Annotated in this window: 46 protein-coding genes and 2 pseudogenes; 30 read left to right on the top strand and 18 right to left on the bottom strand. The window is 64.8% G+C overall.

The features are described 5' to 3' along the window. The first annotated feature begins 38 nt into the window (after positions 1 to 38). The 20 genes from K359_RS0130800 (at position 39) to K359_RS0130705 (ending at position 22,140) form a co-directional block, all read left to right on the top strand. Complete coding sequence (locus K359_RS0130800) at positions 39 to 1,289, top strand: ABC transporter substrate-binding protein (RefSeq protein ID WP_029082763.1); 1,251 nt, start codon at positions 39 to 41, stop codon at positions 1,287 to 1,289. Between the two features lie 136 nt (positions 1,290 to 1,425). Next, positions 1,426 to 2,241: a helix-turn-helix transcriptional regulator gene (locus K359_RS0130795; RefSeq protein ID WP_029082762.1), complete on the top strand. Its 816-nt coding sequence runs from the start codon at positions 1,426 to 1,428 to the stop codon at positions 2,239 to 2,241. 125 nt (positions 2,242 to 2,366) lie between these two features. Continuing rightward, complete coding sequence (locus tag K359_RS0130790; RefSeq protein ID WP_029082761.1) at positions 2,367 to 3,377, top strand: branched-chain amino acid ABC transporter permease; 1,011 nt, start codon at positions 2,367 to 2,369, stop codon at positions 3,375 to 3,377. A gap of 1 nt (position 3,378) precedes the next feature. Continuing rightward, positions 3,379 to 4,464 (top strand): branched-chain amino acid ABC transporter permease, encoded by a 1,086-nt coding sequence (locus K359_RS0130785; RefSeq protein WP_029082760.1) that lies wholly within the window; start codon positions 3,379 to 3,381, stop codon positions 4,462 to 4,464. Further along, positions 4,457 to 5,239 (top strand): ABC transporter ATP-binding protein, encoded by a 783-nt coding sequence (locus K359_RS0130780; protein WP_029082759.1) that lies wholly within the window; start codon positions 4,457 to 4,459, stop codon positions 5,237 to 5,239. Before K359_RS0130785 ends, K359_RS0130780 begins: the two co-directional genes overlap by 8 nt. Beyond that, positions 5,232 to 7,442, top strand: coding sequence for an ABC transporter permease (locus tag K359_RS0130775; RefSeq protein ID WP_029082758.1), 2,211 nt, complete (start codon positions 5,232 to 5,234; stop codon positions 7,440 to 7,442). Before K359_RS0130780 ends, K359_RS0130775 begins: the two co-directional genes overlap by 8 nt. Before the next feature lie 3 nt (positions 7,443 to 7,445). After that, positions 7,446 to 8,279: a phosphoenolpyruvate hydrolase family protein gene (locus K359_RS0130770; RefSeq protein ID WP_029082757.1), complete on the top strand. Its 834-nt coding sequence runs from the start codon at positions 7,446 to 7,448 to the stop codon at positions 8,277 to 8,279. A 25-nt stretch (positions 8,280 to 8,304) separates the two neighbouring features. Continuing rightward, complete coding sequence (locus K359_RS0130765) at positions 8,305 to 11,067, top strand: flotillin family protein (protein WP_029082756.1); 2,763 nt, start codon at positions 8,305 to 8,307, stop codon at positions 11,065 to 11,067. 9 nt (positions 11,068 to 11,076) lie between these two features. Then, entirely contained in the window at positions 11,077 to 11,514 is a 438-nt protein-coding gene (locus K359_RS0130760) for an SRPBCC family protein (RefSeq protein WP_029082755.1), read from the top strand. Positions 11,515 to 11,730: 216 nt separating this feature from the next. After that, positions 11,731 to 12,174 carry an SRPBCC family protein gene (locus tag K359_RS0130755; RefSeq protein WP_029082754.1) on the top strand — a complete coding sequence of 148 codons (444 nt, stop codon included), beginning with the start codon at positions 11,731 to 11,733 and terminating at the stop codon, positions 12,172 to 12,174. Between the two features lie 15 nt (positions 12,175 to 12,189). Beyond that, entirely contained in the window at positions 12,190 to 13,008 is an 819-nt protein-coding gene (locus K359_RS0130750) for a xanthine dehydrogenase family protein subunit M (protein WP_029082753.1), read from the top strand. 6 nt (positions 13,009 to 13,014) lie between these two features. Continuing rightward, complete coding sequence (locus K359_RS0130745) at positions 13,015 to 13,494, top strand: (2Fe-2S)-binding protein (RefSeq protein WP_029082752.1); 480 nt, start codon at positions 13,015 to 13,017, stop codon at positions 13,492 to 13,494. Between the two features lie 12 nt (positions 13,495 to 13,506). Then, positions 13,507 to 15,093 (top strand): xanthine dehydrogenase family protein molybdopterin-binding subunit, encoded by a 1,587-nt coding sequence (locus tag K359_RS0130740; protein ID WP_029082751.1) that lies wholly within the window; start codon positions 13,507 to 13,509, stop codon positions 15,091 to 15,093. Between the two features lie 2 nt (positions 15,094 to 15,095). Further along, positions 15,096 to 16,118, top strand: a complete 1,023-nt coding sequence (locus K359_RS0130735; RefSeq protein WP_021075858.1) for a xanthine dehydrogenase family protein molybdopterin-binding subunit — start codon at positions 15,096 to 15,098, stop codon at positions 16,116 to 16,118. A 9-nt stretch (positions 16,119 to 16,127) separates the two neighbouring features. After that, the gene (locus K359_RS0130730; RefSeq protein WP_029082750.1) at positions 16,128 to 17,009 is read left to right on the top strand and encodes a MoxR family ATPase; all 882 of its coding nucleotides are present in this window, start codon (positions 16,128 to 16,130) and stop codon (positions 17,007 to 17,009) included. After that, entirely contained in the window at positions 17,006 to 18,124 is a 1,119-nt protein-coding gene (locus K359_RS0130725; protein ID WP_029082749.1) for a VWA domain-containing protein, read from the top strand. The genes K359_RS0130730 and K359_RS0130725 overlap by 4 nt, the downstream gene beginning before the upstream one ends. Continuing rightward, positions 18,121 to 19,011 (top strand): amidohydrolase, encoded by an 891-nt coding sequence (locus tag K359_RS0130720; RefSeq protein ID WP_029082748.1) that lies wholly within the window; start codon positions 18,121 to 18,123, stop codon positions 19,009 to 19,011. The genes K359_RS0130725 and K359_RS0130720 overlap by 4 nt, the downstream gene beginning before the upstream one ends. Positions 19,012 to 19,062: 51 nt before the next feature. Further along, positions 19,063 to 19,911 (top strand): MBL fold metallo-hydrolase, encoded by an 849-nt coding sequence (locus K359_RS0130715; RefSeq protein ID WP_029082747.1) that lies wholly within the window; start codon positions 19,063 to 19,065, stop codon positions 19,909 to 19,911. An 18-nt stretch (positions 19,912 to 19,929) separates the two neighbouring features. After that, positions 19,930 to 21,504 (top strand): isochorismatase family protein, encoded by a 1,575-nt coding sequence (locus tag K359_RS0130710; protein WP_029082746.1) that lies wholly within the window; start codon positions 19,930 to 19,932, stop codon positions 21,502 to 21,504. Positions 21,505 to 21,513: 9 nt separating this feature from the next. Beyond that, positions 21,514 to 22,140: an FMN-dependent NADH-azoreductase gene (locus tag K359_RS0130705; RefSeq protein ID WP_029082745.1), complete on the top strand. Its 627-nt coding sequence runs from the start codon at positions 21,514 to 21,516 to the stop codon at positions 22,138 to 22,140. Between the two features lie 993 nt (positions 22,141 to 23,133). Here K359_RS0130705 and K359_RS0130700 read toward each other — a convergent pair. From K359_RS0130700 to K359_RS63465, 3 genes and pseudogenes are all read right to left on the bottom strand, one after another. Next, positions 23,134 to 24,069: pseudogene (locus K359_RS0130700) on the bottom strand (sensor histidine kinase); the annotation flags it as partial. Positions 24,070 to 24,496: 427 nt separating this feature from the next. Next, complete coding sequence (locus K359_RS0130695; RefSeq protein ID WP_029082743.1) at positions 24,497 to 25,189, bottom strand: response regulator transcription factor; 693 nt, start codon at positions 25,187 to 25,189, stop codon at positions 24,497 to 24,499. A gap of 164 nt (positions 25,190 to 25,353) precedes the next feature. Then, complete coding sequence (locus K359_RS63465) at positions 25,354 to 25,887, bottom strand: hypothetical protein (protein WP_029082742.1); 534 nt, start codon at positions 25,885 to 25,887, stop codon at positions 25,354 to 25,356. Between the two features lie 473 nt (positions 25,888 to 26,360). On the opposite strand from K359_RS63465, the gene K359_RS0130685 reads away from it, so the two are divergent. Then, positions 26,361 to 26,771, top strand: a complete 411-nt coding sequence (locus tag K359_RS0130685; protein ID WP_029082741.1) for a DUF1127 domain-containing protein — start codon at positions 26,361 to 26,363, stop codon at positions 26,769 to 26,771. A 116-nt stretch (positions 26,772 to 26,887) separates the two neighbouring features. Here the strand turns inward: K359_RS0130685 and K359_RS0130680 are convergent, their stop codons facing one another. The 6 genes from K359_RS0130680 to K359_RS0130655 form a co-directional block, all read right to left on the bottom strand. Beyond that, on the bottom strand, positions 26,888 to 29,227 hold the full coding sequence (locus K359_RS0130680) for a Tex family protein (RefSeq protein WP_029082740.1): 2,340 nt from the start codon (positions 29,225 to 29,227) through the stop codon (positions 26,888 to 26,890). 110 nt (positions 29,228 to 29,337) lie between these two features. Next, a complete protein-coding gene (locus K359_RS0130675; RefSeq protein WP_029082739.1) occupies positions 29,338 to 30,192 on the bottom strand; it encodes an amidohydrolase in 855 nt (284 codons plus the stop codon). Continuing rightward, positions 30,189 to 31,238, bottom strand: coding sequence for an aldo/keto reductase (locus K359_RS0130670; protein WP_051346501.1), 1,050 nt, complete (start codon positions 31,236 to 31,238; stop codon positions 30,189 to 30,191). The genes K359_RS0130675 and K359_RS0130670 overlap by 4 nt, the downstream gene beginning before the upstream one ends. A gap of 163 nt (positions 31,239 to 31,401) precedes the next feature. Beyond that, positions 31,402 to 31,623 (bottom strand): hypothetical protein, encoded by a 222-nt coding sequence (locus K359_RS64715; protein ID WP_035977413.1) that lies wholly within the window; start codon positions 31,621 to 31,623, stop codon positions 31,402 to 31,404. 142 nt (positions 31,624 to 31,765) lie between these two features. After that, entirely contained in the window at positions 31,766 to 32,884 is a 1,119-nt protein-coding gene (locus K359_RS0130660) for a branched-chain amino acid ABC transporter substrate-binding protein (RefSeq protein WP_029082737.1), read from the bottom strand. Positions 32,885 to 33,321: 437 nt separating this feature from the next. Continuing rightward, a complete protein-coding gene (locus K359_RS0130655; protein ID WP_029082736.1) occupies positions 33,322 to 34,296 on the bottom strand; it encodes an AraC family transcriptional regulator in 975 nt (324 codons plus the stop codon). A 493-nt stretch (positions 34,297 to 34,789) separates the two neighbouring features. Between K359_RS0130655 and paaG the strand changes: the two genes are divergently transcribed. Together paaG and paaZ are read left to right on the top strand one after the other, a co-directional pair. Continuing rightward, entirely contained in the window at positions 34,790 to 35,581 is a 792-nt protein-coding gene (gene paaG, locus K359_RS0130650) for a 2-(1,2-epoxy-1,2-dihydrophenyl)acetyl-CoA isomerase PaaG (RefSeq protein ID WP_029082735.1), read from the top strand. Positions 35,582 to 35,799: 218 nt separating this feature from the next. Next, positions 35,800 to 37,827, top strand: coding sequence for a phenylacetic acid degradation bifunctional protein PaaZ (gene paaZ, locus K359_RS0130645; RefSeq protein WP_029082734.1), 2,028 nt, complete (start codon positions 35,800 to 35,802; stop codon positions 37,825 to 37,827). A gap of 27 nt (positions 37,828 to 37,854) precedes the next feature. On the opposite strand, the gene K359_RS0130640 is transcribed toward paaZ, so the two are convergent. The 5 genes from K359_RS0130640 to K359_RS0130620 all read right to left on the bottom strand — a co-directional run bounded on the left by K359_RS0130640 (position 37,855) and on the right by K359_RS0130620 (position 43,420). Further along, positions 37,855 to 38,514, bottom strand: a complete 660-nt coding sequence (locus tag K359_RS0130640) for a TetR/AcrR family transcriptional regulator (RefSeq protein ID WP_029082733.1) — start codon at positions 38,512 to 38,514, stop codon at positions 37,855 to 37,857. Positions 38,515 to 38,766: 252 nt separating this feature from the next. After that, positions 38,767 to 39,654, bottom strand: coding sequence for a 2-hydroxy-3-oxopropionate reductase (locus tag K359_RS0130635; protein ID WP_029082732.1), 888 nt, complete (start codon positions 39,652 to 39,654; stop codon positions 38,767 to 38,769). A 124-nt stretch (positions 39,655 to 39,778) separates the two neighbouring features. Continuing rightward, positions 39,779 to 40,564, bottom strand: a complete 786-nt coding sequence (gene hyi / locus K359_RS0130630) for a hydroxypyruvate isomerase (RefSeq protein ID WP_029082731.1) — start codon at positions 40,562 to 40,564, stop codon at positions 39,779 to 39,781. A gap of 38 nt (positions 40,565 to 40,602) precedes the next feature. Continuing rightward, positions 40,603 to 42,390, bottom strand: coding sequence for a glyoxylate carboligase (gene gcl / locus K359_RS0130625; protein WP_029082730.1), 1,788 nt, complete (start codon positions 42,388 to 42,390; stop codon positions 40,603 to 40,605). A gap of 181 nt (positions 42,391 to 42,571) precedes the next feature. Beyond that, the gene (locus tag K359_RS0130620) at positions 42,572 to 43,420 is read right to left on the bottom strand and encodes an IclR family transcriptional regulator (protein WP_029082729.1); all 849 of its coding nucleotides are present in this window, start codon (positions 43,418 to 43,420) and stop codon (positions 42,572 to 42,574) included. Between the two features lie 238 nt (positions 43,421 to 43,658). Here K359_RS0130620 and K359_RS0130615 point away from each other — a divergent pair, with 238 nt between their 5' ends. From K359_RS0130615 to pyk, 6 genes are all read left to right on the top strand, one after another. Further along, positions 43,659 to 44,075, top strand: a complete 417-nt coding sequence (locus K359_RS0130615; protein WP_029082728.1) for a CBS domain-containing protein — start codon at positions 43,659 to 43,661, stop codon at positions 44,073 to 44,075. Positions 44,076 to 44,160: 85 nt separating this feature from the next. Then, the gene (locus K359_RS0130610; RefSeq protein WP_029082727.1) at positions 44,161 to 45,180 is read left to right on the top strand and encodes a 2-dehydropantoate 2-reductase; all 1,020 of its coding nucleotides are present in this window, start codon (positions 44,161 to 44,163) and stop codon (positions 45,178 to 45,180) included. A 5-nt stretch (positions 45,181 to 45,185) separates the two neighbouring features. Beyond that, positions 45,186 to 45,968, top strand: coding sequence for a fumarylacetoacetate hydrolase family protein (locus K359_RS0130605; RefSeq protein ID WP_035977426.1), 783 nt, complete (start codon positions 45,186 to 45,188; stop codon positions 45,966 to 45,968). Positions 45,969 to 46,045: 77 nt separating this feature from the next. Further along, positions 46,046 to 47,407, top strand: a complete 1,362-nt coding sequence (gene oxlT, locus K359_RS0130600) for an oxalate/formate MFS antiporter (protein WP_029082725.1) — start codon at positions 46,046 to 46,048, stop codon at positions 47,405 to 47,407. A 99-nt stretch (positions 47,408 to 47,506) separates the two neighbouring features. Next, complete coding sequence (locus K359_RS0130595) at positions 47,507 to 48,814, top strand: glycerate kinase (protein ID WP_029082724.1); 1,308 nt, start codon at positions 47,507 to 47,509, stop codon at positions 48,812 to 48,814. 3 nt (positions 48,815 to 48,817) lie between these two features. Next, positions 48,818 to 50,233 (top strand): pyruvate kinase, encoded by a 1,416-nt coding sequence (gene pyk, locus K359_RS0130590; RefSeq protein WP_029082723.1) that lies wholly within the window; start codon positions 48,818 to 48,820, stop codon positions 50,231 to 50,233. Between the two features lie 119 nt (positions 50,234 to 50,352). Here pyk and K359_RS0130585 read toward each other — a convergent pair whose 3' ends face one another. After that, the gene (locus tag K359_RS0130585) at positions 50,353 to 50,985 is read right to left on the bottom strand and encodes a response regulator transcription factor (RefSeq protein WP_245284772.1); all 633 of its coding nucleotides are present in this window, start codon (positions 50,983 to 50,985) and stop codon (positions 50,353 to 50,355) included. A 421-nt stretch (positions 50,986 to 51,406) separates the two neighbouring features. Between K359_RS0130585 and K359_RS0130580 the strand changes: the two genes are divergently transcribed. Further along, the gene (locus K359_RS0130580) at positions 51,407 to 52,324 is read left to right on the top strand and encodes a response regulator transcription factor (protein ID WP_029082721.1); all 918 of its coding nucleotides are present in this window, start codon (positions 51,407 to 51,409) and stop codon (positions 52,322 to 52,324) included. A gap of 131 nt (positions 52,325 to 52,455) precedes the next feature. Here K359_RS0130580 and K359_RS0130575 read toward each other — a convergent pair whose 3' ends face one another. From K359_RS0130575 to K359_RS57440, 3 genes and pseudogenes are all read right to left on the bottom strand, one after another. Next, positions 52,456 to 53,883 (bottom strand): HlyD family type I secretion periplasmic adaptor subunit, encoded by a 1,428-nt coding sequence (locus K359_RS0130575; RefSeq protein ID WP_029082720.1) that lies wholly within the window; start codon positions 53,881 to 53,883, stop codon positions 52,456 to 52,458. Further along, positions 53,883 to 56,564 (bottom strand): type I secretion system permease/ATPase, encoded by a 2,682-nt coding sequence (locus K359_RS0130570; RefSeq protein WP_084518560.1) that lies wholly within the window; start codon positions 56,562 to 56,564, stop codon positions 53,883 to 53,885. Before K359_RS0130570 ends, K359_RS0130575 begins: the two co-directional genes overlap by 1 nt. 162 nt (positions 56,565 to 56,726) lie before the next feature. Then, positions 56,727 to 57,671 (bottom strand): annotated as a pseudogene (locus tag K359_RS57440) (hypothetical protein); the annotation flags it as partial.

Genomic DNA, 57,671 nt, shown 5'->3' with positions numbered 1-57,671 from the left:
GATGTGGACGCCGGCGACAACACAGAGGGAGGAGAGCAATGTTGAAAGGCAGTTTGGGACTGATAGCGTTGAGCAGCCTGTTGCTTTCGGGCACGGCGTTCGCTCAGGAGAAGATCAAGGTCGGCGTCACCGCGACGCTCGAGGGCACCTACACCGTGCTCGGCGAGGATGGCATGCGCGGCCACCAGACCGCGCTCAACGTGCTCGGCAAGAAGATCGGCGACAAGGAACTCGAATTCGTCGTCGCCTCGACCGACGCGACGCCGGACTCCGCGGTGCGCGCGGTGCGCAAGCTGATCGAGCAGGACAAGGTGCAGATCCTACTGTCGCCGCTGTCGGGCGACGAAGGCATTGCGGTGAAGAACTTTGCAAAAACCCATCCGGAGCTGACCTTCGTCAACGCCGCCTCCGGCGCGCAGGAGACGACCTATGTCGACCCGGCGCCAAACTTCTTCCGCTTCAACATGGACGGCGCGCAATGGCAGGTCGGCCTCGGCAAATACGCCTATGAGACCAAGGGCTATCGCAAGATCGCGACCGTCGGCGAGGACTACTCCTTCATCTACACCCAGGTGTTCGGCCTGGTTCTCGAATTCTGCGGCGCCGGCGGCCAGGTCACCAACCGGCAATGGGTGCCGCTCGGCACCAAGGACTTTGCCTCCGTGATCGCCGCATTGCCCGACGATGTCGATGCGATCTATCTCGGCCTCGGCGGCGCCGACGCGGTCAACTTCCTCAACCAGTATCAGCAGGCCGGCGGCAAGGCGCATCTGATGGGCGGCTCGATCATGATCGACCAGACCATCCTGTCGTCGAAGGGCAGCGCCAAGAACGCGCTGGTCGGCACCATCGCCGCCAGCGGCCAGGCCGATACCTGGGAGGATCCGGGCTGGCAGAAATTCGTCAAGGCCTACCAGGACGCCTTCCCGCCGGCCAAACGCTTCCCGAGCCCGTCGCTGCTCGCCACCAATTATTACGGCTCGACTATGGCGCTGATCCTGGCGCTGCGCCAGGTCAACGGCGATCTCTCCAACAACCAGGCCAAGCTCAAGGAGGCGCTGGCGAAGATCGAGATCGACGCGCCGAACGGCAAGATCAAGCTCGATTCCAACCGCCAGGCGATCGGCACCAATTTCGTCACCGAGGTGGTCGATGACGGCAAGGGCGCGCTGTTCTCCAAGGTCGTGAAGGTGATCCCGAACGTCAACCAGACGCTGGGCTACGATCCGGCGGTGTTCGCCAAGATCGGCCTGCCCGGCCGCACGATCCCGGAGTGCAAGAAGTACTGACGTATTTGTTGCAGTGCAGGCAGAGCGGCCGCGGCATGGCGCGCGGTTGCACCAACAGCCCTGCTCGCCCTTGCTTTCCGCGGGCGGATGATGAACGCTTGTCGAAAAGACAAGAACATCCCGCGGGAGGGGAGGCATGAGCAGGGCGCTTGCCGTCTTCCACGGCCGGTTCGGTCGCGCGACGGTCTATCAGTTGAACCGTCCCTTCAACGTGCATGCGCACCGCGAAGGGCATCTGATCTTTCATGTCGGCGGAACGCCGGCGCAGATCGATGTCTCCGAGCAGCGCCTGCTGCTCAAGGACGACACCGTCGTCGCGGTCAACCCGTGGGAACCGCACAATTTTCTGCCGACCGACATGGACCACGGCGCGATCTTCTTCGTGCTCTATGTCAACGCCGAATGGTTCGCGCCGACGGCGAATGCGCAGGGCCTGCGGTTCGGCCGCACCTTCTTTCCCCGCACCGAGACGCTCGACCGGCTGATCCGCCGCACCGCAGCACTGGTGTGCGGCGCGCCGTCGCTGCGCACCCTCGATTGCGAACTCCGGCAATTGATCGATTCCTGCTACGAGGAGAGCTGGCAGGCGGCGCAGGACGCCCCCGCGGCGGCCGCGGTGACCGATTTCCGGGTCCGCAAGTCGATCAAGCTGATGTCGGAAAGCCCCGGCGCCGAGATCGAGCTCGATGCGATCGCGCGCGAGGCGGGCCTGTCGCGGCCGCATTTCTACCGGCTGTTCCGGACGCAAACCGGCGTCACCCCTCACCTCTACATGAACACGCTGATCATGGAGCAGGCGCTGGACGCGCTGGTCGCGACCGAGACGCCGATCGCCGATATCGGCTTCGATCTCGGCTTCTCCTCGCAGAGCGGCTTCACCCGCTTCTTCGCCGCCAATGTCGGCATGGCCCCGACCGACTATCGCCGCGCCGCCAAGGTGTTGCGGCCGTGAACGAGTTCCGGAAAGGAAAACGATAAAAGATACTCTGGATCAAATCCCTAGCTTTCGCCCTCGATAGGATGACAGGACACGCGGCCCGGCAGACGGTCGCGGCCAGCTGAGGGAACGCGACGGAGATGGCCAGGTTCATCGAACGCCATCCGGCCTGGGCGCTGATCGCAATCATCGCGGTCGCGGTGCTTGCGTGGCTGGTGTTCGCGATCTGGCCGCCGGGACTGGAGGCCGCGATCGGCCGCAAGCGCGTGTTCCTCAATGCCGTGCTGAACGGCATCACGCTCGGCGGGCTGTATTTCCTGGTGGCGAGCGGCTTCACGCTGATCTTCGGCCTGATGCGCAACGTCAACCTCGCGCACGGCTCGCTCTATCTGTTCGGCGGCTACATCGGCTACGCCGTCAGCACCTGGACCGGGTCGTGGATCCTCAGCTTCATCGTCGCCTTCATCGCGGTGGCGCTGGTCGGGGTGATCCTGCAGCTCGCCGTGTTCCGCCGCATGGAGGGGCAGGACCTCAGGCAGACCATGGTGACGATCGGGCTCTCGATCGTGTTCGCCGATTTGATGCTCTGGGTGTTCGGCGGCGACTTCTATCAGGTCCAGACCCCGAGCTGGCTGATCGGCCCGGTGCAGCTGCCGCTGCTGACCGCGATCAAATCGTCGGGCGAGCCGGTCTATCTGCAATACCCGCTGGTGCGGCTCGTGATCTTCGCAGCGTCCGTCGTGATCGGGATCGCGATGTGGCTGGCGCTGAATCGTACGCGGATCGGCATGATCGTTCGTGCCGGCGTCGACGACCGCGATATCCTGGCCGCGACCGGAGTGCGGATCCAGCTCGTGTTCGTGCTGGTGTTCGCGTTCGGCGCAGGCCTTGCCGGCATCGCCGGGGTGGTCGGCGGCACCTTCCAGTCGCTGTCGCCGGGCGAGGACACCCGCTTCCTGCTCGCTTCCCTCGTCGTCGTGATCGTCGGCGGCATGGGCTCGATCCCGGGGGCTGCGCTCGGCGCCGTCATCATCGGGCTCGCCGAGCAGCTCGGCTCGGTCTACATCCCGACCTACGCCATCGTCGTCACCTTCCTGATCATGGTCGTGGTGCTGGCGCTGCGGCCGCAGGGCCTGCTCGCGAGGCGATGAAATGTCGTTGCTCCAGAGCACCCAGTTCCGCCCCGACCCGTCCGCGAACGCGACGCGACGCGCCTTGATCCGCGCCTGGCCCGAATTGCAGAACCCGGCAGCGTGGCTGGTCGCGCTGATCCTCGTGATCATGCCGTTGATCGCCAACGGCTTCTTCCTGATCGAGATCTTCGCCACCACGCTGATCCTCGGCATCATCGCGCTCAGCCTGATGTTCCTGGCCGGCTATGGCGGCATGGTCAGCCTGATGCAGCTGACGATCGCGGGCTTCGCCGGCTACATGGTCGCGGTGTTCGGCATAAGCGGCAACGCCAATATCAGCCTGGGCTGGCCGTGGTGGCTGGCAACGCCGATGGCGCTGGCGCTGGCGACGCTGTTCGGCACGCTCGGCGGCGCGCTCGCGGTGCGCACCGAGGGCATCTACACCATCATGATCACGCTGGCGATCGGTGCTGCCTTCTACTACTTCACCAACCAGAACTGGGCGATCTTCAACGGCCACACCGGCATCAACACCGTCGCGACGCCGCATTTCTGGGGCGTCGACTGGCGCGCCGACATCGCGTTCTACTATGTGACGCTCGGCGTCGCCGCGATCTGCTACTTCGCCGTCCAGTATGTCTCGCGCGCGCCGTTCGGCCTCGCGCTGCAGGGCGTGCGCGACAATTCCCGCCGCATGGCCGCACTCGGCTTCAATCCCAATGCCCACCGCATCGCGGCCTACGCCTTCGCCGCCTTCATCGCGGCGCTCGGCGGCGTGCTGCAGGTCTGGAACTACCGGCAAATCTCGCCCGGCTCAGTCAGCGTCGGCGCCTGCATCGACGTCTTGATCATCGCCATAGTCGGCGGCATCACGCGGCCGATCGGCCCGTTCATCGGTGCGCTGATCTTCGTGCTGCTGCGCACCTTCGCGCTCGACGTGCTGATCAAGTTCGGGCTCGACGGCAATCGCTTCCGGCTGCTGATCGGGCTCGGCTTCCTCGCCATCGTGTTCTGGTCGTCCGACGGCGTGATCGGCCTCTGGGAGCGCTGGCGGCGCCGCACCAACTCCTCGACGCAACGTCCAGGCGGAGGCCGCCATGGATAGCGTCGCGCAGCGGCTGTCCGTGGTCGGCGCCGGTGCTGCGCTGGAACTGCGCGGCGTGACGCGGCTGTTCGGCGCGCTGGCGGCGCTGACCGACGTCACCATCACCGTGCGTCCTGGCGAACGTCGCGCGGTACTCGGCTCGAACGGCGCCGGCAAGACGACGCTGTTCAACTGCATCACCGGCGACTTCCCGCCGTCCTCCGGCACGATCCGCTTCTTCGGCGAGGATATTACCCAGTTCCCGCCCTACGAGCGCATCCGCCGGGGCTTGCGCCGCACCTACCAGATTTCGGCGCTGTTCCCCGGCCTCACGGTGCAGGACAACGTCTACCTCGCCTGCCGCGGCGTCTCGCGCGGCCGATTCTCGTTGCTTCGCCCGGGGCAGAACGATGCGCTGATGCATTCGACCGAAACGCTGGTGCAGGCGGTGCACCTCGCCAGCGTCAAGGACCAGCGCGTCGCCGAGCTCGCGCATGGCCAGCAGCGCCAGCTCGAGATCGCGCTGGCGCTGGCGGGCGCGCCGCGCTTCATCCTGTTCGACGAGCCGGCGGCGGGACTGTCGCCGACCGAACGGCGCGAGCTGATCGAGATCCTGACCTCGTTGCCGGCCCATATCGGCTACATCATCATCGAGCACGACATGGACGTCGCGCTGCGCGTCGTCGAAAGCGTGACGATGATGCACAACGGCCGTATCTTCAAGGAAGGCCTGCCGCGCGAGATCGAGTCCGATCCCGAGGTGCAGCAGCTTTATCTCGGAGGCGGCCATGAGTGACCGCCGCGCCGTCCCCGCCCTCGAGGTCAAGGGCCTCGACGTCTATTACGGCCATTCGCATGCGCTGCAAGGCGTCGATCTCACGCTCGATACCGGTGTGTTCTCGGTGGTCGGCCGCAACGGCATGGGCAAGACCACGCTGTGCAAGGCCATCATGGGCCTGGTGCGCGCCAGCGCCGGCTCGATCCGGATTCGCGGCGAGGAGGTCACGCGGCTCAATCCGGCGCGGATCGCCCGGCTCGGCGTCGGCTATGTGCCGCAGGGCCGGCGGCTGTGGCGCTCGCTGACCGTCGACGAACACCTCGCGCTGGCTGGCGGCCTGCGGCGCGGCGCGTGGACGATCGAGCGCATCTACGACACCTTCCCCCGCCTCGCGGAGCGCAAGAACAACGGCGGCAACCAGCTCTCCGGCGGCGAGCAACAGATGCTCGCGATTGCGCGCGCACTGCTGACCAATCCGCAACTTCTGATCATGGACGAGCCGACCGAAGGCCTCGCGCCGGTCATCGTGGCGCAGGTCGAGGACATGCTGCTGCGCCTCGGCGATAAAGGCGACATCTCCGTCCTGGTCATCGAGCAGAATATCGGCGTGGCGACGGCGGTGTCGCGCAACGTCGCCATCATGGTCAACGGCCGGATCAACCGCATCATCGACTCCGCGCGCCTCGCCACCGATCGCGAGCTGCAGCAACGGCTGCTCGGCGTCGGCACCCACGGCGCGGATGTGACTGAGGCCGAGACCGCGCCGGCAAAGGCCGATGCCGCCGGCGCGCCGCCGCCGGAACGCAAGGGGCCGGCTCGTATCTACGTCTCCAATCCCGTGCTGCCGACGCGCTGGTCGCAACCGGTGCCGATCGCCCGCATCGAGGCAGCCGCACGGACGCAGTCCTCCGCCGTCACGAGGCTCGAGGAGACGGCGCGCACGCGGCGCGAGCCAGTGACATCCAGGCCCTCGGGGCCACCGGTCGTGCTGGTCGTCGGCACGCTCGACACCAAGGGTGCGGAGCTGCGGTTCATTCGCGACATCATTGCCGGCAGTGGCCTGCGGACGCGGCTTGTCGACGTCTCGACCAGCGGCAAGGCGGCGAGCTGCGACGTCACCGCGCAGGAGATCGCGCTGAACCACGGCCGCGGCGGCGCGAGCGTATTCGGCGCCGACCGCGGCGCCTCGGTGACGGCGATGGCCGAGGCGTTCGAGCGCTGGCTGCGCCGCCAGGGCAATATCGCCGGCATCATTTCGGCCGGCGGCTCGGGCGGTGCCTCGCTGGTTGCCCCCGGCATGCGCGCGCTTCCGGTCGGCGTGCCGAAGCTGATCATCTCCTCGGTCGCCTCGGGCGACGTCGGCCCCTATGTCGGTCCCGCCGACATCACCATGATGTATTCGGTGACCGACGTGCAGGGTCTCAATTCGATCTCGCGCGCGGTACTCGGCAACGGCGCCAATGCGCTGGTCGGCATGGTCAAGGCGCGGCTCGACCAGCAGAACACCAAGCAGCGCGACACCGCTGCCAATCTCCCCGCGATCGGCATCACCATGTTCGGGGTCACCACGCCGGCGGTGCAGAAGATCGCGGCCGACCTGCGCGAGGATTTCGAGTGCCTGGTCTTCCACGCCACCGGGGTCGGCGGCCGTTCGATGGAGAAGCTGGTCGAGTCCGGTCAGCTCGCCGGCGTCATCGACCTCACCACGACCGAGGTCTGCGACCTGCTGATGGGCGGCGTGTTCCCGGCGACGGACGATCGCTTCGGCGCCATCATCCGCAGCCACGTGCCCTATGTCGGCTCGGTCGGCGCGCTCGATATGGTGAACTTCGGCGCGCCCGACACGATTCCGGAACGCTACCGGCAGCGCAAGTTCCACATCCACAATCCGCAAGTCACCTTGATGCGGACCACGCCGGAAGAGAACGAGCGCATGGGCCGCTGGATCGGCGAACGCCTCAACCAGATGGACGGACCGGTGCGCTTCTTCCTGCCCGAGGGCGGCGTCTCCGCGCTCGATGCACCGGGCCAGCCGTTCTGGGATCCCGACGCCGACGCTGCGCTGTTTGGCGCGCTGGAGCGCACCGTGCGCCAGACCGGCAACCGGCAGATCATTCGCATCAAGCGCAACATCAACGATCCCGAGTTCACCGCCGCCATCGTCAGCGCATTCCGTCCGCTGCTCGGACGCGCCGGTAGCAGGCGGAGAGTGGCGAGGTGACCCATGCCCAGGTTTGAACGCACGGCGCTGTTGAAGAAGTTCCACGCCATGATCGCGCGCGGCGAGCCGATCGTCGGCGGCGGCGCCGGCACCGGACTGTCCGCGAAATGCGAGGAGGCCGGCGGCGTCGACCTGATCGTGATCTACAATTCGGGCCGCTATCGCATGGCGGGTCGCGGCTCGCTCGCCGGACTGATGCCCTATGGCGATGCCAACGCCATCGTCGTCGAGATGGCCGGCGAGGTGCTGCCGGTCGTGACCAGGACGCCGGTGCTCGCCGGCGTCAACGGCACCGATCCGTTCCGCGACATGGACGTGTTCCTCGACCAGCTCAAGGCTATCGGCTTTGCCGGCGTGCAGAATTTTCCGACCGTCGGCCTGATCGACGGCACGTTCCGCGCCAATCTCGAAGAGACCGGGATGTCCTACGCGCTCGAGATCGACATGATCTCGAAGGCGCATGAGAAGGACATGCTGACCACGCCCTATGTCTTCAGCGAGCAGGAGGCCGCCGCGATGGCGATCGCGGGCGCCGACATCATCGTCTGCCATATGGGCCTGACCACGGGCGGCACGATCGGCGCACAGACCGCGCCAAAACTTGCCGACTGCCCTGCCCGCATCGAGGCCTGGGCCGAAGCCGCGCTCAGCGTCAATTCGGACATCATCGTGCTCGCGCATGGCGGTCCGATCGCGGACCCCGCGGATGCCGATTTCATCATGAAGCAGACCCGCAACTGCCACGGCTTCTACGGCGCCTCCTCGATGGAGCGCCTGCCGGTCGAGCGGGCGTTGACGGATCAGGTTCGCAAATTCAAGGCGATCGGCGCGCGCTAACGCGCCGTGACCAAGGGAGGAAGATATGTCGGGGATGCTAGCAGGTGAATTGATCCTCTGGCTCATCGTCGCAATCGTCGCGATCGTCATCATCGTCTATGTGGTGAACTGGCTGTACCACCGCTCGTCGAAGGAAACCTCCTTCGTCCGGACCGGCTTCCTCGGCGAACGGGTGGTGATTAATGGCGGCGCTTTCGTGCTGCCGTTCATCCACGACTACACGCCGGTCAACATGAACGTGCTGCCGATGGGGATCGTGCGCTCCAGGCAGGACGCCGTGATCACCCGCGACCGGATGCGCGTCGATATCGAGGCCGACTTCTACGTCCGGGTGCAGGCGACCCGCGAGGCGGTCTCGATCGCCGCCGCCACGCTCGGCCGCCGCACCATGGAGCCGGAGCAGCTCCACACTTTGCTTTCCGGCAAGTTCATCTCCGCGATCCGCTCGGTCGCCTCCGAAATGACGATGGAGCAGATGCATGAGCAGCGCGGCGACTATGTCGCCCGCGTCAAGGCCAATGCCGCCGAAGCGCTGGCGCAGAACGGCCTCGAACTGGAGTCGGTCGCGATCACCGATCTCGACCAGACCGACCTCGAATATTTCAACCCTTCGAACCGCTTCGACGCCGAAGGCCTGACCCGCCTGATGGAGGATATCGAAGCCAAGCGCAAGCTGCGCAACGACATCGAGCAGGACTCGATGATCAAGATCCGCTCGCGCAATCTCGAAGCCGAGCGGCAGGCGCTGGAGATCGAGCGCGAGAGCGAGACCGCCCGCCTCGAGCAGGAGCGTGATATCGAGATGCGCCGCGCCCTGCAGCGCACCGAAGTCGCCCGCGAGCGCGCGCTGCGCGAGACCGAAGCCGAACAGGCCCAGATCACCGCACGCGAAACCATCGAGAAGGCGCGCATCGCCAACGAGCAGGCCATCACCGAAGCCCGTATCGCCTCCGAGCGCGAGACCCGGCACCGGGAGATCGAGCGCACCCGCGCGGTGGAAGAGCGGGAATTGCTGGCACGCGAGGAGATCGAGAAGGCCCGCATCCAGCAGGACCGCGTCGTCACCGATGCCCGCATCGCCAATGAGGAAGAGACTCGCCGCCGCGAGATCGAGCGGACCCGCGCGGTCGAGGAGGCCGAGATCGCGGCCCGCGAGGCCACCGAGAAGGCGCGCATCGCCCAGACCATGACGGTCAATGTCGAGCGCATCTCCTCGGACGAACGCACCCGCGCACTGGAGATCCAGCAGGTCCGCACCATCCAGGAGGCCGAGATCGAGGCGCAAAAGTCGGTCGAGGCCGCCCGCATCATCAGAGAGAAGACGCTGGCCGCCGAGCGCATCGCCGCCGATCACACCACGCGCAAGCTCGAGATCGAGCGCAACCAGGCGATCGAAATCGCCGGGATCACGGCGCGCGACGCCACCGAGGCGTCGCGGATCGCGCAGGAGGAACATGTCCGGGCGCTGGAAATCGCGCGCACCCGCGCAATCGAGGAGGCCGACATTGCCTCGCGCGAATCGATCGAGGCGGCGCGCATTTCGCAGGAGAAGTCGGTCGCCGCACAGCGCATCCGTGCCGAACGCGAGACCCGCGCGCTCGAGATCGAGCGCACCGGGGCGATCGAGGCCGCCGAGCTGAAGCGCCGCGACGCGGTCGAGCGGCAGCGGATCGATGTCGAGCTGGCGCTGGAGAGCGAACGGATCACGTCCTCCCGGACCCGCGAGGTGCTCAATATCGATCAGAAGAGGGCGATCGAGCTCGCCGACGAGGAGCGCGTGATCGCGCTCGCCGCCAAGCGATCGGAGCGCATCGATGCCGACCGGCAGGTCAAGCAGGCCGAGATCACGGCCCGCAAGGAGGTCGAGACCACCGACGTGACCCGCGAGCAGGCGCTGGAGGCTGCGCGGATCGCTCGGCGCCGCTCCATCGAGCAGCTCGAAGTCGCCCGCAACCAGTCGCTGCAGGAGGCCGAGATTGCCGCACGCGAGGAGGTCGAACGCGCGCGGATTGCGTCGGACCGCGGCCTCGACGAGGCCCGGATCGGCCGCGAGCGCGAGCTGCGCAAGCTCGAGGTGAACCGTGAGAAGGACGTCGAGACCGCGCTGATGGAGAAGGCGATCGCGCTGCATCAGAAGTCGCTGGAGGAATCCGCGGCGCGCGCGGCGGCTGAGGACGCGAGGGTACACGCCACCGAGGCGGCCGAGCGCGTGGTCACCGCGCGCGAGAGCGAAATCGCCAAACGGCGCAAGACCATCGAGGTGCTGCTGGCCGAGAAGCAGGCCGAGGAAACCAGGATCGCGGCCGGGGCCGAACGGGTTCGCGCCACGGTGGAGGCCGAGGCGCAGCGCCTGCTCAACGAGGCCGAAAATGTGCTGACCGATCAGGCACGCTACTCGCTGTTCCGTCGCAAGCTGCTCGACCGGATCGAGGGCATCGTGCGCGAGAGCGTCAAGCCGATGGAGAAGATCGAGGGCATCCGCATCCTCCAGGTAGACGGCCTCAACGGCAACGGTAATGGCGGCGGCGGTGGCCGCAGCGCCACCGACGAGGTGATCGATTCGGCGCTGCGCTATCGCGTGCAGGCGCCGCTGATCGACTCGATCCTGTCGGATATCGGCGTCGAGGGCGGCAGCCTGGCAAAAATGCCCGGCCTGATCCGCGAGGCGCGCGACATGCAGGGCATCAAGGAGTCCGCGCGGAAAAGCAGCGGCGAGGCCAAGCCGGCAGCGCCCGGGGGCGGCGGCGAGCCACCGCGTCCTGAGCGCACGCCACGCAAGAAGGACTGAGCTCACGCCATGGCACGAGTTTATGTCTCCACCGTCGTCAACGCCCGCAACGACCGGGTCTGGGCCCGGGTGCGCGATTTCAACGGGCTGCCGAACTGGCACCCCGCGATTGCGGAGAGCCGGATCGAGGGTGGCGAGCCCTCCGACAAGATCGGCTGCGTCAGGGATTTTCGCCTGCGCAATGGCGACCGGATCAGGGAGAAGCTTCTGGGCCTGTCCGACTACGACATGTTCTGCATCTACTCGATCCTGGAATCGCCGATGGGCGTCGAGAACTATGTCGCGACCTTGCGGCTCACGCCGGTCACCGACGGCGACCAGACGTTCATGGAGTGGACTGCCGAGTTCGACTGCGCCCCGGAACGTGAAGCAGAGCTCGTCAACAATATCGGTGGCGGCGTGTTCCAGGGCGGATTCGACGCCCTGAAGCGGGCGTTCGGGGGATAGCGGAATGCATAGGTCAGATATCGCCGAGCAGACGGTCCACCTCTCGCCCTGTGGGAGAGGTCGGATCGCATCGCATGATGCGATCCGGGTGAGGGGTTGCGGTCCCTCGTGGGACCTGAGCCCCCTCACCCGGCGCTGCGCGCCGACCTCTCCCCGTTGGGGAGAGGTGATGCGCGCGGCAACATCGATGCAAAAGATAGACATTGGACGCTGACCGTGCCGCACATCGTCAAAAGCACGATCCTGGATGCACCGACCGATACGGTCTGGGCCGTGCTGCGCGATTTCAATGGCCACGACCGCTGGCACCCTGCGGTCGCGACCAGCGGCATCGAGCGCGCGCAGCCTTCCGACAAGATCGGCTGCGTCAGGCGCTTCAAGCTGAAGGACGGCGCCGAGCTGCGCGAGCAGCTGCTGGCGCTGTCCGACCTCGAACAATCGTTCAGCTACTGCCTGCTCGATACACCGATCCCGATGTTCAACTACGTGGCGCATGTCCGCCTGCTGCCGGTCACCGACGGCGACCGCACCTTCTGGCACTGGGAATCGCGCTTCACGACGCGGACCGACGACCGGGATCGCATTACGCATATGGTTTCGGAAGACATCTACCAGGCCGGCTTCGAAGCCATCCGCCGGCATCTGAAGGAGGCCGCGTAAGCGGAAAGGGACATCATGCCAGTCACGGTGAAGACCTTCACCAGCACCCATGACGCGGCGGCCGCGCTGTCGTCGGATCGCAGCGCGCGTTACCTCGGCGGCGGCACGCTGGTGATGCGGGCGTTGAACGAAGGTGACATCTCGATCTCGACTGTTATCCGCGCCAGCGACCAGGCGATGACCCGGATTGATACTTCGGGCGCGCGTATCGTGCTCGGCGCCGGCGTCACCTTTGCGCGTATCCTGGCCGAGCGCGAGCTTGCCTTCCTGCACGCCCCGGCCCGCTCGATCGGCGGACCGGCGGTGCGCAACATGGGCACGGTCGGCGGCAATTTGTTCGCGCCGGTGCCGTATGGCGACTTCACTGTCGCGATGCTTGCGCTCGATGCTGTCGTGTCGGTGCAGGGCGGCCTTGGCGGCCGTGAGATCGAAATCGAGGAATTCCTGCAATCGCGCGACCGGCAGACCGGCACGCTGGTGCTGGCGATCTCTTTCGCCAAGCCCGGCAGCACTGAGGCCTTCCGCTACCGCAAGATCGCGCGGATCAAGCCCAAGGGCGGCGCGGTGATCACGCTCGCAGCACATCTGCCGGTCAACGGCAGCCGCATCGTCGGCGCCCGCGTCGCGCTCGGTTCGATGGCGCCGACGCCGATCCGCGCCCGCGCCGCCGAGCGTGCGCTGGAAGGCCGCTCGCTCGACGCCTCCACGATCAATGCGGCCGCCGCGGCTGCCGTCGAAGGAACTTCGCCTGGCGACAATGCGCTCGCCAGCGCCTGGTACCGCCGCGAGATCGTCGGCGTGCATCTCCGGCGCCTGTTGTCCGGTCAGGAATAGATCGTCATGGCCAAGACCCCTCTGCAATTTCAGCACAACGGCCGTGACGTCGCGATCTTCGTCGACGGCGGCACCAATCTGCTGGTGGCTTTGCGCGAGCTGATCGGCGACATGACGCCGAAATTCGGCTGCGGCCAGGGCGGCTGCGGCACCTGCAGCGTGCTGATCGATGGCGAACTGCACCTCTCCTGCCTGACGCTCGCCGAGACCGTCGCCGGCCGCTCCGTCGAGACGCTCGACGGCATCAAGGACGGCCCCAATCTGCACCCGCTGCAGCGCGCCTTCGCCGACAATTTCGCCGCGCAGTGCGGCTACTGCACACCGGGCATGCTGATGGCCGCGAAGGCGCTGCTCGACCGCAATCCGCAGCCGAGCCGCGCCGAGGTGGTCGAGGCGATCTCTGGCAATATCTGCCGCTGCACCGGCTATGAGCCGATCATCAACGCCGTGCTCGCCGCCGCATCCGGCGGCCGCGCACGCGCGTAAGGGAACAGTGCCATGCTGGAATTGCGCAAGGACCTCTTCGCCGACGAGCGCGACGACAATCTGAAGGAAATCGGCAAGGGCACGCAGCGTCAGGACATGCTCGGCCATGTCACCGGCACCTCGCCCTATTTTGACGACCACAAGCTGCAGGGCATGCTGCATCTGAAGGTGGTGCGCAGCGAACATTCGCACGCCCGGCTGCGGCGCATCGACACCTCGGAGGCCGAGCGGTCGCAGGGGGTGCGGCGCGTGATCCGCGCCTCCGACGTGCCGCGCAATTTGAACACGCTGCTCAGCCTGATCAATTTCGGCAAGGACGACGAGCCGTCGCTCGCGGTCGACAAGGTGCGCTACAAGGGAGAGCCCATCGTCGCCATCGTCGCCGACAGCCCGCGCGAGGCGTTTGAGGCGATCGCCAAGGTCAAGATCGACTATGAGCCGCTGCCGGCGGTGTTCGATGTCGAGGACGCGCTGAAGCCGGGCGCGCCCGTGGTCAACGAGGTTTATCCGAAGAACACCTTCACCTATCACGAGACCTACGATCGCCAGCAGCTGCGCTTCGGCGATGCCGACCGTGCGCTTGCCTCGGCCGACCATGTGCTGGAACAGCGCTACCAGATGTCGCCGATCGAGCATGCGCCGACCGAGACCAACGGCTCGATCGCCGCGCCCGACACCAACGGCCGCTACATCGTCTACACCTCGACGCAGGCGCTATTTTTCTCGGTCGACACCTGCGCAAAGATCCTCGACGTGCCCTCCAACACCTTCCACTTCATCGGCGGCACGGTGGGCGGCGGCTTCGGCGGCAAGGTCGATACCCTGACCGAACCGCTCTGCATCCTCGGCGCGATGCTGACCGGACGCCCGGTGCGCTACGTGTTCGGGCGCGAGGAGGAGATGCAATACGGCCCGCCGCGCGGCGCCGAGCGCATCTACATCAAGGATGGCGTGATGCGCGACGGCCGCGTCGTTGCGCGCAAGGTGCGCGCCTATTTCGACAGCGGCGCCTATACGCGACTGTCGAGCTATGCGGCGGTGAAATGCGCGGCGCATCTGCCCGGCCCCTATACGATCCCAAACGTCCATGGCGACGTCTACTGCGTCTTCACCAACCGCACGCCGGCGACCGCGATGCGCGGCTTCGGCGTCACGGCGATGGACTTCGCCATCGAATGCCAGATGGACAAGCTCGCCCATCTCGTCGGCATGGACCCGATGGAGTTCCGGATCCTCAACGCGTATCGCGACGGCGACATGAAGGCGCACCGTCGCGAGGCCAAGAACACGGCACTGATCGAATGCGTGCAGGTCGCCGCGGAGAAGACCAAATGGCCGCTCCGCGAAGAATTCAAGCGCATGTCGTCGCGCAAGGATGGTGGTGGCATCCGTGCTGCTGTGACGCTGACGCCACGTGAACCGCATGCGCCGGCGCCCGCACCGTCGCAGCAGCGCACGACGTATGATCGCGCCCCGGCTGCAACCCGCGAGCCGCCGCCGCCCTCTCCGACGCCACCATCACCTCCGCCGCCGCGGCCGACCGCGCCGTCGCATGGCGCCACCCGCTTCTCTTCCGTCTTCGGCACCAGGAGGCGCTGACCATGACCAGGCATCGCGGACGCGGCATCGCGTCGGTCAATTATCCCATCGGCATGAATCTCGGCGGCGATCCGAGCCAGGCGCTGGTGCATTCCAACCCGAGCGGCAAGTTCACGGTCGCGCTGTCCTCGATCGACCTCGGCCAGGGCATGAAGTCCGTGACGCGGCAGATCTGTGCCGAGACGCTGGGCGTACCGGTCGAGGACGTCTATGTCGACACCGCGGATTCCGACACCGGTCCGCACTGCATGGGCTCGTTCGCCTCGCGCGGCACGCATCGCGTCGGCAACGCCGTGATGGCGGCAGCGCGCGAGGCGCGCGGCGTGATGATGGAGGCGGCCGCCGAGGAGCTCGAGGTAAACGCCGCCGACCTCGAGACCGACGGCCGCGGCAACATCCACGTCAAGGGCGCGCCGCATCGCTCGATCTCGACTAAGGACGTCGCGATCGCCGCGCAGTTCAAGCAGGGAAAGACGATCTCCGGCCGCGGCATCTTCCTGGTGCCGCTGTCCGACGTCGACCCTGAAACCGGCGAGATGTCGCCGGCGACGTGCTATGCGCATGCCTGCCTCGTCGCCGAGGTCGAAGTCGACGACGAGACCGGCGAAGTCGATATGGTCCGGATGGACAGTGCCTATGAGCTCGGTCGCGCGCTCAATCCGCGGCTGGTCGAGCAGCAGCTGGTCGGCGGCGCCTGGATGGGCGTCAGCCACGCACTCTACGAGACGCCGGAACCGTATTATCCGGAGCCGGTGCATGGCCCGCGCGACTTCGTCGAATATCTGATGCCGGGACCCGGCGACATCTGCCCGCACGACATCGCGGTGCTCGAACGCCCGGCCCCGGACGGCCCGTTCGGCGCCAAGGGACCGGGCGAGATGTGCGCCAATCCGGTGCTGCCTGCCGTGGCGAACGCAATCTTCAACGCGGTCGGGGTGCGGATCGACGATCTGCCGATCACGCCGGAGAAGGTGCTGCGCGCGATCAGGGCGCAAGGCGGCGCGCGGCCGCAGCCGCGGCGCTGAGGTCTCTCCATGCCGGTCCGCAGCAACATCGTCGGCATCGATAGCCCCGAGGCGCTCGAGAAGGCGCTGCGCGCGGCCTATTACCTCGCCGACGACGGCATCGCGACGGCCGCCTATCTCTCGCTCGCGCTCGGCAAACCGCTGCTGCTTGAGGGCGCGCCGGGCGTCGGCAAGACCGAGGCTGCGAAAGCGATCGCCGCGGTGCTCGGCCGCAGGCTGATCCGCCTGCAATGCTATGAGGGCATCGACGCCGCTGCTGCGCTCTATGAGTGGAACTATCCGCGCCAGATGCTGGCGATCCGGCAGGCCGGCGAAGAGAGCATCGACATCTATGGCGACGCCTTCCTGATCGAGCGTCCGATGCTCGCCGCATTGCGGGCGCCCGACGCGACCGTGCTCTTGATCGACGAGATCGATCGCGCCGACCAGGAGTTCGAGGCCTTCCTGCTCGAATTCCTCTCCGACTTCCAGATCTCGATCCCCGAGCGCGGCACCGTGCGTGCCGCCGAGCACCCCGTCGTGGTGCTGACCTCGAACCGGACGCGCGACCTGCACGAGGCGCTGCGGCGGCGCTGCGTCTATCACTGGATCGACTATCCGAACGCCGAGCGCGAGGCCCGGATCGTGATGATGCGCGCCTCCAGCGTCGCCGAAGCCACCGCCCGCGCGGTGGTCGCCGCCGTCGGCCGGCTGCGCCGCGAGCCGCTCAGCAAAGCGCCGGGGATTGCGGAAGCCGTCGACTGGGCGGAGGCCGCGACCCTCCTTCATAAGGGCGGCGCGCGCTGGCCGGATGCCTTCAAGCGTTCGATCGGCGTCGCGCTGAAGGACGAGGAGGATCTGCATTTCATCTCACCCCGGCTCGATGCATTGATCGCGGAGGCAGCCGCGTGAGCGACGATCTCAAGCTGCCGCGCGCCGCGCAGATCTTCGTGACCTTTGTCGCGCTGCTGCGCGCCAACGGCTTCCTGGTCGCACCGGAGCAGACAACGAGTTTCCTCGCCGCGATCGAATTGCTCGGGCCGCAGAGCCTCGAGCACATCCGCCAGGCCGGGCTCGCGACGCTGGCGCCGCCGCCGGAGCGCTGCGCGACATATGACCGGCTGTTCGACATCCACTTCCGTGGCGGCGAGGCGATCGAGCAGGCCGAGGGCGAGGACGAGGAGACCGTCCGCCTGCAGGAGGAGGGCCGCGGCGAGGACGAGCCGCCGCTCGCCGACGAGGCCAATGAGTCAGGCCTTGCCGCGGCACGCGCCGAGGCGCTGGTCGAGCGCCGCTTTGCCCAGGCCGCGATCAGCGATCCGCTGCGAAAACTGTCGCGCGAGGCAGCAAAGCGGCTGCCGCGGCGGCGTGGCCACAGGCGACGCCGCGCCCGCAGTGGCCCGTTCGCCGATCTGCGCCGCACTCTACGTGACAGCGTGCGCAATGACGGCGAGGTGCTGCGGCTCGGCCGCATGCGCCGCCGCCAGCGTCCGCGGAAAATCCTGTTGCTGATCGACGTCTCCGGCTCGATGAAGGCCCGCACCGAGGAGAACATGAGGCTCGCGCATGCGCTGGTGCAGGCGGCCGGCAATGTCGAGGTCTTCACCTTCGGCACGCGACTGACCCGCGTGACATCGGCGCTGCGGCTGAAGCGCCGCGAGCAGGCGCTGAGCGCGGCCTCGTTCCTGGTCAGCGACTGGGATGGCGGCACCCGCATCGGCGACGCGCTGCAGGCCTTCCTCGCCGTGCCGCGGTTCGGCGGATATGCCCGCGGCGCCGCGGTCGTGATCGTCTCCGACGGGCTTGAGCGCGGCGATCCGGCCGCGCTGCGCGACGCCGTCGCAAAGCTGTCGCGCCGGGCCTGGCGCGTCAGCTGGCTGACGCCGCTCGCAACCTCGTCCGGCTTCAAGCCGCAAACAGAGGCGCTGATCGCGATCCAGCGCTTTGTCGACGATCTCGTGGACGGCGGATCGAGCGCGGCGGTGGTCGCGCATCTGCTGTCGCTCGGAGCAAGGAGAGCTGCGTGACTGGCATTGTCGACGGACATCATCACATCTGGCGTCAGGCCGATCTCGCCTGGCTGTCCGGCCCGATGCAGCCGCGCATCTTCTGCCCCTACGAGCCAATCCGCCGCGACTATCCGATCGAGGAATATCTCGACGACCTCAAGGGCACCGACGTCACCCGCTCGGTCTACGTCCAGACCAACTGGCCGAACGGCCAGTTCGAGGATGAAGCAGCCTGGGTGCAGCAGACCGCTGACCAGCACGGCTGGCCGCACGCCCTCGTCGCCTATGCCGATCTCTCCGTCGACGACGTCCGCCCGCAGCTCGATCGCCTGAAGCGCTATCCGCTGGTGCGCGGCGTGCGCATGCAGCTGCACTGGCACGACAACCCGCTCTATCGGTTCGCGGCGCGCCCCGATCTCTGCACCGATACCGCGATCCGGCGCAACGTCGCGCACCTCGCCGACTATGGCTGGAGTTTTGACCTGCAGGTGTTCGCGTCGCAGATGGCCGATGCCGCCGGCCTCGCCGAGGCCTGCCCTGACGTGACGTTCATCCTGCAGCACGCCGGCATGCTGGAGGATCTGTCGCCGCAGGGACGCGCCGCCTGGCGCGCCGGCATGGCGCGGCTGGCGCGCTGCCCGAACGTGGTTTCGAAACTGTCGGGGCTCGGCACCTTCATCCATCGCAACGATGCCGCGCATATCGCCGGCATCGTGATCGACACCGTCGCGATCTTCGGCGCGGACCGTTGCCTGTTCGGCTCGAACTTTCCGATCGAGAAGCTGTGGTCCAGCTACCGCGATCTCGTCGACGCCTTCAAGGCGGCGGCCGCACGGCTCAGCGACGAGCAGCGCGAGGCGATCTTCAGCACAACGGCGGCGCGGGTCTATCGGCTGGGGCCATAGGCGCGCCGCGAACACGGACACAACAACGAACACGAATTGGGAGAGGGACAGATGCCGTTGGAGATCAAGATTCTGGACTATGGCGATATCGAGCTGGAATCGAGCTTCCTCGTGCTCGGGCACAATTGCGGCCGGACCCGCCGCGTGCTGACGCTCGGCTTTTTGATCCTCGGCGGCCCCTACCCTGTGCTGGTCGACACCGGCTACCGTTCCAACCAGATCATGGAGACGCTCGGCATGCGCGGCCTCCAGTTCCACGAGAACATGATCGAGAACCAGCTCGCCCGCCACGGCGTGCGAATGGGCGACGTCCGCTTCGTCTGCCACACCCATCTGCACATCGATCACGCCGGCAAGGACGATCTGTTCCCGATGAACACCACCGTCGTCGTCAACCGCAAGGAGCTGGAATATTCCGTCTCCGGCCTGATGCACCCGCAATATCCGGCGCCCGACATCAAGCATCTGATCGACCGCCTGCACACCAAGAGCGCGCTGCGCTTCCTCGACCTCGAGATCACCGGTCCGGTCGAGCTGATGCCGGGCGTCTATTGCGACGCCGCCAACGCCCACACCGAAGGCTCGATGAACATCCACGTCCACACCGCCGACGGCATCGCGACAATCTGCGGCGACGTGATCTATGACTTCAACGACCAGATCGTCGCCCCCTTCAACGAAATCCATGACGCCGAGCCGCGCACCACCGGCAACCACGGCACCAGCAAGCGCGCCGAGAAGGCTGCGATCAAGAAGCTGCTGAGTAGCTCGCGCTATTTGCTGCCGGTGCATGATCGCCCGGCCAAGATCGAGGGCGGCGCGGTGGTCGGCCGGCTGCACGACCAGGTGCCCGGACCTGTGGTGCAGAGCCTGCCGCAGCGCAATTGGTTTCCGGCATAACCAAGAAGGCCTGTCACGATGACGCATGTCACGCTGCGCGCCGAGTTCGAGGATCTGATGGATCCCTATGCGCCGGTCGGCCAGGTCGGCACCGGCTTCGATTTCACCGAGGGACCGATCTGGCATCCGCTGGATCACTTCCTGCTGTTCTCCGACATGCCCGGCGACGTGCGCAGGCGCTGGGATGCGCGGCGCGGCGTCGTCGAGGTCAAGCGTCCGTCGAACAAATGCAACGGCATGACCTATGACGCCGAGCTCAACCTGATCGTCTGCGAGCATGCGACGTCGTCGCTGATCCGCGAGCGGCCGGACGGGCGGCGCGAGGTGCTGGCCTCGCATTACGAGAACCAGGAGCTCAACAGTCCGAACGACGTCTGCGTGCATTCCTCGGGCGCCATCTATTTCTCCGATCCATGGTACGGCCGGATGCCGGTCTATGGAGTCGAACGACCGCGCCAGCTCGGCTTCCAGGCCGTCTACCGCGTGCCGCCGGGCGGTGGTGCGCCCAAACTGCTGGTCGACCGCTATTTGTTCGAGCAGCCGAACGGACTGTGCTTCTCGCCCGACGAACGCATCCTTTATGTCAACGACACCGTGCAGGCGCTGGTCCGTGCCTTCGACGTCCAGGCCGACGGCTCGCTCGCCAATCCGCGCATGTTCGCGAGCGGCATCCGCTCCGAGCTCGAGCCCGGCCTGCCCGACGGCATGAAGTGCGACCAGCGCGGCAATGTCTGGGTCACCGCGCCCGGCGGCGTCTGGGTCTATTCGGCTGACGGCAATCTGCTCGGCAAGGTCCGCCTGCCCGAACTCGTCGCCAATCTTGCCTGGGGCGGCGCCGACTTCCGCACGCTGTATCTGACCGCGACCCATTCGGTCTATGCGATCCCGACCAAGGTCGGGCCGCGACAGGAGCCCTATATGAGCAGCAAGCGTGGCGGCGCCGGCGCGGCATCGTCCTCTACGCCCGCGCCCAATCTCGCCGCCGGCGACATGCAGCTCGATCCGAAGCGCTGCGCGATGATCATCCAGGACATGCAGAACGACGTCATCATGGACGGCGGCGCGTTCGCCGAGTCCGGCGCGCCCGTGCATGCGCGCCAACAGCATGTCGTCGAGAATGTCCGCCGCGTCGCCGAGGCTGCACGCGCCCGCGGCGTCGCCATCATCCATGTCTGGTTTGTCGTCGAGCCGGGCGCACCCGGCGTGACCTTGAACGCGCCGCTGTTCGAGGGACTGGTCGACAGCAAGGCGATGGTGCGCGGCAGCTGGGGGGCAGCGCCGGTCTCGGGGCTCGAGCCGCGTCCCGGCGACTTCGTGGTCGAGAAGATGCGGATGAGTGCCTGGGAAGGCACGCGGCTCGAGACCATCCTGAAGGCCACCGGCCGCGACATGATCATCAACACCGGAGCCTGGACCAACATGTCGGTCGAGCACACCGCGCGCACCGGCGCCGACAAGGGCTATTTCATGATCGTACCAGAGGATTGCTGCTCGACCATGAATGCCGATTGGCACAACGCCGCGATCAACTTCGCGCTGCAGAACGTTTCCGTGGTGACCAACGCCGACGCCGTCATCAAGGCGCTCGGTTAGGGAGGCGCGGTGCCAAAACTGCTGCACCTCGCCTGCTCTCCTCGCGCCGATTCGGAATCGGCTGATGGTGCGCGCGTCTTTCTCGACCATTTCAGCCAGGCGCGGCCGGACTGGGAGATCGACGCGATGAACCTCTGGCGCGAGCCGCTGCCGGAGTTCGAGGGTTATCTGCTCGAGGCCAAATACGCCCGGATCGGCGGCAAGAGCTTCACCAATTCGCAGCACGACGCCTTCGCCGTCGCCGAGCGCCTCGCGCTGCGGCTGTCGCTGGCCGATCGCGTGCTGATCTCGACCCCGATGTGGAATTTCGGCGTTCCCTACAAGCTCAAGCAATGGCTCGACGTCATCATCCAGCCCGGGCTGACCTTCCGCTTCGATCCGGCGTTAGGTTATCTGCCGCTGCTCAAGGACCGGCCGACCATCGTGATCATCGCCAGCGGCAGCGACTTCGTCACCGGCATGAACCGCGGCCGCATCGACATGGCGACGCCCTATCTGCGCGAGGCGCTGCGCTTCATCGGCGTCAGTGACGTGCGCTTCGTGCCGATCGGCCCGACCACCGGACCCACCGAGCCGATCCGCGTGGCCCGTGAGGCCGCGCACCGCAGACCCGCGGAGATGGCGGGGCGGTTTTGATCAACGAGACCGATCGCACCGTCAATCCGACGAATGCGGCAATGACGCCGGCGTGATTATCCGATTCACTATCAAGCATCGCGGTGTCATCACCCGCGAAAGCGGGTGATCCAGTACTCCAGAGACGCCGGGGCTTGAGCCGAGAGGCCGCGGCGTACGGGATCGCCCGGTCGAGCCGGGCGATGACAGATGTGGTGGGGACGCGCCTTCGCGTTCTCGCGACATGATCCGCCCGAGCTTTGCTCTTCGTTCCGCCCTCCTCGATCAGAGGGCGCAGGGAAAGCCGGGTGCCGATCGCACCCATGGGCCCCGAGCAAAAGGTAGAAAGCTCGGGGGTAGGACCACAGGTGTAACCGGAGCAGTCCGGCTTTCCCTGCGCGATGGGTTACGGCTTATTTCGTGCTCTCCCCGGCGAGACTTGGCTTTTTTGTCACCGCCTTCGCAAGACGCAATTGCGTCTCGCAAGGGGACACCAGCCACTAGGGCGTCAGGACCACACGACTTCACCGTCCGCCTTGTGTGCACTCGTCTCTCGCACGCTCGGCGTCCACCGCATCCCACACCTCGTTCGTGACGACCGCGAAGCGCCCCTCGATCGGGCGGGACGAACAATTCATACACTGAGTTGTATTTCTGATAAAGCGAAATATTTTTGCTGCGGGGGCTTGCGCCGTCGGGCAACTCAGTGATTGCCGCGTCAGGGAGGCACCGGCGGAAGGGTTCCCTCCCCCCTTGCGGGGGAGGGTTAGGGAGAGGGGTGCCACACGGCGCGCGCTCTCCGAATCCGTCACGGCAACAAGCGAACAGGTTACGAAAGCGTTGCACTCATCGATCAGTTCGCCCGGGGCCACCCCTCTCCCCACCCTCTCCAGCCGCAAGTCGGGCCTGCCCGACTTGCGAAAATTTACAATGCGCAACCGGGGTAGACCCCGGTTGCGTGGAGAGGGAGCCTTGGGGGCGTGCTCACCTCACGTACGATACTCCGCACTCACCCTACGTTTCTGCAGCGGCAAAACACAGCCTGCACAACAATCCCGGTCCGTTGTCGCGCAATTCAATTCGCGCGCCGTGCAGGCTGGCGACCGCCGCGACCAGGCTGAGGCCGAGGCCGTTGCCCGGCGTGTAGCGGCTCTGTTCGAGCCGGTAGAAGCGCTTGAAGACGCGGTCGTGCTGGCCGGGTGGAATGCCGGGGCCGTCATCGGCCACCGCAATCACCGCGTCGCCCTCGTCGTTGTCGCAGGTCACGGTCACCCGCCCGCCGGGGCGGCCATGCTTGATGGCGTTGTCGACGAGATTGGCGATCGCGTCGAACAGCAAATCGCGGTCGCCGGTGACCAGCACCGCGGCATCGCCGGCAAGCTCGAGATGCGTGGTGACCTCCTCAGCCGCGGCATCGTAGAGTTCGACCACTTCGCCTGCGATCTCGACGAGATTGACGGTGCGGAAGGCGTCCTTGCGGGCCCGCGTCTCGATCTCGGAAATCCGCGTGATCGACGCGAACATTCCGAGCACCGCATCGAGATCTGCGATGGTGTTGCCGATCAGCGCTGCATCGCCCTCGCCGTTGCGCGGGGCGTGGTAGGCCTTTTCGAGCCGGCCGCGCATCCGGGTAAGCGGCGTGCGAAGGTCGTGGGCGATGTTCTCCCCGACCTGCTTGACGTCTCCCATCAGGGTCTGGATCCGATCCAGCATCAGATTGAGATTTTCGGCGACGCGATCCCATTCGTCGTGGCTGCCATGCAGCGGGATGCGCTGGTCGAGCCCGGAGAGCATGATGGCGCGGCTGGTCGCATTGATCGACTCGATCCGGCCGACCGTTCGCCGCGTCACCCCGATGCTGGCGACGGCTGCAAGCACGATGATGAGTAGGACAACGGCGATGCCGGCGGCCCTGATCTGGGCCATGAAGCCGTCGAGATCACCGATGTCGCGGCCGACCAGCAGGCGATCGCCGTTTGGCAAGGTTTCCGTCACGGCTCGCACCAGCGTGGTTCCCGCAGCGAGCGACGGCGGCGGCGGCGCGCGAAATTCCACCCATCCCCGCTGCGCAGTGCCTTCGGGCCATTGGCTGAGATTTCCGGCGAGCACCGCCGAGCCGGGACCGGCCAGCAGGTAGACGTGATCGGCAAAACCCTTGTCCGCTATCCGCTGTGCGATCAACGCGGCCAGGCCGTCGCGGCCGGATCGCACATAGGCATCGTGCAGGCTGGCCCGTTCGACGGTGATGGCGCGATCGGCCCGATCGCGCGCATAGGACAGCGTCGACCAGTAGACATAGGCAAAGATCGCCGAGACGATCAGGCCGAACGCGCCGATCGCGATCAGCGCCAGGCGGAAGGTCGACGACTTGAGGGTTTTAGCCAGGAGCACGGAGGCAGTACCCGATGCCGCGGATCGTGTGAATCAGCGGATAGGCTTGCTGATCGTCGACCTTGCGGCGCACCCGTCCGACATAGACGTCGATGATGTTGGTCGAGGGATCGAAGTGAAGGTCCCAGACATGCTGCAGCAGCATCGCGCGCGACACCACGCGGCCTTCGTTGCGCACGAGATATTCGAGCAGCTGGAATTCCTTCGGCAGCAGCGGAATCTTGCGGCCGCGCCGGCTCGCCGTCCGCGCGATCAGATCGACCGCGAGGTCGCCGACCCGCAGGATGGTCTCCTTGGCAACGGTCTCGCTGCGGCGGCCCAGCGCCTCCAGCCGCGCCAGCAACTCGACAAAGGAGAACGGCTTGACCAGATAGTCGTCGCCGCCGGCGCGCAAGCCCCGCACGCGGTCGTCGACCTCGCCCAGCGCGCTGATGATCAGGAACGGCACCGCGATGCCGTCGTCGCGCATCTGGCGCATCACCGTGATGCCATCGATGTCTGGCAGCATGCGATCGATCGTGATCACGGCATAGTCGCGCGCCGCACCCTGGCTCAGCGCTTCGCGGCCGTTCGCCGCCAGGTCGACATCGTAGCCGCTGGTGGTGAGCTCCTCGACGAGCTGACCGGCGGTCTCAGGATCGTCCTCGACGACGAGAATGCGGCGGTGTGCTCCGGTCATTATCTTGAACTCCGAGTTGTCTTGAACTCCGAGTCTTCTTGAACTCTTGGAGTTCTCAACTCTCCGGGCGCCCGCCCCGCGACGGCCGCCGCCAGACTATCCCATTCCGGGGCTGGATGGAACGCCTGGCGACGACCGCGACAACGGTGCGGTTGGTTGGGCGATCACCAATAGTCCCCGCACACATTGACCCATTGCAATCCGTACGGCGTCCACGACCTGCGCCAGCAGCCATCGTAATAGCCGCCGGCGTAAACGTAGGGCGCGCCGAAGACCGCGAAGCGATGGAAGCGGTGGTGGCGGAAGCCGCCATGATGGAAGAAGCGCGCGCCGTGGACTCCGGCGCCGGCAAATCGCGGGCCGATTGCGGGCGCACCGACGAAGCGGGGGCCACCAACGCGCCCGCCGGCAAAATGCCCGCCGCCGCCCATCGCGGCGAACGCCGCGCCGCTGCTACCACGCATACCGCCGCCGAAACCACCGCCACGCATTCCGCCCATTCCGCCGCCATGCATGCCGCCGCCCATGGCGCCAGTAAAGCCACCGCCATGCCCGCCACCGAAGCCACCGCCGTGACCACCGCCGCCACCGCCATGTCCACCGCCACCACCGCCGCCTCTGGCGAAGGCTACGGGTGCAAGCGCAACGCTGGCAGCGAGCGTCGCCGCCGTGAGAAACGTGAACAGCCTGTTCTTCATCAAATCCTCCCTGATTGGGACCGCGGCGAACCTCTCGTCGCCGCAAGCAGAGGACGCTCAGAAGACGCAAGCCGATGCCCGACTTCAACTGACAAATGCGCCAGATTCTGACGCCGGATTTAGGATTTGGCGCGCGAGCTCTGTGCGCAAGGCGACCTTCAAGTGTCCGAATCAAACCACCAGACGATCTCGGAGCCTGGGCAGACTTCGCGTCACGTCACGAGCGCTCGCCTTGAGGATGCGCGCCGCACCGGCACACCCCTTGATCATGCGCGATCTCCGTGGTAACTGGGCTTCATGATCAACGTCGTGCGCATCGCGAACCGCAAAAACATGACCCACTCTCGCTGGGCCGTGGAAGGAGTCGTGCGCTAGGAATTCGACGACGCGATCTTTTCACCAGGCCCCGCCGGCATCGGACGGGGCCTTTTGTTTGGCCATGCTCCCTGCCGGCACAACAGCAGGAGCATCCGATGCCACCCCAACAGACGAACCTCAGCCCCTCGACCGGGCGCGATGCCGCAGGGCTGCGCCTCGACCCCGCCATCGCACTGGTGAAAGGCACCACCGGCGATGCCTTGGCCGAGGCATGCCCCGATGCCTCCATCGCAGCGCTAAGAGACGCTTTCTCGGAAAAGGAAGCGGCTGGACCACCAGTCGCATCGATGCAGTGCCTCCTGGGTTTGCTCCAGGGATATTGGCGCGCCTTCCGAAATTGGCGCCAACGCGCGAGGTCGCGAGCCAGTTTGCGCGACCTCAGCGACAGGGAGCTGAGGGATATCGGCCTGACACAAGGTGACATCGACTGCATCGTTGCCGGCCGAGCCATTGAAAGGCTCAGAGAAGGCACGACGTATCTATGGCTGTCTCGTGGTGTGATGTAACTGATGGCAAGTCACCACCAGCTCTGCACATTGAGCGGCTAGCCGCCGGGCGGATCAACGAAGCGTGATCCGCCCCTTTTCTATCGCCGTGACGTGGCGGATGACGCCAACGCGGCTCAGGTCGGCTTGCCGCGCCCGCTCTTCTCGGCGGCGCGGCGCAGCGCTTCGGCGAGCGCGCCGCCGCCGGACTGCTCGGCCGGCTTGCGCGGAGCCGCCGACGTCATCTTGGCCGAGCCGCGCGAAAAATCGCGGGACGGTCCTGCATTGTCCTTCTTCGGTCCGATCTCGTCGTCGAGCCGCAGCGTCAGCGCGATGCGCTTGCGCGCGACCTCGACGTCCAGGACCTTGACCTTGACGATGTCGCCGGGCTTCACCACCTCGCGCGGGTCCTTGATGAAGGTCTTCGACATCGCCGAGATGTGCACCAGCCCGTCCTGGTGCACGCCGATGTCGACGAAGGCGCCGAAGGCCGCGACGTTGGTCACGGTGCCTTCGAGGATCATGCCCTTCTTGAGGTCCTTGACCTCCTCGACGCCTTCCTTGAACACCGCCGCCTTGAACGCCGGGCGCGGGTCGCGGCCGGGCTTTTCCAGTTCGCGCAGAATGTCGGTGACGGTCGGCAGACCAAACGTGTCGTCGACGAAGGATTGCGGCCTGAGCCCACGCATCATGTCGGCGTTGCCGATCAGCGCCTTGATGTCGCTCTTGGTCGCCTCAAGGATGCGGCGTACCACCGGATAGGCTTCCGGATGCACGCCGGAGGAATCGAGCGGGTCCTCGCCATTGCTGATGCGCAGGAAGCCCGCGCACTGCTCGAATGCCTTCGGCCCGAGCCGCGGCACGTCCTTCAGCGCCTTGCGCGACTTGAACGGACCGTTGGCGTCGCGGTGCTGCACGATGCTTTGCGCCAGCCCCGCGCCGATGCCCGACACCCGCGAGAGCAACGGCACCGAGGCGGTGTTGGCATCGACGCCGACCGCGTTCACGCAGTCTTCCACCACGGCATCGAGCGAGCGCGCGAGCTTGGCTTCGCCGAGATCGTGCTGGTACTGGCCGACACCGATCGCCTTCGGATCGATCTTGACCAGTTCGGCCAGCGGATCCTGCAGCCGCCGCGCGATCGAGACCGCGCCGCGAATGGTGACGTCGAGATCGGGCAATTCGTTCGAGGCGAAGGCAGAGGCCGAATAGACCGATGCGCCAGCCTCGGAGACCACGATCTTGGTCATCTTGCGCTCGGGCAGCCGCTTCACGAGCTCTGTGGCAAGCTTGTCGGTCTCGCGCGAGGCGGTGCCGTTGCCGATCGCGATCAGCTCGACGCCGTGCTCGATCGCGAGCTTGCCGAGAATGGCGAGCGCCTCGTCCCAGCGCCGCTGCGGCTCGTGCGGAAAGATCGCCGTATGCGCCACTACCTTGCCGGTCGCATCGATCACCGCGACCTTGACGCCGGTGCGATAGCCGGGGTCGAGCCCCATGGTGGCGCGCGCGCCAGCCGGTGCCGCGAGCAGCAGATCGCGCAAATTCGAGGCGAACACGCGCACCGCCTCGGTTTCGGCTGCGGCCCACAGCCGCATCCGCAGATCGATGTTGAGATGGATCTGGATCTTGGTGCGCCAAGCCCAGCGCACCGTCTCCGTCAACCACTTGTCGCCCTTGCGGCCTTGGTTGGAGACCGCGAAGCGGTTCATGATCTTCAGCTCATAGATGCCGGGCACGCCGACCGCCGGCGCCTCGGCTTCCGGCTTGATCGCGAGGTCGAGGATCTCCTCCTTCTCGCCGCGGAACAGCGCCAGGATACGGTGCGACGGCAGTTTCGGCAGCGGCTCGGAGAAATCGAAATAGTCCTTGAACTTCTCGCCCTCGGTCTTTTTGCCGGTGCGGACGGTCGAAGCCATGATGCCGTTCGACCACATCTCCTCGCGCAACGCGCCGATCAGATCGGCGTCCTCGGCGAAGCGCTCGACCAGGATGGCGCGCGCGCCGTCCAGCGCGGCGGCGACGTCGGCGACCTGCTTCTCGGCATCGACGAAGGGAGAAGCGGCCTCGTTGGGATCGTTTTGCGGCTGCGTCAGCAGGAGATCGGCGAGCGGCTCGAGCCCGGCCTCCTTGGCGATCTCGGCCTTGGTGCGGCGCTTCGGCTTGTACGGCAGATAGATGTCTTCCAGACGGCCCTTGCTGTCGGCGGCCATGATCTGGGCTTCGAGTGCGGCGTCGAGCTTGCCCTGCTCGCGGATCGAGTTAAGCACCGCGGTGCGGCGCTCCTCGAGCTCGCGCAGATAGGTCAGCCGCTCTTCCAGCGTGCGCAGCTGCGTGTCATCGAGCGCGCCGGTAAGCTCCTTGCGGTATCGCGCGATGAACGGCACCGTGGCGCCGCCGTCGAGCAGCGTCACCGCCGCCTCGACCTGCTCGTCGCGAACCCCCAGCTCCTGCGCAATCTGATGATGAATCTTTGCCACGCTCGTCTCTCTGAATCGTCACGCCACTGATGGCGCGGACGCCGCTTATGAACTATCCCGGAATGATTCATCAAGGCGCGCTGTGGATCAAATTTGGCACCTCGCGCAATCTATTTCCAGGATGTGCGCCGCCCACGGCTTGACAAATAGACCCGCGCCGCATTGCCGCCGAAAATCGCAGCTCTTGCCTCACTTGACAAATCAGCCAGCAGGCTCTCGGCAGCAGCGAACCAGCGCGCATAGCCGCCGGCGAGATTGACGACCGGCCAGTCGCTGCCCCACAGCATGCGCTGCGGCCCGAAACATGCGAGCGCATGGTCCACGGCCTCGCGGAGATCGGCGACCTGCCAGTTCGGCGCCGCCTCGGTCGCGAGGCCCGACAGCTTGCAGACGACGTTGGCGCGCGCCGCAAGGCTCGCGATATCGTCCTTCCAGGCCGCGATGTCGCCGGTTGCGAGATTTGGCTTGCCGAAATGATCGAGCACGAATTGCAGGTCCGGATGGCGATCGACCACCTGGACGAGCCTTGGCAGATGGCGCGGCAGCACCAGCGCGTCGAACACCAAGCCGTACTGCGCCATGGCCTCGAGCGGCGCGGCCAGTTCCGGCCGCAGCAGCCAGTCGTCATCGGCGATGTCCTGCACCATTGGCCGCAGGCCGACCAGCAGCTCGCGCCCGGCAATCGCATCGATCCGCGTCGCCGCGTCGTCGGCATCGAAGTCGATCCAGCCCACCACGCCCCGCACCAGATCGGAGCCTTTGGCAACGTCGAGCATAAACGCAGTTTCAGCCTCGGTCGGCGCGGCCTGCACCAGGATGGTGCCATCGATCCCGGCTGCGGCGAGATGCGGCATCAGATCTGATAGCCCGAAGTCGCGGTAAATCGGTCCGCGTTCGGGTGTCAGCCAGCCGTAATCGGCGCGTGCCAGGGTCCAGACATGATGATGGGCGTCGATCCGGATCATGTCGGCACCGGCGCATTCGGATCGAGCAACCTCTCGGCTTTCAAGTCACGCCACAACGCGGCCGGGACGGAGGCCGACAGCGCGGCGACATTGCGCTCGACCTCCTGCGGTGTCTGCGCGCCGAGCACGAGGCTCGCGACCGCCGGATGACCCAGCGCGAAATGCAGCGCGGCGGTCGCCAGCGCAACGCCGTGGACGCGGCAGACGCGCTCGATTGCGGCGACCTTCTGCAGCACGTCGGGTGGCACGTCCTTGTAATTATACTTGGCGCCGGCAACCGCGCCGGTCGCCAGGATGCCGGAGTTGAACACGCCGCCGAGCATCATGCCGATGCCCTGCTTCTCCGCCAGCGGCAGGAACTCGGCGAGCGCCGGCTGCTCCAGCAGCGAGTAGCGGCCGGCGAGCAGCATGGTGTCGAACGTACCCGCCTTGGCGAAGCGCACGCACATCTCGGCCTCGTTGACGCCGATCCCGATGCCCTTGACCACGCGCTCGGCGCGCAATTTGTCGAGCGCGACATAGGCGCCTTCCATCGCCTCGCGAAACCGCACCTCGATCGCGTCAGCGCCATGGGTCCAGACGTCGACGTCATGGATCAAGAGCAGGTCGATGCGATCGGTCCCAAGCCGCAGCAACGATTGCTCGACCGAGCGCATCGTGCCGTCATAGGAATAATCGACCACCGCGCGATGCGGCTGGCCGCCGGCGAAATTCGAGCCGTCGCCGCGGCCGTGGAACGGGTCCATCCAGCGTCCGACCTTGGTGCAGACGACGACGTCGTCACGCGCCACCCGGCGCAGCGCGGTGCCGCAGCGATGCTCGGCGAGGCCATGCCCATACAGCGGCGAGGAATCCAGCAAATTGACGCCGAGCGCAAACGCCCGCCCCGCCGCTGCGATCGCGGTCGTGTCATCGAGCCGCGCAAAGAGATCGCCGAGCGGCGCGGTGCCGAAACCGAGGATGGAGACCTCGAGCCCGGTGCGGCCGAGCCTGCGGCGCGGCAGTGCTGACGCAGGGGCCGTATGTGAGGATTGAGGTTGGTTCATCGCGAGGGCTCCCTGCAGTCTTCTTGCTTGCAGGCAGACTAGCCCTGCGGCCGTGCTGAACACAAGCCGACGCGCATGGCGACTGGCACGCGGACAATGCGCAGCCGATCCGACAATCCAGGGTTCCGATCAGCGGAGAGGCCGACGATTGTGGCGCCCTTCGCTACGCGTCGGAAAGCACCTGCTGCGCGACATTGTCGACCACGACGGGGCTCTCGAAATAGGTGACCGTCGGATCGGCGCCATATTTCTCGCGGGCGCGGGCGCGCCACGACGTCGGTACGTCGGTTGCTTTTGCGGGATCAGCTCGACGCGTCGGTACTCGGATTCTTGGGTTCTTGGCGCGGCCGTCATCGGTGGCGTTGCTGCCGATCGGCGCGAGCAAGTCGGTGCATTCCGGCCGGGCATCACAGCGCCAACACCCCGGGGCTGGCAGAGGTTGGTGAGTTGGCGCTGTGAGCCGGCGCAGCCGGACAGGCTCTGCCGCGACATCGGTCAGGGAGGAGTGCCGATGTCGCGGCTTGCGATCATCGACCAGCCGCCAGTTCGGCGTAGTTACCGTCCTTGTCGCGGCGGTACACGACATAGTCGATCAGCGTAATGTCACCCTTCGGCGTGTAGCTGATGTTGCCGAGCACGGTGTCCCAGCTTCCCGCCTTGATGGTCGTGGCGACCTTCTTGGCGTCCGTGGTCTGGGCGCGCGCCACGGCCTGGCTCCAGATCTGGAACGCGGCATAGCTGTAGAGGGTGTAACCGTCGGGATCGATGCCCTTGTCCTTGAACTTCTTCAGGGTCGCGGCCGCGGTCAGCTTCTTGCGCGGATCGGGCGAGAAGGTGAACAGCGAGCCCTCGGCAAGCGGACCCGCGATCGCCGCGAACTGCTTGTCGACCAGGGCGTCGCCGCCCATCAGCACGGCATTGACGCCCTGCTCGCGCATCTGGCGCAGGATCAATGCGGCCTCCGCGTAGTACCCGCCGACATAGACGAAATCGATTCCCTCCTTCTTGAAGCGGGACACCAGCGCGGCAAAGTCCTTGTCGCCCTTGGTGTAGGCCTCATAGAGCTTTTCCTTCACGCCCGCGGCGTTGATGGCGTTGCGCGTCTCGTCGGCCAGGCCTTTGCCGTAAGTCGTCTTGTCGTGGATGATCGCGACGTTCTTGGTCTTGTAGTTCTTGATGATATAGGCGGCCGCGACCATGCCTTGCTGGTCATCCCGGCCGCAGACGCGGAACGTGTTCCACAACCCGCGCTCGGTGAACAGCGGGTTGGTCGAGCCGGGCGTGATCTCCAGCACGTTGCCCTCGGCATAGGCATCCGACGCGGGGATCGAGGTCGACGAGCAGAAGTGCCCAACGACGAACGGAATCTTCGCGCCTGCCATCTTCTCGGCAACCGACACCGCCTGCTTCGGATCGCAGGCGTCATCGCCGACCTCCAGCTTCAGCTTCTTGCCGAGCACACCGCCCGCCGCATTGATATCGGCAATGGCGAGATCAGCGCCGTTCTTGAACTGCTGGCCGAAGCTCGCCTCCGAACCGGTCATCGGGCCGACCACAGCAACACTGATATCCTGCGCCATGGCCGTGCCGGACAAAGCCAGGCTCGCGCCGAGCGCAAGAAAATATCCTCGAAGTGCAAACTTCATCACATTCTCCTCGATGGTCTTAAGTCGCCTCAATGCATCGCACTCGACGAATCTTGCCGGCTGCGACGATCACCGGGGGCTGCCTTTTAGGCGCGAGATGGTTGGCAGGCTCGGACTGGGGCGACGGGGGATTGGACATATGCGACATCCCGCAACAATGTGAAAACACGTTGCCGTGCATTGCTGCTAAAATCATCTGCGCAGCTGACGCGAGCGAACGCGATCTTGTGTGCGCGACAGCACACAGCCAATGCATCGGCGGTATCGCGCGGCACCGCGACAACGCAGCGCCTGCGATCCTGCGTGCTGGCGGGATAGGCGGTCATCGCGACTGCCGCGACGACAGCATCAACGAACTCCATCCGTTGAGCCGCGAGGTATGCTTATCTCAAATGCGACGGCACCGTCGTCTGGCCCTCGGGACCGGAGACACTCGGTCAGGACCGCCGCGGTACCGCGCGGATGTCCGACGGCGTCGCGCCGTAGTGCCGGCGGAAGGTGCGATTGAAGTAGGAGAGATCGCCGAACTCGACCTCAAAGGCAATCGTGCCGATGGTGCTGCTGCTGTGGCGCGGATCGGTCAGCAAATGATGCGCGCGCGCCAGGCGCTGGCCGAGCACGAATTCCGAGAATGTCGAACCGGCGCTTTCAAACATCCGCTGGATATGACGCGGCGTCAGCTTCAGCCGGGCAGCCACCGCGGACAGGCTGAGGTCGCCGTAGCTCAGATTGTCACTGATGTCGGCCTTGACCGCGGTGAGCCGCGCGACCGCAAGCCCGCCGTCTTCCGCGGCCACCGCCGCATCCCGGTTCGCGCCGATGATCAACGCGCCGAGATCCATCAGGTGCCTGACGACGGCGCCGCGCAACTCGGGGGTCGCAAGCTGGTAGCTGTCGTTGAGCTCCCTGATGTAGAGCGCAAGCAGCCGTATCGCTTCCGTGTTGGCCGACAGCGGACGGATCAGCATGTCTTCGGGATCGTGAACCAGCGATGCGAGGGCCTTGCGCGGCAGCCTGAGACCGACGAAGCGGCTTGGCGACACCGGGACCACCATGTTGCCGGCTTCGGCGCTCGACTGCAGCACGGCCTGCCCCGGGCCGAGCTCGATGCTGCGGCCGCGCTGCGAGGCGCGCGTGTTGCCGCTGGTGATGATCGTCAGCACCAGATCGTCATTGCCATCGAGCAGTTCGCGGGGACGCGCGATCTTGAGATTGCTGCACGCCCAGGATCCGATGCCGAGCCCGGGCAGTTCGCGCACATTGGCCTCGGCATGGAATGCGCCGTCGTCGAGCGGCTCAGGATCGAGCTTCACGATCATCCGCCCGATCTGTTCGCGGAAGATCAGCAGCCGGTCGCGCTCGCCGAAATGCGCGGTCGAGAACCGGAACTCGGTGATATCCGGCGACGGCATCGTCTTCGGCGCATCCTCTTGGCGGCGGGAGGTCGCCGGTCATATACGGCTGATTTGTGGCTGCGTACACCGAGTCATGGGGGCCATGCGGCCGTGCGCGAACGTGAACCTTTCGGAGGATTCAGCGAAGGCTCATTCTGACAAGTGTCAAGCATCGCCGCATAAGCTTTGCAAATATGCGCGCGAGTACAGCGGCGCGTAGCCCATCGGATCGTGATATCTATGTCGTGCCCGAAATCGCGACCGAGACCGGAATTGCCCTCGCTCGATGAGCACGAGACGCCGCGCCTTTTGAGCAGATGCAGCGCGTGACGCGCACATGCAACGGCGCAGCGCGATCCGACTTGCTGGTGTCCTGCCAAGTGCCGATCGTCGGCACGTCGCATTCCCTGCCGTTGCGCGGATAATTATAATTGACCAACCGGTTGGTCAATAGTAATCCAGTGGCAGGTCATGCGACCTTCGGCCGTAGAAGCCGCACCGGGAGGCAATCATGGTCAACGATCTCGTGTTGACCGATATCCGCGACGGGTATCGCGTCCTGACGCTCAACAGGCCCGACCGCCTGAATTCCTTCAGCGCCGAGCTGCACGCCGCATTGCTGGCGGCATTGACGGACGCCGAGCAGGACAAGTCCTGCCGCGCGCTGATCCTGACCGGCGCAGGCCGCGGGTTCTGCGCCGGCCAGGATCTTTCGGATGGCGTGTTCACGCCGGGCGAAACGCCGGATCTCTCCGCGCCAATTGAAAAATTCTACAACCCGCTGGTGCGCAAGCTGCGCAGCATCCCGATGCCGGTCGTGTGTGCGGTCAACGGCGTGGCTGCAGGCGCCGGCGCCAACGTCGCCTTTGCCTGCGACATCGTGCTCGCCGCGCGCTCGGCCAAGTTCATCCAGGCCTTCGCGAAGCTGGGGCTTGTTCCGGATTCCGGTGGCACCTGGTTCCTGCCGCGGCTGGTCGGGCCCGCCCGGGCGCGCGCCTTGGCCCTGCTGGCGGAGCCCGTCACCGCGGAGCGGGCGGAATCATGGGGCATGATCTGGAAGATGGTCGAGGATGCGGAGCTGATGACCGAGGCGCATGCGCTGGCCGCCAATCTCGCGACGCAGCCGACCGACGGCCTCGCGCTGATCAAGCAGGCACTTGATGCCTCCGAGACCAACACGCTCGACGCGCAACTCACGCTCGAGCGCGACCTGCAGGGACGCGCAGGCCGATCGGCGGACTATGCCGAAGGCGTCACCGCGTTCCTCGAGAAGCGCGCGCCGCGGTTCGCCGGCAGAGCCTAGAGCGGGATGAAGATCCTTCGAATCATCATCCCGCTCCAGCTCTTTGTTTTTGAGCATGATCTTTTCGGAAAACCGCTCCACACTTTTCCGGATCATGCTCTAGGCGCAAATTGAACGTTCCGCCGGCAACGCGAGACGCATCACTTGATCACAGTTCAGAGGAATCAACTTCGATGACACAGCCTCAATCCAGTGGCGCGCAGAGCGCGGATACCATCATGAAACTCAGCAGCTTCGTCCGCGGAAAATGGACTGGCTCCGGCGAACCCGCGGCCGAGATTCACAGTGCCGTGACCGGCGATGTGGTCGCGCTCACGTCCAGGAGCGACCTCGACATGCGCGAGATCCTCGCCTATGGCCGCACGGTCGGCGGCAACAATCTCCGCAAGCTGACGTTCCACCAGCGCGCGGGCCTGCTGAAGGCGCTGGCCGACTATCTGAGCCAGCACAAGGACCGGCTCTACAAATTGTCGTTCCAGGCGGGTTGCACACGCACCGACGCGATGATTGACGTCGATGGCGGCATCGGCACCTTGTTCGCCTATGCCAGCAAGGGCCGCCGCGAGCTTCCGAACACCAGATTCCTGCTCGACGGCAATGTCGAAGGGCTTTCAAAGGGCGGCGCATTCGCCGGCCAGCATATCGTGACGCCGTTGCACGGCGTCGCGGTGCATATCAACGCGTTCAACTTCCCGTGCTGGGGCATGCTGGAGAAGCTGGCACCGGCGCTGCTCGCCGGCGTTCCCGTCGTCACCAAGCCGGCAGCCGTCACCTCCTATGTCGCCTACGAACTGGCCCGGCTGATCGCCGAATCCAAGGCGCTGCCGGAAGGCGCGCTGCAGTTCATCGTCGGATCGACCGGCGACCTGTTCGACCACCTGACCTGCCAGGACGTGGTGTCCTTCACCGGCTCGGCCGACACGTCCGAGAAGCTGCAACGCCATCCGGTGATCGCGCGCGAAGCCGTCAGGTTCATCGCGGAACGTGATTCGCTGAACGCCGCGATCCTCGCACCCGATGCCGTGCAGGGAAGCCCGGAGTTCGACCTCTTCATCAAGGAAGTGGCCAAGGAGATGACGGTGAAAGCCGGGCAGAAATGCACGGCGATCCGCCGCGCATTGGCGCCGTCGGCGCAGATCGATGCGGTCATCACGGCGCTGCGCGACCGTCTCGCCAAAGTCACGATCGGCAATCCCGAAAACGAGAAGGTCAGGATGGGGCCGCTGGTTGGCCTCGGCCAGCGCAGCGATGTGCTTGCCCATGTGGCCAGGCTTCGCACTGAGGCCGAACTGGTGGCCGGCGATCCCGGCAATTTCCCGCTGGTCGACGCCGACGCCAAGCGCGGCGCCTTCGTCCCGCCGCTGCTGCTGCACTGCGCCAACCCGGTTGCCGCAACAGCCGTACACGAGATCGAGGCGTTCGGACCTGTCAGCACCGTGATGGGTTATGACGATCTCGACCAGGCCATCGCGCTCACCAACCGCGGCGGCGGCAGCCTCGTCGCATCGGTCTACACGCATGATATCCCGACCGCGACCGAGCTCGCCTTCGGCATCGGCAGTTTTCACGGCCGCGTTGCGATCATCGACCGCGACTGCGCGACGGAACATACCGGCCACGGCTCGCCGATGCCGCAGATGGTTCACGGCGGCCCGGGCCGCGCCGGCGGCGGCGAAGAACTCGGCGGCGTCCGCAGCCTGCAGCACTACATGCAGCGCACCGCGCTGCAGGGCTCCCCTCGCCTGCTGTCAGGCGTCACCGGCCGCTGGTTCAAGGGCAGCCCGGTGCTCGAGGGTGACCTTCACCCGTTCCGCTATCACTATGACGATCTCGAGATCGGTCGCACGCTGGTCTCGAAGGCTCGGCAGATCACACTCGACGACATCGAGCATTTCGCGCATTTCACCGGCGACACCTTCTACGCCCACATGGATGAGGAAGCGACCAAGGGACATCCGTTCTTCCCGGGCCGCGTCGCGCATGGCTATCTGCTGCTGTCGTTCGCAGCCGGCCTGTTCGTCGATCCCGACTACGGCCCGGTGCTGGCGAATTACGGGCTGGACTCGCTGCGCTTCGTGAAACCCGTCCAACCGGGTGAACAGATCCAGGTGCGGCTGACCGCGAAAGAGAAGACGCCGCGCAACAAGCAATATGGCGAAGTGCGTTGGGACGTCGAGATCACGACCGAGACCGGCGAGACCGCGGCGACCTATGAGCTTCTGACCATGAATGCGATGCGAACCTAGGATCCGCATGGATCCTAGTGCACCGCGTCAGAGCAACGCGGCCTGCCGGCTCCGGCCGGCGGGCTTCGCCTTGCTGCGCGGCCGGGCAACGGCGGCAGCCGCCTCCTCCGCACCGGTCAGCACCAGCTGCACGACGAAGTCGGCATAGTCGGCGCGGGTCATCGGCCCGCCCTCGCGAAACCACATATAATGCCAGTTCAGCATGCCGAACACGCTCATCGTCAGCGGCTTGAGCACGCGCTTCTGCTTCGCCGCCGGCACGGCGGCGGCCAGCGCATCCGACATGATCCCGACCAGGATCCGCTCGCTTGCGAGCAGCGGCCGCTGCTTTTCCTCCGGCAGCAGCCTGAGGCTTGCGATCTGGACCTGATGCTCGGCGTCGGCGTGCCGGTAGAGCTCGAGCAGGGTCGTGACGATCGTCCCGAGGCGCTCAACCGGATCGCCGGCCGAGGCGCTCGCCTTGCGAACCGACGCCACCAGCCTATCGAGATGCAACGACAGGATATCGAAGAGGATCGCCTCCTTGTCGGGATAATAGTGATAGAGCAGCGCCTTCGAGACACCGCAGGCGTCGGCGATGGTATTCATCGACGTGCCGACATATCCCGATGCGGCAAACAGCTCGGCCGCTCGATGCAGCATCGAGAGGCGCTTGTCGTCATAGTCCTTGGCACGCGATCGGGCCATGTATCGTCCGTTCCACCAGCCGGCCGTTCAGCCGTCGTCGTCAGACGTGAATCAACAACGGCAAATTTCTCAGACCAGTTCGGCCCTGTCCATTGCCAGGGCGGGTCTGAGCGCCATTTATTGACCATCCGGTCGGACAATTCCATGACCTATATGGAATGGACCCCTGCGTTGCAATGCTCTGCGCAGGGCCCCGGCAGAATCCGGCGCCAGCCGGGCCTACGATGCCTCATCCATTGCTTCGCATGAAGCTCAGGCGGCTGTGACCTCGTGGCCGGCCATCACTTCCAGCGCTCTCAGAATGCCGGAATGGTCCCAGGCCTTGCCGCCGAGCGCGGTGCAGGCGTTGAACAGCTGCTGGGCTGCGGCAGTGCCCGGCAGCGACAGCCCGAGGGCCCGCGCGCCTTCCAGCGCGAGGTTGAGATCCTTCTGATGCAGCTCGACGCGGAAGCCCGGATCGAAATTGCGCTTCAGCATGCGCTCGCCGTGCACTTCAAGGATCCGGGACGACGCGAAGCCACCCATCAGCGCCTGGCGCACCAGCGCAGGATCGGCGCCGGCCTTGGACGCGAACAGCAGCGCCTCGCTCACCGCCTCGATGGTCAGCGCCACGATGATCTGGTTGGCAACCTTGGTGGTCTGGCCGTCGCCGTTGGCGCCGACATGGGTGATGTTCTTGCCCATGGTATCAAACACGGGCTTCATCGCATTGAACGCCCGCTCGCGCCCGCCAACCATGATGGTCAGGCTTGCCGCCTTTGCGCCAACCTCGCCGCCGGAGACCGGCGCGTCGAGATAGTCGGCCCCGAGTGCATCGATCTTCTGCGCGAACTCCTTGGTCGCGAGCGGCGAGATCGAGCTCATATCCACCACGATCATGCCCTTGGAGACGCCCTCGGCGACGCCACCTTTGCCGAACAGCACGGCTTCCACATGCGGCGTGTCCGGCACCATGATGATGACGGCATCGGCTTCCTGCGCCACCTGCTTGCCGGACTCGCACGCGACCGCGCCGTTCGCGATCAGGTCCGGCGGCAGAGGCGCGACGTCGTGCAAGAACAGGCGATAGCCGGCAGCCAGGAGATGGCCGGCCATCGGACGTCCCATGGTGCCCAGCCCGATGAATCCAATGTCTTTCATTGTCGTCGCTCCTGTCGGCCCGATGAGAGCGTTTTCCAGCGAAGCGGATATCCCTTCGCGTGAAGAAAACGCGTCAAAACAAAAATTGAGAGCTCCGTTCCGGTTCAATCGGAACAGAAAAGCTCTAGGTCACGAAAGTCCGCGCGGCGTGCCACGCCAGGCTCTCGAGCGTGGTCGTCCGCGGCTTGTATTCGCATCCGATCCAGCCGCGATAGCCGATGCTGTCGAGATGCTTGAACAGATATGAATAGTTGATCTCGCCGGTCCCCGGCTCATGACGGCCCGGGTTGTCGGCGAGCTGGACATGCGCGATCCGGCCGAGATGCTTCTCGAGGGTTCGCGCCAGATCGCCCTCCATGATCTGCATGTGATAGATATCGTACTGGATGAACAGGTTGGGCGACCGCACGTCGGAGATCAGCTGCACCGCCTGTTCCGTCCCGTTCAGGAAGAAGCCCGGAATGTCGAGCGTGTTGATCGGCTCGACCAGAAGCTTGATGCCATGCTGGGCGAGCGCGCCGGCGGCGAAGCGCAGATTGGATACGAGCACTTCGTGCAGCTCTGCCGCATCCGCGCCAGTGGGGGCGATGCCGACCAGGCAGTTCAGCTGCCGGCAATCCAGTGCCTTGGCATAGTCGATCGCCCGCGCGACGCCGTCGCGAAATTCATCGGTTCGATCGCGCAGGATCGCAATGCCGCGCTCGCCGGCAGCCCAATTGCCGGCCGGAAGATTGTGCAGCACCTGGGTCAGTTCGGATCGCGCCAGTTCCTCGCGCAATTCGCCTTTGTCGTAGTCATAGGGAAAAAGATACTCGACCGCGTTGAAGCCGGCGGCTTTGGCGGTCGCGAACCGATCGAGGAACGGCAGCTCGTTGAAGAGCATGGTGAGGTTGGCAGCAAATTGGGGCACGGTTGGTATCTCCGCTTGAGGCAGCGCTAATGATGTCGTCAGGCCGGCAACAGCGTTCCGGATCGTGCTGCACTCGGCACCTCATCGAGCGGAAGGTCGAGCACCTCCTCGAATTCGACGATGTTGTCGATCTCCGTTCCCATCGCGATGTTGGTGACCCGCTCGAGGATGAACTCCACCACCACGGGCACGCGGTGCTTGGCCATCAATTCGCGTGCGGTCGCGAACGCCGCCTGGGCGTCGTTCGGGTCGGTCACCCGGATCGCCTTGCAGCCCAGCCCCTCTGCGACGGTGACGTGGTCGACACCGTAGACGCCGATCTCGGGTGCGTTGATGTTCTCGAACGAGAGCTGCACGTGATAGTCCATGTCGAAGCCGCGCTGGGCCTGCCGGATCAAGCCGAGATATGAATTGTTCACGACGACGTGGATGTAGGGCAGATTGAACTGCGCCCCGACCGCAAGCTCTTCGATCAGGAACTGGAAGTCATAGTCGCCCGACAGCGCGACAATGTCGCGATCGGGGTCGGCGGCGCGCACGCCGAGCGCGGCCGGCAGGGTCCAGCCGAGCGGACCGGCTTGGCCAGCATTGATCCAGTTGCGCGGACGATAGACGTTGAGGAACTGGGCGCCCGCGATCTGCGACAATCCGATCACGGTCACGTAGCAGGTGTCGCGGCCGAAGGCCTTGTTCATCTCCTCGTAGACGCGCTGCGGCTTGATCGGGATGTTGTCGAAGTGGCTCTTGCGCAGCATCGAACGCTTGCGGTCGCGGCAGGCGGCAGGCCAGGCCTGCCGATCCCGGAGCTTCCCTGACTTGCGCCACTCCTTGGCGACGCTCACGAACATCTCCAGCGCGGCCTTGGCGTCCGACACAATGCCGAGATCCGGATTGAAAACGCGTCCGATCTGGGTCGGCTCGATGTCGACATGGACGAATTTGCGCCCCTTCGTATAAGTCTCGATCGAACCGGTATGCCGGTTGGCCCAGCGGTTTCCGATGCCGAGCACGAAGTCGGATTCCAGCATGGTGGCGTTGGCGTAGCGATGACTGGTCTGCAGGCCGACCATCCCCGCCATCAGCGCGTGATCGTCGGGAATGGCGCCCCACGCCATCAGCGTCGGGACCACCGGGACGTTGACCGCTTCCGCGAAGGCGACCAGCAACTCGGATGCATCGGCGTTGATCACGCCGCCGCCGGCCACGATCAGCGGCCGCTCCGCGGCGTTGAGCATCTCGAGCGCCTTCTCGATCTGCTTGCGGGTCGCCGTCGGCTTGTAGACCGGCAGCGGCGAATATGTCTCGTCGTCGAATTCGATTTCGGCCAGTTGCACGTCGAGCGGAAGGTCGATCAACACCGGCCCCGGCCGTCCCGACCGCATGACATGGAAGGCCTGGCTGAACACGCGCGGCACCAGCGCCGGCTCGCGCACGGTGACGGCCCATTTCGTCACCGGCTTTGCGATCGCCTCGATGTCGACGGCCTGGAAATCTTCCTTGTAGAGCCGCGCCCGCGGCGCCTGACCGGTGATGCAGAGGATCGGGATCGAATCCGCGATCGCCGAGTAGAGGCCGGTGATCATGTCGGTTCCGGCGGGTCCCGATGTGCCGATGCAGACGCCGATATTGCCCGCCTCCGCCCTTGTATAGCCTTCCGCCATGTGCGAGGCGCCTTCGACGTGCCGCGCCAGAATGTGCCGGATCGAACCGTTCCGCTTCAGCGCGGAGTAAAGCGGGTTGATCGCGGCGCCGGGAACGCCGAACGCGCACGTGATCCCTTCGCGTTCGAGAATGCGCACTGCTGCATCGATTGCTCGCATTTTCATCTGATGATCCCGCTTCGCTAGGAGTTGGCCTGAGCATGATCATCAGACCCGCACGCATCGATCTCAACGCAATCGATGGGATTTTCCACGCTATGGCAGCGCACGCGATTTCTTGCGCGGCTTCAAGCGATTAACGTCGGCGAAGAAATGGAAATCGTGATGGACGAAAATGCGGAAAGCCTCACGCCTGCTCTTGCTGCGTGCGGCTCCCGCGAAGCTCGGCCGTGAGTTCGGCTGCGATCTGGTGCACGATCGTACCGATGTCCGGCAAGCGTTCGTTCGTCAGCCGGTCCGCCGTGCCCGATACCGAAACCGCGGCAAATGGCTCGCTGCAGTCGTTGAAGACGACCGCAGCCACGCAGCGCAGGCCGAGGCGGGCCTCTTCATCATCCACCGCATAACCCTGGCGCCGCACGTTCTCCAGTTCCTTGAACAGCTCGCCTGGCCGCACGATCGACTTTTCCGTCAGCCGCGGCATGGCCTGACGGCGGATGATCGCGTTGACGTCGGCATCGGAATAGGTCGCCAGCACCGCTTTGCCCACGCCCGAGGCGATCATTGCGACGCGTCCGCCCACCTTGGTCAGCGAACGCATGATCTCCCTGCTTTCAATGCGGGACACGACGATGATGGACTCATCATCGACCACGGCCAGGTTGGCGGTTTCCCTGGTCTGGTCGCGCAGCTTGCGCAGATAGGGCAAGGCCTGCGCCGCAAAATTCCGCCGGCGCATGAAGGTCGAGCCGACCACGAAGCTTTGCGCGCCGATGTGCCATTTGGATTCGTCGCGGTCGAACTGCACGAATCTGCGGTTCTCGAGCGTCGTCAGCAGCCGATGAACGGTCGACGGCGACAAGCCGGTGCGGATCGCGAGATCGGTCAGCCGATAGCCTTCGTCGTCCTCTGCAAGCGTCTCCAGGATCTGCAGCGCACGATCGACAGATTGAACGCCGCCGTCTCGTGCGTCCGGGTCCGGCTGCGCGCGAAAATCGGGTTCGGTCGGCTTGCGCCGGATCGGCTCTCTTTTCATCACGACCCTGCCCCTAACCAGTTGCGATTCAGAACGGTATTGCGTCCGAAGGACGAGCGTCAGGTTTGGTATATGGCATGCCAATTACATCAGGAGTCAAGCTGCAGAGATCACCAGATAGGTCAGTATATTTGCCGTTTTCTTCAAAATCTTTCTGATTCTTTCGTTTGACAACTGGGATAATGTATACCACGATTATTTTACAACGACCTGATCAGACAAACGGGAGAACGCTGCCATGTACGTCGGGGACATCCTTCGCAACAGCCCGCTCCTCGTGACGATCGGCTCGAACGAAACCGTGAGCATTGCGGCGAACCTGATGTACGCGAGCAATGTCGGCGCAGTCGTGGTCAGGAACGTCTCGCGCAGCAAGGACGCCGCGGTGATCGGAATGTTCAGCGAGCGCGACGTTGTCGCTGTGATCGCCGAGCACGGCACCGGTGGGCTTGCCATGAAAGTCGCGCAGTTCATCTCGCGGCCGCTGGTGTCCTGCAATTCGCAGGACACGCTCGCGGATGCCGAACATCTCATGGGCTGTCACGGCATCCGCCATGTCCCCGTCATCGACAACGGCCGGCTCGTCGGCGTCGTCAGCATGCGGGACATCACCACTGCTTACGACGAGGCCACCTGCGCAGTGCAGGCGGCCTGACAGAATTTTCCAAGACAATTGCCACGCAACCCGGTTCGAGCCGCTGCGGCTCGAACTGTGTCCCCACTCTGCTCGCGAGGATTTCATGAGGATCTGCATCTACGGCGCCGGCGCCATCGGCGGTTATCTCGGTGTCGAATTCATGCGCGCTGGCGCCGATGTCAGCCTGGTCGCGCGCGGCGCGCACCTTGCCGCGATGCGACAGAACGGTCTGAAGCTCCTGATCGGCGACGAGGAGCGCGTGGTGCATCCGCGCTGTACCGACGACCCCGCCGAGCTCGGCGAGCAGGATTTCGTCATCGTTTGCCTCAAGGCGCACTCGATCACCGGCGTCATCGAACGCATGCAGCCCCTGCTCGGTCAGCGCACCCGCATCGTCACCGCCGTCAACGGCATTCCCTATTGGTATTTCTACAAGCACGGCGGACGGCACGAAGGATCGGCGCTCGAGAGCATCGACCCCGGCGGACGGCAATGGAAGGAACTCGGCCCCGAGCGCGCGATCGGCTGCGTGGTGTATCCCGCCACCGAAATCGAAGCGCCCGGCGTGATCCGCCACGTCTACGGCAACAACTTTCCGCTGGGCGAACCCTCCGGCGAGATCACCCCCGAGGTCGAGAGCCTGTCCGCCCTGTTCGCGGCAGCCGGCATGAAGGCGCCGGTTCTCGATCGCATCCGCGACGAGATCTGGCTCAAGCTGTGGGGCAATGTCTGCTTCAACCCGATCAGCGCCCTGACCCATGCGACCCTCGACGTGATCTGCAGCAACCCCGGCACGCGCGCGCTGTCGAAAGCGATCATGCTGGAAGCCCAGGCGATCGCGGAAAGCCTTGGCGTCAAGTTCCGGGTCGATGTCGAACGCCGCATCGAAGGTGCGCGCAAGGTCGGCGCGCACAAGACCTCGATGCTGCAGGATCTCGAGCGCGGACGTCCGGTCGAAATTGATCCGCTGATCACCGTCGTCCAGGAGATGGGCCGGATGACGGGGATTGCAACGCCCGCCCTCGATGCGGTGCTGGCCCTGGTCGCGCAGCGTACCAGGCTGGCGGGCCTCTACGACGGGGCGGCCGGCGTTGCCGAAACAAAATCGCTTGCGGTGGCGTGATCCTGATGAGCAACGTCACACGCTGGGTCCGCTTCCGCCACCATGCCGACATCGGCTTCGGGCAACTCACACCATCCGGCATCTCGGTGCACGTCGGCGACATGTTCGGCGACGCGCGGCCGACTGGACGAACGCTGGCACTCGACGCCGTCGAGCTGCTCGCACCGACGCAACCAAGCAAGATCATCGCGCTCTGGAACAATTTTCACGCGCTGGCCGCCAAGCTGAATTCGCCCGAGCCGGCCGAACCGTTGTACCTGCTGAAGGCGCCGACCAGCGTCACCGCGCCCGGCGCCGTGATCAGGCGTCCCGCGGGTTACGATGGCAAGACGACCTACGAGGGCGAGCTCGGCATTGTCATCGGCAAGACCTGCACCGCGGTCGCGCCCGAACAGGCCGACGCCTTCATCTTCGGGTACACCTGCACCAACGACGTCACCGCCGCAGACATTCTCAATCGCGATCCGACTTTCCCGCAATGGGCCCGGGCCAAGGGCTTCGATGGCTATGGCCCCTTCGGTCCCGTTGTTGCGTCGGGCCTCGATCCGGCAAGCCTTGTGGTGCGCACCATCCTCAACGGCGTAGAGCGCCAGAATTATCCGATTGCAGACATGATCTTCAGCGCGCAGGCGCTGGTCAGCAAGATTTCACACGACATGACGCTGTTGCCGGGCGACCTCATCTGCTGCGGGACATCGATCGGTGTCGGCGTGATGAAAGAGCCGGTCAATACGGTCACCGTCGCGATCGATGGAATCGGCGAACTGACCAACGAATTTTGCCAGTAAGCGGCCGCGGGACGAGAGCCCGACGCCGCCGGACTAGCAGCCATTAAGACCACAAACTCCTGCTTTGGGGGGGACTTATGAACTCCAGCACGAAACCGGTATCATCGCCCGGCGGCTTCCGCTGGCTTCAACTGGCGATCGGCATCGTCTGCATGGCGATGATCGCCAACCTGCAATATGGCTGGACGCTGTTCGTCGACCCGATCGACGCGCAATATCATTGGGGCCGCGCCGCCATCCAGCTTGCCTTCACGATTTTCGTGATGACGGAGACCTGGCTTGTGCCGGTGGAAGCCTGGTTTGTCGACAAATACGGCCCGCGTATCGTCATCATGTTCGGCGGGCTGATGATCGCCCTGGCCTGGGTGCTGAACGCATACGCCTCCTCGCTCGTCACGCTCTATGCGGCAGCTGTCGTCGCCGGCATCGGCGCCGGCGCCGTCTACGGCACGTGCGTCGGCAACGCGCTGAAATGGTTTCCGGACCGGCGCGGCCTGGCCGCCGGCGCAACCGCCGCCGGGTTTGGGGCAGGCGCGGCGCTGACCGTCGTGCCGATTGCCAACATGATTGCCGCGAGCGGCTACCAGAGCGCCTTCCTGACGTTCGGCATCGGGCAGGGACTGACTGTTATCCTGCTCGCCACGTTCGTCCGTCCGCCTGATATCACCGTGTCCGCCAGAAGGAAGCAGCTCAATCTGCCGCAGACCGCCGTCGATTACACGCCGGTTCAGGTGTTGCGCGCCCCGATCTTCTGGATGATGTACCTGGTGTTCGTGATGGTGGCTTCCGGCGGCCTGATGACCGCCGCCCAGATCGGGCCAATCGCCCATGACTTCAAGATCGCCGATACTCCGGTTACGTTGGCCGGCTTCCAGATGGCGGCGTTGACGTTCGCCATCTCGCTCGATCGCGTGTTCGATGGTTTCGGTCGCCCGTTCTTCGGCTGGATCTCCGACAATATCGGCCGTGAGCACACCATGTTCATTGCGTTCGCGACGGCGGCGCTGATGTTGCTGACGCTGTCGGTCTACGGCCACATTCCGGTTGTCTTCGTGTTGGCGACGGCCGTCTATTTCGGCGTTTTCGGGGAAATCTACAGCCTGTTTCCGGCAACATCGGGCGACACGTTCGGCGCCAAATACGCGACCACCAACAACGGCATGCTCTATACCGCGAAGGGCACTGCTGCGCTGCTCGTGCCGCTGGCGAGCATCATCTCCTCCCGGTTTGGCTGGCAGGCCGTGTTCATCGTCGCAGTCGCGCTCAATGCCACCGCAGCCCTCATGGCCGTGTTCGTGATCAAGCCGCTGCGCCGCGCGTTCATTCTCGGCAGTGAAAGCACGGCACGTGCCGTGGTTGCTCGTGCGACGGCAGCTCACAGCGAAAGCGATCTGCCAAAGGGACAGCTATCGTACGACAGCCTCGAGAAGGCTCCCTGACGGAGGACTTCTCCCGGCCCGGAGCTGGGCTCGATTTGAGATGGCTGCGTCGTTCGAGAGAGCCATTGACCGTTGGACCATATGGCCGGAGTGCAGCGATTGAACGCGAAATGGACTGACCTGCGAGCCCGCACTGCGCTACGACGAATCTTCGACGCCGCAATCGCCAGCGCCGATCCAAGGATCACGATCGCATCTGCGCTGCCGGCAAAGCCCAGGGGCAGATGCATCGTCATCGGCGCAGGCAAGGCTTCGGCGGCGATGGCAGCCGGCCTCGACGCGGCATGGCCTGACGTCGACCTTTCAGGCGTCGTGGTCACACGCCACGGCCATTCGGTTCCCGCGGGCCGGATCGAGGTGCTGGAGGCATCTCACCCCGTGCCGGACGATACGAGCAAAGTTGCCGCCCTTCGCATGCTGCGTGCCGTTGAAGGACTGTCGTCGGATGATCTTGTGGTCGTGCTGATGTCCGGCGGCGGCTCGGCGCTGATGACGCATCCTGCATCCCCGATGACGCTCGCCGACAAGCAGGCGGTCAACCGGGCACTGCTTGCAAGCGGCGCGACGATTGCCGAGATGAATGTCGTCCGCAAGCATTTGTCCGCGATCAAGGGCGGGCGGCTGGCGCTGGCCGCGCGTCCCGCCCGCGTCGCGACCCTGGTGATATCGGACATTCCCGGCGACGATCCGGCGGCGATCGGTTCCGGTCCCTCACTCCCGGACAGCAGCACAAGAGCCGATGCGCAGGAGATCGTTGACCGGTTTGCAATCGACTTGCCGACAGCAGCGCGAGTTGCACTCGAGCAGGCCGACGAGACACCCAAGCCGGGCGAGATCGACGCGGATGTCCGCATCCTTGCCGCGCCGTTCCAGGCGCTCGACGCTGCGGCCGATGTGGCCCGGGACGAGGGCCTCACCCCGATCCTCCTTGGAGATGCTATCGAGGGCGAGGCACGGGAACTCGGAGCCGTGATGGCCGGCATCGCCCGGTCGGTCGCGATGCATGCTCAGCCAGGCCAGGCCCCCGCGGTGCTGCTGTCGGGGGGAGAGACAACGGTCACGATCGGACGCGGGCCGGCGGGCCGCGGCGGCCGCAACACCGAATTCTTGCTGGGACTTGTCATCGCCCTGTCGGGCGCAGCCGATATCTGGGCCATCGCGGGAGACAGCGACGGCATCGATGGAACGGAAGATGCGGCTGGTGCTTTGATCGGTCCGGATACACTCTCGCGCGCCGCCGCGAAACGCCTCGACGCACGGGCTTGTCTGGCGGCCCATGACAGCTACACGTTCTTCGATGGCCTTGGAGACCTCGTGCGCACCGGGCCGACACTGACCAACGTCAACGATATCCGCGCCGTGCTGATCGGAGCCGGCAAGCCGGGAATCAAGTTAAGGATGAGGTGACCCATGCGTCGTCATCGACGGGCCAAGATCGTTGCAACCGTCGGCCCCGCAAGCAGTTCTCCCGAAATGCTCAAGGCGCTGCTGGAAGCGGGCGTCGATACGTTCCGCCTGAATTTCAGCCACGGAACCCAGAGCGATCACGCCAGGATTCACGCCGCGATCCGAAAGCTGGAACAGGAAGTCAACCGGCCCATCGGCATTCTGCTGGATCTGCAAGGCCCGAAGATCCGCGTCGGCACCTTGCGCGATGGCAAGATCACCGTCGCGGCCGGAGAGACCATCCGCTTCGTACTGTCCGGGTCGGATGGGGATCGTGGCGCGATTCCGCTCCCGCATCGCGAAATCTTTGCGGCCGTGGCTCCCGGTCACGATCTCTTGATCGACGACGGCAGGGTCCGCGTTCGCGTCACCGGGCTGGGTGACGATTTCATCGAAGCCAAGGTGATCGTCGGTGGCACGATCTCGAACCACAAGGGCGTCAATCTGCCGGGGACGGTGCTTGATCTTTCACCGCTGACGACAAAGGACCGTCTCGATCTGGAGTTCGGCCTGAAACTCGGCGTCGACTGGGTCGCCTTGTCGTTCGTGCAAAAGCCCTCCGATATCATCGAGGCGAGAAGCCTGATCGGCGACCGCGCCGGTCTGATGGCCAAGATCGAGAAGCCAGCAGCGCTTGAGCGGATCGACGATATCATCCAGCTGTGCGACGCCATCATGGTTGCGCGGGGCGACCTCGGCGTCGAGATTCCACACGAAGACGTGCCGGGCCGTCAGAAAGAACTGGTGCGGGCCTGCCGGCTTGCCGTGAAGCCCGTGATCGTCGCAACGCAAATGCTGGACTCCATGGTCGCCGCCCCCACGCCGACCCGCGCCGAGGTCTCCGACGTTGCGACCGCCATCTATGATGGCGCCGACGCGGTGATGCTGTCGGCGGAATCTGCCACCGGCCGCTATCCGCAGGAGGCGGTCGAGATGATGGACCGCATCATTCGCAGCACCGAGCAGCACAAGATGTACCGCTCCATCGTCGAGGCGACCCAGCCGGGCGAAGAGCAGACCGCGCCCCATGCTGTGGCAACGGCCGCGGCCGACCTCGCTTCCGTCGTTCACGCCAAGGCCATCGTGGCCTATACGTCGAGCGGAACGACCGCCGCGCGCGTGGCGCGCAAGCGGCCGAGCTTGCCGATCCTCGTCATCACCCCGAGCCGCGAAGTGTCCCGCCGCCTGTGCCTGCTGTGGGGCGCGCACAGCGTGCTGTCCGACGACGTTCGCAGCTATGAGGAGATGGTCGAACGCGCGACTGCATTCGCGCTTGCGGAGCAATTCGCATCAAGCCGGGATCTGCTGGTTGTCGTCGCCGGCATTCCGTTTGGACAAGCGGGTACGACAAACAATCTGCGCGTCGTTTCGCTCCCGTGACAGAACCAGGATTGCGTCATCAGCCCATCGCCAAGCTCGTGGTTTGCCGGAGCAACGCGTGGGCCATGCCAGCGAGAAAGCGCTGCCGTTCCTCCCAAGATCAGCCGGTATCTCATCCGTCAGGTAGAGGATGAGATCGCGAGCGTGGCAAGAACGGTCCTGTTGCTGATCTCGAGCTTGCGGAAGATGTGGTGGAGATGAACCTTGATGGTTCCGTCGGCCACCTTCAGACGGCGGCCAATCTCCTTGTTCGACAAGCCTTCCGACACCAAACGCATGATCTGACGTTCGCGCTCCGTCAGCACCGCAAGATACTTCTCCGGGATTGCTGTTCGCTCACGAGAGATGACTTCCTCGGACGCGGGCGACGGCAACACTCGCTGGCCGTCGGCGACCTGCCGCAACATCTGTATGAGCGTTTCAGGCTCCTCCTCGCTCAGGATGACGCCGTAAGCGCCCGCTGCCGCCAACATGGCGAGATCGGGATCCTCAACAGAGGTAGCGAGGAACACGAGCCGCACACCAGGCGTCCCGGAATTTGCGATATCGGGCGTGGCCTGCGCAAAAATGTCAGGCATCGACATGTCCAAAATAGCGATGTCGGGCGCGAGGCTCCGGATTGCCTTGAAACAGCTCGCTCCATCATTGCAGCGAGCAACAACTTTGAAATCACGCTCTGCTTCGAGCAGGCAATTCAGACCCAATAAAACGACCGGATATCTGCTAGCAATTACCACACGACTGAAATTCATTTACGTCCAATCCTCAGTCCCTCCAATTCAGCAAGGCGCCCATTTCATTAAGAAGCTACTCCAATATGAGGCTTTTCAGTAAGCTTTTGTTGTTGCGGCGCCCCGTGAATTTACTGGCCGAGCGCCCAAGCACAAGCGATTTTGCGCAACGTTTGATTGCAGCGACGGACCAAATTAACCCTAAGCGAGCGTCCAAAATGCCTATAACCAACGGTATATAGGGATATTGGGGATTAGCATTTAAAATTCCTAAATATTGAGAGACTGGGCTCGGGATTTTTCGTCCCAAATTTGTGTCCAAATCTACCAAGTCTGAAGAGTGGTTTTGTTGCGTTTTTTTAGCTGGGCGGTCCATCAAGAAGAATGAGCCGGATTCAACTGACCCGCCCCCTGTATCATTGTAGCGTCCGGGAGAGTTTCCATGAGACGGCGATATCCTTTTACTGCTGTGCTTGTTGGTGAAAATAGTCTTCGTAAAGAAGGTCTTGCCAGAATTCTAAATTCCGAGAATTTTCAAGTCCTTACTTCAATAACCGATGCCAACGATTTGCTAGGCGATGACGCGCTTCAGAAGGTGCCCGTTGCTTCGGCATTGTTTCTGATTGTTCACAATGGCGATGATTTTCGCCCGACAATCGAGCAAATCGACTCCCTCAAGCGCCGTCACGCGGACGGACGCGTGGCGGTCGTCGCAGATCAATATCGACTGAGCGATCTGGCGGCCGCATTCCGGGCCGGTGCCACCGGATATTTCATCGACGTGATGAACTGTGACGCGTTCATCAAGTCCATCGAGCTCGTCATGATGGGCGGGACGGCATTCCCGCCGGCATTCCTCACCTCCGCCCTCGATGCCGAGAAGCGCGACGTGGACGATGCTCCCGCACCCGCCGATGCCAATCATGTCGTCGCAAAGGCGGATGACAAGCTTGCCCAGCAACTTTCGCCGCGGGAAATTTCAATTCTGCAGTGCCTGATCGAAGGCGATTCCAACAAGTGCATCGCGCGCAAGATCAGCATTGCCGAAGCCACGGTGAAGGTTCACATCAAGGCGATCCTTCGGAAGATCCGGGTTCAGAACAGAACCCAGGCAGCGATCTGGGGGTTGAACCATCGGTCTGCGGCGTGGGCGAACAACAACAGGGCCACGCATCAGGCCGCTGATGGAGCTGAGCGGCCTCTCCCTCCTCAGAGAGAACTTCCCAAGATCGCGCTGGCGGGTCGGCCGGCACCACTTGGCACAATCGACCACGCAGCGAACTATTTTGACGTGTCGCTCACAAACGGCCACGTCCGCAAGGACTCAAAAATTGACGGGGCGATCCGGCTACGTAAATAGCCGAAACCCGTCCAGTTCGGCATCCCGCCGGGTAACCTTCGGCGGGATGACGGGCTTCGACTGTATGCCGCACAGATCGATGCGATGCGCGACGGCCAACACGGCGGTTCGCGCAAACGTCGGCGGTTTGCTTATCGTTCCCGCAACGATTCCTGCTGGTGTCTTGCCAACGGCGAGAGCAGATAGCTGATGATCCTGCGGGTACCCGTCTTGATCTCAACCGTCACCGCCATGCCAGGACCGAGCTTGACTTGCTTGTCCTCGACCTGCATCTGCGTGCGGTCGAGGGAGACACGCGCAGCATATTCCAGCTCCTGGCCTCTCGACTCGCTGCCACTCTGCACGCTCCCCTGCGCCCGATCATTCGACGCGCTCTGCGGTCTGTCGCGCGTGATCGCGTCCGACGATACGCTGAGGACTTCGCCGTGGAGGAGCCCGTAACGGGTGAAATTGAATGTATCGACCTTGATCTCCACCTGCTGTCCCGGATGAACAAATCCGATATCGCGATTGGAGAGCATGGCTTCGATCTCGAGATGGCTCTCGCTGGGAACCACCACGGCCAGCGCCTGCGCCTGCGCGACCACGCCTCCTACCGTGTGAACGGCAAGTTGCTGCACCACGCCATCGACCGGCGCCGTCAAATGCTGCAGCTTTGTACGCTGCTCCGCCTTCACCACCTCTTGCGCAACGCCCGCAGCCTTCTGCTCCGCTTTCGCAAGAGCATCATAGGTCGTACGCCGATATTCGGCGGCGGACCTTTCCCTCGTTTCCTTCAGCAAGGCAATGGCGGCGTCGGACTCGTGCAGCCGGCTCTGCTGCAGGATGAGATCCTGCTGAAGGCCGACCAGGTCCTGATACTCGGAGAGATAGGTAACCTTGGAGCCGAGCGCCTTGTCGAGCAGCGTTTTCCGGATTTCGACCCGCTCGGTGAGCACCGGTATCGTGGCCTGGATCTTCCCGACGTTCGCAGAAATGGTCGACCGTTCGGCGTCCTTCTGGCCTTGCTGCCGCTCGATCTCGGCAAGCTTGGCCTGCTGCTCCGCGCGCTGGCTGATCAGAAACTGACGATGCAGATCGATATCCGCGGCGCTTGCGCCGCGCGGCGGCTGGAAAGCCGCGAGCGGATCGTCCGCGAGCGCCGCGCGAAGCCGCGCAACTTCCAGTTCGGCGGCCAGGAGATCGCTGCGGTAACGTTCCTGATCGGCTCCCGTCATCGTGGGATCCAGCTCGATCAGGACATCGCCGGCCTTGACCCGCTGTCCGTCTCGCACATGGATCGCACGCACGACGCCCGACTCGAACGGCTGAATGAGCTTGGTGCGCCCACCCGGCACGATCTTGCCGGTCGCCGTTGCGACGATATCGACGTGACCGAGCGATGCCCATAGCAGCGCGACGCAAAATGCCGCGATAATGCTCGCCCCAATCGCGCGCCCGATCGGTGACGGCGGCGATTCGGTGATCTCAAGCGCCGCTGGAAGAAACGCTATCTCCTGCTCGCGTCGGCGAACCTCGGCTTTTGGAAACGGGATGATGTTCCGGCTGGCGAGCGTCATTAGATACCTGCCTGCAGCTGGTGCAGTCTCGCGTAGCGCCCATTCGAGCGGATCAACTCATCATGGTTGCCGTCCTCGACGATGCGGCCATGTTCGACCGAGATGATCCGGTTTGCGTGACGAACGGTGGAAAGCCGATGCGCGATCATGAAAACGGTCCGGCCGGCAGAAATACGCTTCATGTTCTGCTGGATCGCGCGCTCGCTTTCGTAGTCCAGCGCACTGGTCGCCTCGTCGAAAATGAGGATGCGTGGATCGGTGACCAGCGCCCGGGCAATCGCGATGCGCTGGCGCTGTCCGCCGGAGAGACTGCTGCCGCGTTCGCCCACGACGGTGTCATACCCCTCGGGCAGTTCCAGGATGAAGTCGTGGGCGCCGGCGAGCGAGGCCGCCGCGATGACACGCTCCATCGGCATGGCCGGGTCAGCGAGCGCGATGTTCTCGCGAATCGAGCGATTGAAAAGCACGTTCTCCTGCAGCACGACGCCGATCTGACGCCGAAGCCAGGCGAGATCGACCATCGCAAGATCGACGCCGTCGATAAGCACGCGCCCGCTTTCCGGCACGTAGAGACGCTGAATCAGCTTCGCGATGGTGCTTTTGCCAGAACCGGAAGACCCAACAATTCCAATAACTTGTCCGGGATCGACACTGAAGGATACGTTGTGCAGCACCTCGGGACCGTCGAGGCGATAGCGGAACGTGGCGTGCTCGAACGAGACCTGGCCACGGATCGCCGGCAGCGCAGCGCGGCCGGGACTGGAGCTCGGCTCGGGAATGGTGTTGAGGATGTCGCCAAGCCGATCGATCGACAGCCGCGCCTGATGGAAATCCTGCCATATCTGCGAAAGCCGCAGCACCGGCATGCTCACGCGTGACGCCAGCATGTTGAATGCGACGAGTTCACCGACCGTCAGCGCGCCGTCGATCACGAGCCGGGCGCCGAAATACAGGGTTGCCGCCACGACCAGCTTGTTGATCATCTGGACCGACTGGCTTGCCGTATTGTTCAAGCTCAGCACGCGAAAGCTCGCGGCCACATAGGCGGCGAGTTGCTCCTCCCAGCGACGCTGCATTTGCGGCTCGACCGCCATGGCCTTCAGCGTTTCGACGCCGGAGACGCTCTCGACCAGGAAAGCCTGGTTCTCGGAACCGCGATCGAATTTCTCGTCGAGGCGCCGGCGAAACAGCGGCGCGGCGCCCGCCGAAATGCCGATATACAACGGGAACGACGCCAATACGATGAACGTCAGCGTCGTGGAGTAGTAGAACATCACCGCGAGGAACACGACGGTGAACAGCAGATCGATCACGAGCGTGAGCGCCGAGCTGGTCAGGAACTGACGGATATTCTCCAGCTCGCGGACGCGCGCCACGGAATCGCCGACACGGCGGGTCTGGAAATATGCAATCGGCAACGCCATCAAGTGATGGAACAGCCGGGCGCCAAGCTCCACGTCGATACGATTGGTCGTGTGCGCGAACAGATAGACGCGCAGCGTCCCGAGGATGGTCTCGAAGACCGTGAGCGCGACAAGGCCTGCGACCAGCACGTCGAGCGTGCTCATGCCGCGATGCACGAGCACCTTGTCGATGACCACCTGGAAGAACAGCGGCGAGACGACCGCGAAGACCTGGAGGAAGAACGATGCGACCAGGACCTCGCTGAGCAGGCGACGATACTTGTGGATTGCGCCGAAGAACCAGCTGATATCAAAGCGCCGAGAGGTATCCGTCAACGCCGCGCGCCGCGTCATCAAGATGACGTCGCCATTCCACACGGCCTCAAGCTCGGCCTGTGTCATCATCTGAGGCTGGGGATGCGATGGACGCTGAACGAGGAGCTTGTCGTCGACGACCTTGCCGAGAACCAGGAATCCGCCGTCGCGCAACACGGCGATCCCCGGGAGCGGCGTTACAGCAAGCCGATTCCAGCTGGTTTTCTGCAACCGGGCCTTCAGCCCGAAACTCCTGGCGCAGCGGACGATGTCGGTGACGCCGAGGCGGGCCGCACCGGTCCGGTGTCGAATCTGGTCCGGGTCGGCCGCGATCCCGTGGCAACGCAGCATGACCGCCAGCGCCATCGGCCCCGAGTCGTCGCCGCTGTCAGGTTCGATTGCGCTTGTCTCAACCGCGACATCGCGGCGCGCGGACCACATTGGAAGCTCGCGGACGCGTCGCAGCAGGCTCTCGCGCAGCTGCCGCAGTCGCGGCAGGCTCTCGCCCAGCTGCCGCATCAGATTGCGCCCGCGCGCGCTCAAACCAGCGAGCAGATCAAGCGCCTGGTGCGCGACCGGACGTGAATCGGCCGAGATCAGACGGCCGTCCCAGATTTCCTCGAATTCGGCGCGCGTGACGCGCCGCGGATGCGACGACGACGGGTGCAGCACAAGCGCTTCGTTGCCGTCGACTTTGCCGAGCAGCAGAAATCCACCATCCCGCAGCGCCGCGATTCCGGGCAACCGGATATTCGCAAGCCGCGTCCAATCCGTCGTCCACGAGCAGGCCTTGAGATCAAATTCGCCGGCGCAGCGCAGCATTGCGCGGATATCGATCGCCCGGCTTCCGCAAAGATCACGGATCCTGTCGAAGTCAGTGCTCACACCATGAAGTCGCAAGAACAGAACCAGGGCCCGGAGCCCAAGGTCTGCGGCATCGGCATTTCCATTCTGGATCGCCATAATCAACTCAATCGTTATGCGGTCACGCGACCGGCTTCAACAATTCCCTTTCAAGCATTCACAAAAAGCGAGACCGCGCCAGACCCATTTGCGGAAGCGGTCGAACCCGGTTTCCACGCCGCTGATCGGCGGCGTGGAAACCTTGCCGGGTGAGCCGCCGCATCAATGCTGCGGCTTGCTCAGATACGATTGTTCGTTCCAGCCCCCTGCCTGCGCAGCGGCCGTGAGGAGCTGCCCCACACCACTGCTACCGTGATGACTTGCCAGATACTGGCTCAGCACCGCAAAGTTCAGATTCGCCGATGCGCTGATGGTGGAAGACGATGGCGGCGGGTCCGTCACCGTGATGCTCTGCGACGCAGACCTCGTGACGGAGCCGGTCGACGGGTCCCTTCCAGTCGCCGTGATGGAGAGTGTAGCAACCGGATGGTCGCTGCCCCGGTAGTTCGATTGCAGCGTCAATCCACTTTCGACCTGCGCGGCGGTCAGCGTGATGTCTCTCCCGCCCCTGTATGTCCGGCCATCGAGGTTGTCGGTGATGGTCTCGTACCTCGGCAACCCCTTGATGGTCACGGTCACAGCATCATTCGGGTCGGTGGTCGCCACCTTGACGCCCAGGTCGACGGTCCCGCCTCTTCCGTCCACCGACAGCGAGGTATCCGCGATCATGAGCACCGGCGCGACGGACGACGTCGGCGTTGACGGCGCCGTGACGCTCGGAGATATCTGGAGACCGGCGAACGTCTTCACCGCACCGGCAAGATTCGCAGCGACGCCGCTGGCGTCATGGATGGTCGCACCGCCCGCAAGGCTGACCCCGGTGACGGCAAGGGCCGACGTCGCTGTATTGGTCGACGCAACGGTCGTTCGGAAGGTGAGCGCACTGGTCCCCGAACCGCTGACATAGGTAGCCGTGCTTCCGTCATTGAGCGACAGCGTCGGTTTGCCGGCCACATTCACGGCCTCGTTGAACCCGAGCGTGAATGTCACGGTATCGCCAACATGCTCGACCCCCGTCCCCGGCGAGGCGACAACCTGCGTCACCGTCGGCGTAACCGCTGGCGTGGTCGGCTGAGACGGTAGCGTGGGGCTCGTCGGATCGATCTG

Source organism: Bradyrhizobium sp. th-b2 (assembly GCF_000426785.1).
Classification (GTDB): domain Bacteria; phylum Pseudomonadota; class Alphaproteobacteria; order Rhizobiales; family Xanthobacteraceae; genus Bradyrhizobium; species Bradyrhizobium septentrionale.
Note: the sequence above shows the minus strand (reverse complement) of the source record. Positions and strands in the feature narration are given on the sequence as shown.

What these genes read in the sequence shown, in the direction of transcription:
- K359_RS0130800 (WP_029082763.1), top strand. Translation starts at nt 39, where the DNA reads ATGTTGAAAGGCAGTTTGGGACTGATAGCGTTGAGCAGCCTGTTGCTT.
- K359_RS0130795 (WP_029082762.1), top strand. Translation starts at nt 1,426, where the DNA reads ATGAGCAGGGCGCTTGCCGTCTTCCACGGCCGGTTCGGTCGCGCGACG.
- K359_RS0130790 (WP_029082761.1), top strand. Translation starts at nt 2,367, where the DNA reads ATGGCCAGGTTCATCGAACGCCATCCGGCCTGGGCGCTGATCGCAATC.
- K359_RS0130785 (WP_029082760.1), top strand. Translation starts at nt 3,379, where the DNA reads ATGTCGTTGCTCCAGAGCACCCAGTTCCGCCCCGACCCGTCCGCGAAC.
- K359_RS0130780 (WP_029082759.1), top strand. Translation starts at nt 4,457, where the DNA reads ATGGATAGCGTCGCGCAGCGGCTGTCCGTGGTCGGCGCCGGTGCTGCG.
- K359_RS0130775 (WP_029082758.1), top strand. Translation starts at nt 5,232, where the DNA reads ATGAGTGACCGCCGCGCCGTCCCCGCCCTCGAGGTCAAGGGCCTCGAC.
- K359_RS0130770 (WP_029082757.1), top strand. Translation starts at nt 7,446, where the DNA reads ATGCCCAGGTTTGAACGCACGGCGCTGTTGAAGAAGTTCCACGCCATG.
- K359_RS0130765 (WP_029082756.1), top strand. Translation starts at nt 8,305, where the DNA reads ATGTCGGGGATGCTAGCAGGTGAATTGATCCTCTGGCTCATCGTCGCA.
- K359_RS0130760 (WP_029082755.1), top strand. Translation starts at nt 11,077, where the DNA reads ATGGCACGAGTTTATGTCTCCACCGTCGTCAACGCCCGCAACGACCGG.
- K359_RS0130750 (WP_029082753.1), top strand. Translation starts at nt 12,190, where the DNA reads ATGCCAGTCACGGTGAAGACCTTCACCAGCACCCATGACGCGGCGGCC.
- K359_RS0130745 (WP_029082752.1), top strand. Translation starts at nt 13,015, where the DNA reads ATGGCCAAGACCCCTCTGCAATTTCAGCACAACGGCCGTGACGTCGCG.
- K359_RS0130740 (WP_029082751.1), top strand. Translation starts at nt 13,507, where the DNA reads ATGCTGGAATTGCGCAAGGACCTCTTCGCCGACGAGCGCGACGACAAT.
- K359_RS0130735 (WP_021075858.1), top strand. Translation starts at nt 15,096, where the DNA reads ATGACCAGGCATCGCGGACGCGGCATCGCGTCGGTCAATTATCCCATC.
- K359_RS0130730 (WP_029082750.1), top strand. Translation starts at nt 16,128, where the DNA reads ATGCCGGTCCGCAGCAACATCGTCGGCATCGATAGCCCCGAGGCGCTC.
- K359_RS0130715 (WP_029082747.1), top strand. Translation starts at nt 19,063, where the DNA reads ATGCCGTTGGAGATCAAGATTCTGGACTATGGCGATATCGAGCTGGAA.
- K359_RS0130710 (WP_029082746.1), top strand. Translation starts at nt 19,930, where the DNA reads ATGACGCATGTCACGCTGCGCGCCGAGTTCGAGGATCTGATGGATCCC.
- K359_RS0130695 (WP_029082743.1), bottom strand. Translation starts at nt 25,189, where the DNA reads ATGACCGGAGCACACCGCCGCATTCTCGTCGTCGAGGACGATCCTGAG.
- K359_RS63465 (WP_029082742.1), bottom strand. Translation starts at nt 25,887, where the DNA reads ATGAAGAACAGGCTGTTCACGTTTCTCACGGCGGCGACGCTCGCTGCC.
- K359_RS0130685 (WP_029082741.1), top strand. Translation starts at nt 26,361, where the DNA reads ATGCCACCCCAACAGACGAACCTCAGCCCCTCGACCGGGCGCGATGCC.
- K359_RS0130675 (WP_029082739.1), bottom strand. Translation starts at nt 30,192, where the DNA reads ATGATCCGGATCGACGCCCATCATCATGTCTGGACCCTGGCACGCGCC.
- K359_RS0130670 (WP_051346501.1), bottom strand. Translation starts at nt 31,238, where the DNA reads ATGAACCAACCTCAATCCTCACATACGGCCCCTGCGTCAGCACTGCCG.
- K359_RS0130660 (WP_029082737.1), bottom strand. Translation starts at nt 32,884, where the DNA reads ATGAAGTTTGCACTTCGAGGATATTTTCTTGCGCTCGGCGCGAGCCTG.
- K359_RS0130655 (WP_029082736.1), bottom strand. Translation starts at nt 34,296, where the DNA reads ATGCCGTCGCCGGATATCACCGAGTTCCGGTTCTCGACCGCGCATTTC.
- paaG (WP_029082735.1), top strand. Translation starts at nt 34,790, where the DNA reads ATGGTCAACGATCTCGTGTTGACCGATATCCGCGACGGGTATCGCGTC.
- paaZ (WP_029082734.1), top strand. Translation starts at nt 35,800, where the DNA reads ATGAAACTCAGCAGCTTCGTCCGCGGAAAATGGACTGGCTCCGGCGAA.
- K359_RS0130640 (WP_029082733.1), bottom strand. Translation starts at nt 38,514, where the DNA reads ATGGCCCGATCGCGTGCCAAGGACTATGACGACAAGCGCCTCTCGATG.
- K359_RS0130635 (WP_029082732.1), bottom strand. Translation starts at nt 39,654, where the DNA reads ATGAAAGACATTGGATTCATCGGGCTGGGCACCATGGGACGTCCGATG.
- gcl (WP_029082730.1), bottom strand. Translation starts at nt 42,390, where the DNA reads ATGAAAATGCGAGCAATCGATGCAGCAGTGCGCATTCTCGAACGCGAA.
- K359_RS0130620 (WP_029082729.1), bottom strand. Translation starts at nt 43,420, where the DNA reads ATGAAAAGAGAGCCGATCCGGCGCAAGCCGACCGAACCCGATTTTCGC.
- K359_RS0130615 (WP_029082728.1), top strand. Translation starts at nt 43,659, where the DNA reads ATGTACGTCGGGGACATCCTTCGCAACAGCCCGCTCCTCGTGACGATC.
- K359_RS0130610 (WP_029082727.1), top strand. Translation starts at nt 44,161, where the DNA reads ATGAGGATCTGCATCTACGGCGCCGGCGCCATCGGCGGTTATCTCGGT.
- K359_RS0130605 (WP_035977426.1), top strand. Translation starts at nt 45,186, where the DNA reads ATGAGCAACGTCACACGCTGGGTCCGCTTCCGCCACCATGCCGACATC.
- oxlT (WP_029082725.1), top strand. Translation starts at nt 46,046, where the DNA reads ATGAACTCCAGCACGAAACCGGTATCATCGCCCGGCGGCTTCCGCTGG.
- pyk (WP_029082723.1), top strand. Translation starts at nt 48,818, where the DNA reads ATGCGTCGTCATCGACGGGCCAAGATCGTTGCAACCGTCGGCCCCGCA.
- K359_RS0130585 (WP_245284772.1), bottom strand. Translation starts at nt 50,985, where the DNA reads ATGAATTTCAGTCGTGTGGTAATTGCTAGCAGATATCCGGTCGTTTTA.
- K359_RS0130580 (WP_029082721.1), top strand. Translation starts at nt 51,407, where the DNA reads ATGAGACGGCGATATCCTTTTACTGCTGTGCTTGTTGGTGAAAATAGT.
- K359_RS0130575 (WP_029082720.1), bottom strand. Translation starts at nt 53,883, where the DNA reads ATGACGCTCGCCAGCCGGAACATCATCCCGTTTCCAAAAGCCGAGGTT.
- K359_RS0130570 (WP_084518560.1), bottom strand. Translation starts at nt 56,564, where the DNA reads ATGGCGATCCAGAATGGAAATGCCGATGCCGCAGACCTTGGGCTCCGG.